Annotated in this window: 57 protein-coding genes and 3 pseudogenes (1 of these 60 cut by a window edge); 30 read left to right on the top strand and 30 right to left on the bottom strand. The window is 71.9% G+C overall.

Going from position 1 to position 54,295, the window contains the following annotated elements; all coding sequences use genetic code 11:
* Positions 1-450, top strand: partial view of a glycoside hydrolase family 75 protein gene (locus ACFY10_RS44110; protein ID WP_390670996.1) — the 3' portion only. It extends 246 nt beyond the left edge of the window; 450 of the gene's 696 nt are visible here — the last part of the coding sequence; its start codon lies off the left edge, out of view; its stop codon occupies positions 448-450.
* Positions 451-463: 13 nt separating this feature from the next.
* Here the strand turns inward: ACFY10_RS44110 and ACFY10_RS44105 are convergent, their stop codons facing one another.
* Complete coding sequence (locus ACFY10_RS44105) at positions 464-1,225, bottom strand: SDR family NAD(P)-dependent oxidoreductase (RefSeq protein WP_390670995.1); 762 nt, start codon at positions 1,223-1,225, stop codon at positions 464-466.
* Between the two features lie 119 nt (positions 1,226-1,344).
* Between ACFY10_RS44105 and ACFY10_RS44100 the strand changes: the two genes are divergently transcribed.
* Entirely contained in the window at positions 1,345-1,983 is a 639-nt protein-coding gene (locus ACFY10_RS44100; RefSeq protein ID WP_390670994.1) for a TetR/AcrR family transcriptional regulator, read from the top strand.
* Between the two features lie 6 nt (positions 1,984-1,989).
* Here the strand turns inward: ACFY10_RS44100 and ACFY10_RS44095 are convergent, their stop codons facing one another.
* From ACFY10_RS44095 to ACFY10_RS44080, 4 genes are all read right to left on the bottom strand, one after another.
* Positions 1,990-2,400, bottom strand: a complete 411-nt coding sequence (locus ACFY10_RS44095) for a PTS-dependent dihydroxyacetone kinase phosphotransferase subunit DhaM (RefSeq protein WP_390670993.1) — start codon at positions 2,398-2,400, stop codon at positions 1,990-1,992.
* On the bottom strand, positions 2,393-2,995 hold the full coding sequence (dhaL, locus tag ACFY10_RS44090) for a dihydroxyacetone kinase subunit DhaL (RefSeq protein ID WP_390670992.1): 603 nt from the start codon (positions 2,993-2,995) through the stop codon (positions 2,393-2,395). The genes ACFY10_RS44095 and dhaL overlap by 8 nt, the downstream gene beginning before the upstream one ends.
* Before the next feature lie 46 nt (positions 2,996-3,041).
* Entirely contained in the window at positions 3,042-4,034 is a 993-nt protein-coding gene (gene dhaK, locus ACFY10_RS44085) for a dihydroxyacetone kinase subunit DhaK (protein ID WP_390670991.1), read from the bottom strand.
* Between the two features lie 468 nt (positions 4,035-4,502).
* Positions 4,503-5,072 carry a hypothetical protein gene (locus ACFY10_RS44080; RefSeq protein WP_390670990.1) on the bottom strand — a complete coding sequence of 190 codons (570 nt, stop codon included), beginning with the start codon at positions 5,070-5,072 and terminating at the stop codon, positions 4,503-4,505.
* Positions 5,073-5,331: 259 nt separating this feature from the next.
* Here ACFY10_RS44080 and ACFY10_RS44075 point away from each other — a divergent pair, with 259 nt between their 5' ends.
* The 3 genes and pseudogenes from ACFY10_RS44075 to ACFY10_RS44065 form a co-directional block, all read left to right on the top strand.
* A complete protein-coding gene (locus ACFY10_RS44075; RefSeq protein WP_390670989.1) occupies positions 5,332-5,613 on the top strand; it encodes a nitroreductase family protein in 282 nt (93 codons plus the stop codon).
* Positions 5,614-5,677: 64 nt separating this feature from the next.
* Positions 5,678-6,592 (top strand): universal stress protein, encoded by a 915-nt coding sequence (locus tag ACFY10_RS44070; protein WP_390670988.1) that lies wholly within the window; start codon positions 5,678-5,680, stop codon positions 6,590-6,592.
* Positions 6,593-6,749: 157 nt separating this feature from the next.
* Positions 6,750-7,730 (top strand): annotated as a pseudogene (locus tag ACFY10_RS44065) (IS110 family transposase); the annotation flags it as partial.
* Between the two features lie 81 nt (positions 7,731-7,811).
* On the opposite strand, the gene ACFY10_RS44060 reads toward ACFY10_RS44065, so the two are convergent.
* The 4 genes from ACFY10_RS44060 to ACFY10_RS44045 all read right to left on the bottom strand — a co-directional run bounded on the left by ACFY10_RS44060 (position 7,812) and on the right by ACFY10_RS44045 (position 10,672).
* Positions 7,812-8,186 (bottom strand): pyridoxamine 5'-phosphate oxidase family protein, encoded by a 375-nt coding sequence (locus tag ACFY10_RS44060; protein WP_390670987.1) that lies wholly within the window; start codon positions 8,184-8,186, stop codon positions 7,812-7,814.
* Positions 8,187-8,317: 131 nt separating this feature from the next.
* The gene (locus ACFY10_RS44055) at positions 8,318-9,019 is read right to left on the bottom strand and encodes a CBS domain-containing protein (RefSeq protein WP_390670986.1); all 702 of its coding nucleotides are present in this window, start codon (positions 9,017-9,019) and stop codon (positions 8,318-8,320) included.
* Positions 9,020-9,032: 13 nt separating this feature from the next.
* On the bottom strand, positions 9,033-10,223 hold the full coding sequence (locus ACFY10_RS44050) for an aminotransferase class V-fold PLP-dependent enzyme (protein ID WP_390670984.1): 1,191 nt from the start codon (positions 10,221-10,223) through the stop codon (positions 9,033-9,035).
* Positions 10,220-10,672 (bottom strand): OsmC family protein, encoded by a 453-nt coding sequence (locus ACFY10_RS44045; protein WP_390670983.1) that lies wholly within the window; start codon positions 10,670-10,672, stop codon positions 10,220-10,222. The genes ACFY10_RS44050 and ACFY10_RS44045 overlap by 4 nt, the downstream gene beginning before the upstream one ends.
* Before the next feature lie 275 nt (positions 10,673-10,947).
* On the opposite strand from ACFY10_RS44045, the gene ACFY10_RS44040 reads away from it, so the two are divergent.
* From ACFY10_RS44040 to ACFY10_RS44030, 3 genes are read left to right on the top strand one after another with little or no spacing between them, the layout of a single operon-like run.
* Complete coding sequence (locus ACFY10_RS44040) at positions 10,948-12,189, top strand: NAD(P)/FAD-dependent oxidoreductase (RefSeq protein ID WP_390670981.1); 1,242 nt, start codon at positions 10,948-10,950, stop codon at positions 12,187-12,189.
* A 34-nt stretch (positions 12,190-12,223) separates the two neighbouring features.
* On the top strand, positions 12,224-12,541 hold the full coding sequence (locus ACFY10_RS44035; RefSeq protein ID WP_390670980.1) for a TusE/DsrC/DsvC family sulfur relay protein: 318 nt from the start codon (positions 12,224-12,226) through the stop codon (positions 12,539-12,541).
* A gap of 14 nt (positions 12,542-12,555) precedes the next feature.
* Positions 12,556-13,029, top strand: coding sequence for a DsrE/DsrF/DrsH-like family protein (locus ACFY10_RS44030; protein WP_390670979.1), 474 nt, complete (start codon positions 12,556-12,558; stop codon positions 13,027-13,029).
* Between the two features lie 368 nt (positions 13,030-13,397).
* Here the strand turns inward: ACFY10_RS44030 and ACFY10_RS44025 are convergent, their stop codons facing one another.
* The gene (locus tag ACFY10_RS44025; RefSeq protein WP_390670978.1) at positions 13,398-13,688 is read right to left on the bottom strand and encodes a hypothetical protein; all 291 of its coding nucleotides are present in this window, start codon (positions 13,686-13,688) and stop codon (positions 13,398-13,400) included.
* Positions 13,689-13,896: 208 nt separating this feature from the next.
* Between ACFY10_RS44025 and ACFY10_RS44020 the strand changes: the two genes are divergently transcribed.
* The 4 genes from ACFY10_RS44020 to ACFY10_RS44005 all read left to right on the top strand — a co-directional run bounded on the left by ACFY10_RS44020 (position 13,897) and on the right by ACFY10_RS44005 (position 16,878).
* The gene (locus ACFY10_RS44020; protein WP_390670977.1) at positions 13,897-14,283 is read left to right on the top strand and encodes a hypothetical protein; all 387 of its coding nucleotides are present in this window, start codon (positions 13,897-13,899) and stop codon (positions 14,281-14,283) included.
* A 235-nt stretch (positions 14,284-14,518) separates the two neighbouring features.
* Entirely contained in the window at positions 14,519-15,046 is a 528-nt protein-coding gene (locus tag ACFY10_RS44015) for a hypothetical protein (RefSeq protein ID WP_390670976.1), read from the top strand.
* Positions 15,047-15,437: 391 nt separating this feature from the next.
* Positions 15,438-16,127, top strand: coding sequence for an NADPH-dependent F420 reductase (locus tag ACFY10_RS44010; protein WP_390670975.1), 690 nt, complete (start codon positions 15,438-15,440; stop codon positions 16,125-16,127).
* Between the two features lie 133 nt (positions 16,128-16,260).
* A complete protein-coding gene (locus ACFY10_RS44005; RefSeq protein ID WP_390670974.1) occupies positions 16,261-16,878 on the top strand; it encodes a TetR/AcrR family transcriptional regulator in 618 nt (205 codons plus the stop codon).
* 573 nt (positions 16,879-17,451) lie between these two features.
* Here the strand turns inward: ACFY10_RS44005 and ACFY10_RS44000 are convergent.
* A pseudogene (locus tag ACFY10_RS44000) lies at positions 17,452-17,672 on the bottom strand (DNA-binding response regulator); the annotation flags it as partial.
* Between the two features lie 621 nt (positions 17,673-18,293).
* Between ACFY10_RS44000 and ACFY10_RS43995 the strand changes: the two are divergent.
* A complete protein-coding gene (locus ACFY10_RS43995; protein ID WP_390670973.1) occupies positions 18,294-19,016 on the top strand; it encodes a CBS domain-containing protein in 723 nt (240 codons plus the stop codon).
* 49 nt (positions 19,017-19,065) lie between these two features.
* On the opposite strand, the gene ACFY10_RS43990 is transcribed toward ACFY10_RS43995, so the two are convergent.
* Genes ACFY10_RS43990 through ACFY10_RS43970 form a run of 5 tightly spaced genes read right to left on the bottom strand, consistent with a single transcriptional unit; the run spans position 19,066 to position 23,367 of the window.
* On the bottom strand, positions 19,066-20,247 hold the full coding sequence (locus tag ACFY10_RS43990; RefSeq protein WP_390670972.1) for a PAS domain S-box protein: 1,182 nt from the start codon (positions 20,245-20,247) through the stop codon (positions 19,066-19,068).
* 37 nt (positions 20,248-20,284) lie between these two features.
* Complete coding sequence (locus ACFY10_RS43985) at positions 20,285-21,316, bottom strand: SpoIIE family protein phosphatase (protein ID WP_390670971.1); 1,032 nt, start codon at positions 21,314-21,316, stop codon at positions 20,285-20,287.
* A 25-nt stretch (positions 21,317-21,341) separates the two neighbouring features.
* A complete protein-coding gene (locus ACFY10_RS43980) occupies positions 21,342-21,770 on the bottom strand; it encodes an ATP-binding protein (protein WP_390670970.1) in 429 nt (142 codons plus the stop codon).
* Complete coding sequence (locus tag ACFY10_RS43975; protein ID WP_390670969.1) at positions 21,767-22,153, bottom strand: STAS domain-containing protein; 387 nt, start codon at positions 22,151-22,153, stop codon at positions 21,767-21,769. The genes ACFY10_RS43980 and ACFY10_RS43975 overlap by 4 nt, the downstream gene beginning before the upstream one ends.
* Positions 22,150-23,367: a PAS domain S-box protein gene (locus ACFY10_RS43970; protein WP_390670968.1), complete on the bottom strand. Its 1,218-nt coding sequence runs from the start codon at positions 23,365-23,367 to the stop codon at positions 22,150-22,152. The genes ACFY10_RS43975 and ACFY10_RS43970 overlap by 4 nt, the downstream gene beginning before the upstream one ends.
* Before the next feature lie 290 nt (positions 23,368-23,657).
* Between ACFY10_RS43970 and ACFY10_RS43965 the strand changes: the two genes are divergently transcribed.
* Complete coding sequence (locus ACFY10_RS43965; RefSeq protein WP_390670967.1) at positions 23,658-23,828, top strand: hypothetical protein; 171 nt, start codon at positions 23,658-23,660, stop codon at positions 23,826-23,828.
* Positions 23,829-24,269: 441 nt separating this feature from the next.
* Here ACFY10_RS43965 and ACFY10_RS43960 read toward each other — a convergent pair whose 3' ends face one another.
* Positions 24,270-25,148, bottom strand: coding sequence for a universal stress protein (locus ACFY10_RS43960; protein ID WP_390670966.1), 879 nt, complete (start codon positions 25,146-25,148; stop codon positions 24,270-24,272).
* Positions 25,149-25,375: 227 nt separating this feature from the next.
* Positions 25,376-25,813: a hypothetical protein gene (locus ACFY10_RS43955; RefSeq protein WP_390671173.1), complete on the bottom strand. Its 438-nt coding sequence runs from the start codon at positions 25,811-25,813 to the stop codon at positions 25,376-25,378.
* 192 nt (positions 25,814-26,005) lie between these two features.
* Here ACFY10_RS43955 and ACFY10_RS43950 point away from each other — a divergent pair, with 192 nt between their 5' ends.
* Both ACFY10_RS43950 and ACFY10_RS43945 read left to right on the top strand, forming a co-directional pair.
* Positions 26,006-26,881 carry a universal stress protein gene (locus tag ACFY10_RS43950; protein ID WP_390670965.1) on the top strand — a complete coding sequence of 292 codons (876 nt, stop codon included), beginning with the start codon at positions 26,006-26,008 and terminating at the stop codon, positions 26,879-26,881.
* Positions 26,882-27,205: 324 nt separating this feature from the next.
* Positions 27,206-28,069: a universal stress protein gene (locus ACFY10_RS43945; RefSeq protein WP_390670964.1), complete on the top strand. Its 864-nt coding sequence runs from the start codon at positions 27,206-27,208 to the stop codon at positions 28,067-28,069.
* 101 nt (positions 28,070-28,170) lie between these two features.
* On the opposite strand, the gene ACFY10_RS43940 is transcribed toward ACFY10_RS43945, so the two are convergent.
* Positions 28,171-29,592, bottom strand: a complete 1,422-nt coding sequence (locus ACFY10_RS43940) for a wax ester/triacylglycerol synthase domain-containing protein (protein WP_390670963.1) — start codon at positions 29,590-29,592, stop codon at positions 28,171-28,173.
* Between the two features lie 710 nt (positions 29,593-30,302).
* Here ACFY10_RS43940 and ACFY10_RS43935 point away from each other — a divergent pair.
* Positions 30,303-30,740, top strand: a pseudogene (locus tag ACFY10_RS43935) (Tn3 family transposase); the annotation flags it as partial.
* A 187-nt stretch (positions 30,741-30,927) separates the two neighbouring features.
* On the opposite strand, the gene ACFY10_RS43930 reads toward ACFY10_RS43935, so the two are convergent.
* Positions 30,928-31,830 (bottom strand): LysR family transcriptional regulator, encoded by a 903-nt coding sequence (locus tag ACFY10_RS43930; protein WP_390670962.1) that lies wholly within the window; start codon positions 31,828-31,830, stop codon positions 30,928-30,930.
* Between the two features lie 167 nt (positions 31,831-31,997).
* Here ACFY10_RS43930 and ACFY10_RS43925 point away from each other — a divergent pair, with 167 nt between their 5' ends.
* Positions 31,998-32,309: an EthD family reductase gene (locus ACFY10_RS43925; RefSeq protein ID WP_390670961.1), complete on the top strand. Its 312-nt coding sequence runs from the start codon at positions 31,998-32,000 to the stop codon at positions 32,307-32,309.
* A gap of 110 nt (positions 32,310-32,419) precedes the next feature.
* Positions 32,420-33,301 (top strand): PhzF family phenazine biosynthesis protein, encoded by an 882-nt coding sequence (locus ACFY10_RS43920; RefSeq protein WP_390670960.1) that lies wholly within the window; start codon positions 32,420-32,422, stop codon positions 33,299-33,301.
* Positions 33,302-33,377: 76 nt separating this feature from the next.
* On the opposite strand, the gene ACFY10_RS43915 is transcribed toward ACFY10_RS43920, so the two are convergent.
* Positions 33,378-33,473 (bottom strand): hypothetical protein, encoded by a 96-nt coding sequence (locus tag ACFY10_RS43915; RefSeq protein ID WP_390671164.1) that lies wholly within the window; start codon positions 33,471-33,473, stop codon positions 33,378-33,380.
* On the opposite strand from ACFY10_RS43915, the gene ACFY10_RS43910 reads away from it, so the two are divergent.
* Positions 33,456-34,034: a recombinase family protein gene (locus ACFY10_RS43910; protein ID WP_390670959.1), complete on the top strand. Its 579-nt coding sequence runs from the start codon at positions 33,456-33,458 to the stop codon at positions 34,032-34,034. The two genes, ACFY10_RS43915 and ACFY10_RS43910, sit on opposite strands and share 18 nt — an antisense overlap.
* A gap of 363 nt (positions 34,035-34,397) precedes the next feature.
* Here the strand turns inward: ACFY10_RS43910 and ACFY10_RS43905 are convergent, their stop codons facing one another.
* Together ACFY10_RS43905 and ACFY10_RS43900 are read right to left on the bottom strand one after the other, a co-directional pair.
* Positions 34,398-35,384: an Acg family FMN-binding oxidoreductase gene (locus ACFY10_RS43905; RefSeq protein WP_390670958.1), complete on the bottom strand. Its 987-nt coding sequence runs from the start codon at positions 35,382-35,384 to the stop codon at positions 34,398-34,400.
* Between the two features lie 47 nt (positions 35,385-35,431).
* Entirely contained in the window at positions 35,432-36,334 is a 903-nt protein-coding gene (locus tag ACFY10_RS43900; RefSeq protein WP_390670957.1) for a universal stress protein, read from the bottom strand.
* A gap of 197 nt (positions 36,335-36,531) precedes the next feature.
* Between ACFY10_RS43900 and ACFY10_RS43895 the strand changes: the two genes are divergently transcribed.
* Positions 36,532-37,368 (top strand): universal stress protein, encoded by an 837-nt coding sequence (locus ACFY10_RS43895; protein WP_390670956.1) that lies wholly within the window; start codon positions 36,532-36,534, stop codon positions 37,366-37,368.
* 49 nt (positions 37,369-37,417) lie between these two features.
* On the opposite strand, the gene ACFY10_RS43890 is transcribed toward ACFY10_RS43895, so the two are convergent.
* The 3 genes from ACFY10_RS43890 to ACFY10_RS43880 are packed head-to-tail and all read right to left on the bottom strand — an operon-like array spanning position 37,418 to position 40,520.
* A complete protein-coding gene (locus ACFY10_RS43890; RefSeq protein ID WP_390670955.1) occupies positions 37,418-39,013 on the bottom strand; it encodes an ABC transporter permease in 1,596 nt (531 codons plus the stop codon).
* Entirely contained in the window at positions 39,010-40,008 is a 999-nt protein-coding gene (locus ACFY10_RS43885; RefSeq protein ID WP_390670954.1) for an ATP-binding cassette domain-containing protein, read from the bottom strand. Before ACFY10_RS43885 ends, ACFY10_RS43890 begins: the two co-directional genes overlap by 4 nt.
* On the bottom strand, positions 40,005-40,520 hold the full coding sequence (locus ACFY10_RS43880; protein WP_390670953.1) for a nitroreductase/quinone reductase family protein: 516 nt from the start codon (positions 40,518-40,520) through the stop codon (positions 40,005-40,007). The genes ACFY10_RS43885 and ACFY10_RS43880 overlap by 4 nt, the downstream gene beginning before the upstream one ends.
* Positions 40,521-41,056: 536 nt before the next feature.
* Here ACFY10_RS43880 and ACFY10_RS43875 point away from each other — a divergent pair.
* The 3 genes from ACFY10_RS43875 to ACFY10_RS43865 are packed head-to-tail and all read left to right on the top strand — an operon-like array spanning position 41,057 to position 45,125.
* Positions 41,057-43,816 (top strand): cation-translocating P-type ATPase, encoded by a 2,760-nt coding sequence (locus ACFY10_RS43875; RefSeq protein WP_390670952.1) that lies wholly within the window; start codon positions 41,057-41,059, stop codon positions 43,814-43,816.
* Entirely contained in the window at positions 43,813-44,472 is a 660-nt protein-coding gene (locus tag ACFY10_RS43870; protein ID WP_390670951.1) for a potassium channel family protein, read from the top strand. Before ACFY10_RS43875 ends, ACFY10_RS43870 begins: the two co-directional genes overlap by 4 nt.
* Entirely contained in the window at positions 44,469-45,125 is a 657-nt protein-coding gene (locus ACFY10_RS43865; protein WP_390670950.1) for a potassium channel family protein, read from the top strand. Before ACFY10_RS43870 ends, ACFY10_RS43865 begins: the two co-directional genes overlap by 4 nt.
* A 92-nt stretch (positions 45,126-45,217) precedes the next feature.
* Here the strand turns inward: ACFY10_RS43865 and ACFY10_RS43860 are convergent, their stop codons facing one another.
* Together ACFY10_RS43860 and ACFY10_RS43855 are read right to left on the bottom strand one after the other, a co-directional pair.
* The gene (locus ACFY10_RS43860; protein ID WP_390670949.1) at positions 45,218-46,114 is read right to left on the bottom strand and encodes a pyridoxamine 5'-phosphate oxidase family protein; all 897 of its coding nucleotides are present in this window, start codon (positions 46,112-46,114) and stop codon (positions 45,218-45,220) included.
* Positions 46,115-46,253: 139 nt separating this feature from the next.
* Complete coding sequence (locus ACFY10_RS43855; RefSeq protein WP_390670948.1) at positions 46,254-46,823, bottom strand: hypothetical protein; 570 nt, start codon at positions 46,821-46,823, stop codon at positions 46,254-46,256.
* Positions 46,824-47,146: 323 nt separating this feature from the next.
* Between ACFY10_RS43855 and ACFY10_RS43850 the strand changes: the two genes are divergently transcribed.
* Positions 47,147-48,148 (top strand): Acg family FMN-binding oxidoreductase, encoded by a 1,002-nt coding sequence (locus ACFY10_RS43850; RefSeq protein WP_390670947.1) that lies wholly within the window; start codon positions 47,147-47,149, stop codon positions 48,146-48,148.
* A gap of 27 nt (positions 48,149-48,175) precedes the next feature.
* On the opposite strand, the gene ACFY10_RS43845 is transcribed toward ACFY10_RS43850, so the two are convergent.
* Complete coding sequence (locus ACFY10_RS43845) at positions 48,176-48,568, bottom strand: STAS domain-containing protein (RefSeq protein WP_390670946.1); 393 nt, start codon at positions 48,566-48,568, stop codon at positions 48,176-48,178.
* A gap of 231 nt (positions 48,569-48,799) precedes the next feature.
* On the opposite strand from ACFY10_RS43845, the gene ACFY10_RS43840 reads away from it, so the two are divergent.
* The 4 genes from ACFY10_RS43840 to ACFY10_RS43825 all read left to right on the top strand — a co-directional run bounded on the left by ACFY10_RS43840 (position 48,800) and on the right by ACFY10_RS43825 (position 51,868).
* Complete coding sequence (locus tag ACFY10_RS43840) at positions 48,800-49,630, top strand: universal stress protein (RefSeq protein ID WP_390670945.1); 831 nt, start codon at positions 48,800-48,802, stop codon at positions 49,628-49,630.
* 153 nt (positions 49,631-49,783) lie between these two features.
* Positions 49,784-50,410, top strand: a complete 627-nt coding sequence (locus tag ACFY10_RS43835; protein WP_390670944.1) for a hypothetical protein — start codon at positions 49,784-49,786, stop codon at positions 50,408-50,410.
* Between the two features lie 226 nt (positions 50,411-50,636).
* Positions 50,637-51,311: a helix-turn-helix domain-containing protein gene (locus ACFY10_RS43830; RefSeq protein ID WP_390670943.1), complete on the top strand. Its 675-nt coding sequence runs from the start codon at positions 50,637-50,639 to the stop codon at positions 51,309-51,311.
* Positions 51,312-51,427: 116 nt separating this feature from the next.
* Positions 51,428-51,868: a pyridoxamine 5'-phosphate oxidase family protein gene (locus ACFY10_RS43825; RefSeq protein WP_390670942.1), complete on the top strand. Its 441-nt coding sequence runs from the start codon at positions 51,428-51,430 to the stop codon at positions 51,866-51,868.
* 356 nt (positions 51,869-52,224) lie between these two features.
* Here the strand turns inward: ACFY10_RS43825 and ACFY10_RS43820 are convergent, their stop codons facing one another.
* Positions 52,225-52,647 carry a pyridoxamine 5'-phosphate oxidase family protein gene (locus tag ACFY10_RS43820; protein ID WP_390670941.1) on the bottom strand — a complete coding sequence of 141 codons (423 nt, stop codon included), beginning with the start codon at positions 52,645-52,647 and terminating at the stop codon, positions 52,225-52,227.
* Between the two features lie 320 nt (positions 52,648-52,967).
* On the opposite strand from ACFY10_RS43820, the gene ACFY10_RS43815 reads away from it, so the two are divergent.
* Positions 52,968-54,128: an MFS transporter gene (locus tag ACFY10_RS43815; protein WP_390670940.1), complete on the top strand. Its 1,161-nt coding sequence runs from the start codon at positions 52,968-52,970 to the stop codon at positions 54,126-54,128.
* The last annotated feature ends 167 nt before the right edge of the window (positions 54,129-54,295 follow it).

Raw genomic sequence — 54,295 nt, 5'->3', positions numbered from 1 at the left:
GCCGACATGGACATCGACTGCGACGGACAGTCCGGCTCGCGCTGCAACCGAAGCACCGATCCGACGTTCTCCGAGGCCACCGCCTACCAGCAGTCCGACGGGCGCTACTTGAGCGCCGAACGCCTCCCGTACATCGTCGTGCCTGCCGCGAGCCGCATCTGGGACCGCCTCGACGACGGCGTCCGCGGCGGATCGGTCGCCGCCGTCGTCTACCGAAACCGTGTCCAGTACGCGGTCGTGGGCGACGTCGGCCCGGACGACATCATCGGCGAGGCTTCCTACGCCACCGCGAAGGGCCTCGGCATCCCCCCGGGCCCGAGCGGCGGCGGCACGCCCTCCGGAGTCACCTACATCGTCTTCAAGTACTCGCAGGTCAAGCCGATCGAGAGCCATGCCGCCGCCGTCGCGGTGGGGAGGCGGCTGGCCAAGCAGTTCGTACGCGGCGGATAGGCGCCCGGGGGCGTCAGACGGCCGCCCACCCGTTGTCGACCGGCAGGATCACGCCGTTGATGTTGCTCGCCGCGTCCGAGGCGAGGAACACGATCGCGGCGGCCTGCTCCTCCGGCTGGGACACGCGTCCCACATTGCCCATGTACGGGCCGAGAGCCGCCGGCCCGTCGGCGCTCTGGTCGATGTCGGGGATCATCCCCGTGGCGGTGCCGCCCGGGGCGATGGCGTTGGCGCGGACGCCCCGGTTGCGGTACATCACCGCGAGGGACCTGGTCAGGCCCACGACTCCGTGCTTCGAGGCCGTGTACGCGGCGCCCGCCGCGCTACCCCGGATACCGGCCTCGGAGGCGGTGTTCACGATCGCGCCCCGGCCCGCCTGAAGCATGTGCGGCAGCACCGCCCGGGTGAGCAGGAAGGGGGCGGTGAGGTTGACCCGTATGACCCGCTCCCACTCGGCGTCGCCCACGTCCGCCAGTGCCGACATGCGGTCCATGATCCCGGCGTTGTTCACCAGGACGTCCACGCCGCCGAAACGCTCCACGGCCGTCCGGGCCACCTGGTCGACGACGGCCTGCTCGCTCAGGTCGCCCACGACGGCGATGGCGGTGCCGCCCGCCTGCTCGATCTCCTTGACGACCTTGCCCGCACCCTCCGCGTTCAGGTCCGCGATCACGACCCGGGCCCCCTTCGCGGCGAAGGCCAGGGCGGCCGCCCGCCCGATGCCCGAGCCCGCTCCGGTGACGATGACACTGCGTCCGTCGAATCCGCCGGCCATGTGGTGCTCCTGTTCCCGTGGGTCTTGGTGGGCACCACCCTACGATTTAATGTCTGCGAGTGACATAAAGTCGTGGGGGAGAATTCCGGAAGAGTGATCACCGGAATCCGGAGGACTGCATGGCCGCCGCCCGCGGACGCACTGGACGACCGCCCCTGACCGACGAGCGCAAGGCCGAGATCCGGTACGAGATCGCCCGGGCCGCGGTGGACCTGTTCGTCACCCAGGGCGTCGCGGCGACCACCGGCGAGCAGATCGGGCAGGCCGTCGGCGTCTCCGCGCGTACCGTGTGGCGCTACTTCCCCAGCAAGGAGGCCTGCGTACGGCCGCTGTTCACGGCCGGCATCGAAATGATCGCCGCCCGGCTGCGGGAATGGACGCCCGGACAGCCCCTCGAGGACATCTTCGCGCCGGAGCTGACCGCGGACCTGGGCGTCGTCGCCGGCCCCGACCGCGCCACCGTCGGTGCGCTGGTACGGCTGACCCGCACCGAGCCGGACCTGCGCGCCGTCTGGCTCCAGACCTACGACGAGGCGGAACCGGCGTTCGCCCGCGCCCTCGCCGAGCGCGCCGGGCTCCCGCCGGACGACCTGCGGCCCACGATCCAGGCGGCGATGTTCAACGCGGCCCTGCGCGCGGCCGTCGAGCACTACGCCTGGCGCACCGCCGGCGCCGAGCCCGACCGCGCGACGGCGGAGGCCGAGCTGACGGCAACCATGCGCTCGGCCCTCACCGTCGCCGCGGAGGGACTCGGATAGCGGGTGTCAGACCTTCCGGTAGGTGTACGCCTCCGCGGCCGCCGCCTCCACCGCTGCCAGGTCGGCGCCCGTCGCCGCCGTCACCACCGCGGCCACCGCCCCCTCCACGAACGGGGCGTCCACCAGCCGTGTGTTGTCGGGGAGTTCGTCGCCCTCGGCCACCAGCGCCTTCACCGTGAGCACGGCACTGCCGAGGTCGGTGAGCACGGCGACCCCGGCACCCCGGTCCACGGAGGCGGCCGCGGCGGCGATCAGCTCCGAGCTCGTGCCGAGCCCGCCGCCCTCGGTGCCGCCCGCCGCGGCGACCGGCACCGACACCCCGCCGCCCGCCAGCCCCTTGGCCAGCTCGGCCACGGACGCGGCCACCTCGGCGCTGTGCGACACCAGCACGATCCCGACCTGCTTCCCGTCACTCACCGTCGGCCTCCGCGAGAGCGGCGACGAGCAGCGCCGACGAGGTGGCGCCGGGATCCTGGTGCCCGATGCTGCGCTCCCCGAGATAGCTGGCCCGGCCCTTGCGGGCCTGCAACGGCGTCGTCGCGAGGGCGCCCTCCTCAGCAGCGGTGCGGGCCGCGGCGAAACCGCCGTCGTCGAGCGCGTCCACGGCCGGCACCAGCGCGTCGATCATGGTCTTGTCGCCCGGCGCGGCGCCGCCGAGCGTCATGACCGCCTCCACCCCGGCCCGCAGCGCCTGGGCGAACTGCGTCTCGCTGACCTCACCGGCGTCCCCGAGCGCCTTGCCCGTACGGCGCAGCAGCGTGCCGTAGAGGGGCCCCGACGCGCCGCCGACGGTCGAGATCAGCTGCCGCCCGGCGAGCGTCAGGACCGCACCGGGCGTGTCCGGCGCCTCCTTCTCCAGCGTCGCGGCCACGGCCCGGAACCCGCGCTGCAGATTGCTGCCGTGGTCGGCGTCCCCGATGGGCGAGTCGAGGGCGGTGAGCCGTTCCGCCTCGCGGTCCACGGACGCGGCGGTCACCGTCATCCAACGGCGGAAGAAGTCGGCGTCGAGCACTGGATCTCCTTGCGTGGTAGGTACGTTGACACCTCGGCGCGCCGGGCTACATGCCCCAGCGCAGCCCCGGCGTCTTCACCGGCGCGTCCCACAGCCGCAGCAGCTCCTCGTCGATCTGGCACAGGGTGACCGAGGCACCCGCCATGTCCAGCGAGGTGACGTAGTTGCCCACCAGCGTCCGGGCCACGGCGACACCACGCTGGGCGAGCACCCGCTGCACCTCGGCGTTGAACCCGTACAGCTCCAGCAGCGGCGTCGCACCCATGCCGTTGACCAGGACGAGCACCGGGTTGCGCGGCGGCAGGTCCTCCAGGATCGCGTTCACCGCGAACTCCGCGATCTCGCCCGACGTCATCATCGCCCGCCGCTCCCGGCCGGGCTCGCCGTGGATGCCGATGCCCAACTCCAGCTCGCCGGGCGGCAGATCGAAGGTGGGGCTGCCCTTGGCCGGCGTGGTGCAGGCGCTCAGCGCGACACCGAAGCTGCGGGAGTTCTCGTTGACCTGCCGGCCGATCGCCTCCACCTGCTCCAGCGGCCGCCCCTCGTCCGCCGCCGCGCCCGCGATCTTCTCCACGAACAGGGTGCCGCCGACGCCGCGCCGCCCGGCCGTGTAGAGGCTGTCGGTGACCGCCACGTCATCGTTGACCAGCACCTTGGCGACCCGGATGCCCTCGTCCTCGGCGAGCTCGGCCGCCATGTCGAAGTTGAGCACGTCGCCGGTGTAGTTCTTCACGATGAACAGCACGCCCGCCCCGCTGTCCACGGCCGCCGCGGCGCGCGCCATCTGATCGGGAACCGGCGAGGTGAACACCTCGCCCGGGCAGGCCGCCGACAGCATGCCGGGACCCACGAATCCGCCGTGCAGCGGCTCGTGCCCCGAGCCGCCCCCGGAGATCAGGGCGACCTTTCCGGCCACCGGGGCGTCCCGCCGCACGATCACCCGGTTGTCCACGTCGACGGTCAGCTCGGGATGGGCGGACGCCATGCCCCGCAGGGCGTCCGCGACCACGCTCTCCGGCACATTGATCAACATCTTCATGGGTTCCTCCTGGTCAGACGCGTGCGGTCCTGATCCCATACCGGGCGCCGGCCGCTCGCCGGCGTCATCGGCAGGTCGTCGGTTGCGCTCGGCGAACAGATCGGCAGCCTCTGTCGGCAGTATCCGTGCTCGGGCGGCGCAGGTCACGTGTCCGGCGGATCCCGGCGTGCTCCGCGGGCGGGCCGCCCGGGCCTGCCGCGAAAATCCCGCCTGCCCGCGACGCCCGGCACGCGCCCCATCCTCGAACCGGCTTCGCACGGCTGGGACGGGGGGACACCTTCGCCGCACCGGGCACAAGCCCAAGAACATCCAGTACGAGGGCTTGCACCCGACACGCCGAGAGCACCCACCGACAGCGACATCAGCCGCTTCCACGGCGGGCGCACGGACCGCCCTACGGGCAGACGACGGGGCCTTCCCGGCAGGCCCTGGGCGCGACGGCCCGTCGGCACCGGCACGGCCCGGTCGTCAGCCGGTCTTGTGCCCCCACCGGGGGCCGACCAGGTCCCACTCCCTGCCCCACTCGTCGATGCGCCGCCGGTCCAGGCACCAGCGTGCGGCGCCTGTGGCCCCGAACGCGATGCCGGTGACGGCGAGTGCCGACGCGGCTCCCAGGAGTCCCGCTTCGCCGGCAGCATCGGTGCGGCTCGGCGGCCGGGTGGTGAGGTTCCCCTGCGTGTCCGTCCAGAGCACCGTCGTGGATCCGGCCCTGAGTCCGCCCTCCACCAGGGTCTTGCCGGTGCGGGCGGATCCGTCCGTTCCGGTCCAGCGGACCTGTGCAAACGCCCGGTAGCTGTTCGCCTCGGAGGGTGGAGTGTCCGTGAGGAGCACGGCCCGTACGGGGGCGCGCTCGGCGCGCTGCTGCGCGAAGACGTCGTCGGCCGCCCGGGCCGTCAGCACACCGGCGAGCGTTCCGCCCACCGCGACCAGCGCCCAGAGGGCCAGCACGAGCCACGCCTCGAGAACGTCGTCGCGCCTGCGCAGCGGGTTGGCCCGCCACCGCCACAGCCACCTCGTCGTTCGCCTGCCGCTCCGCATCGGTGCGCACCTCCTCGTCGTCACTTCGAGCAAGGTGACAGCCGGCGGCGCGCCGGGGCATGGGCCGGACAGGGGGAGTCGTGGGGCCGACCGGGACCAAGTCCGCCACGCGGATGGGCCGTTCAGCCCCGCCCTCGCCACCGTCGTCATCAAGGCCCTGACCGGCCACCTGCCGGGGACCAACGGCCTCTCACCCGGAGGCCGAAGGACATCGGTTCCTGTTCCGAAACCCGTGCGCGAGGAGGGCACCATGCGATCCGTGCCCCTCGACGCCGAGACCCTGGAAGCCTGTGTGGCGGCTGCGGTGGCCGCGCCCTCGTTCTTCAACACGCAGCCCTGGCGCTTCAGACTGGACCCCGACACCGTCACCTACGAGGTGCGCGCGGACCCGGAGAGCAGCTTGCATCATGCCGATCCGGCCGGCCGAGCGCTGCATCTGCCGGTGGGGGGCAGCGCCCCCACGGTGGGAACCGTGCGACCGCCTTCACGGGTGCCAGTCACGCGCGGTGCGGGGGCCGATCGGTCCCCGGCAGGGACATGAGACCTCTGCTGCCTCACCCGCGGCGCCCGGAAACTGGCCTGGCGTCCCCGAAGGAGGTCCGCACATGCCCACCATCACCGTCGGCCTCGACGGCTCACCGCAGAGCGTCGCCGCCGCCGACTGGGCCGCCCGCGAAGCAGAGCAACGCGAGGCAGCCCTGTGTCTGCTGCACGCCTGGGAACAGCCGCCGCACCTCACCGCGCCGCTCGCCGGTGTTCCCGCGCCGGGAGCGATCGACAGGGAGCAGGCATGGGCCCAGACCCTGCTGTACGAGACACAGTCCCGGCTCGCAGACCGCCACCCCGGTCTGCCCATCGGCACCGAGCAGACGGGGGACCAGCCCGCGTCGGCCCTGCTGGCCGCCGCCGACGAGTCCGACCTGCTGGTCCTCGGATCCCGGGGCCTGGGCACGGTCGCCGGGTTCCTGGTCGGCTCCGTCTCCCGCGCCGTCGTGGCCCGGGCCGCGCGGCCCGTCGTTCTCGTCCGGGCCGGCGAGCGGGTCCAGGACGAGCATCTGCCGGACGCCTCGGGCGGCGCATCCACCACCACCCCGTACCGCGATGTGCTGCTGGGGCTGGACCTGGACAACCCCGGCGACGAGGTCATCGGCTTCGCGTTCGACGCCGCCCGGCGCCGCGCAAGCGGGCTGCGGGTGGTCCACGGCTGGAGCCTGCCGGCCTCCTACGGCTACGGCGCCGCCATGGACGTCGGGCTCAATGAGGAACTGGCCGAGCAGGTGCGGCACGCGCTGACCGACGTGCTGCGGCCGTGGCGGGACAAGTTCCCCGGCGTCGACGTGAATGCGCAGGCCGTGATCGGTGGCGCCGGCCGTCATCTCGTGCACGCCTCACACGACGCGGCCCTGGTCGTCGTCGGCCGCAGCGAACGCCACACACCGGTCGGCGGCCACATCGGCCCCGTGGCCCACGCAGTACTGCAGCATGCCGTCGCACCGGTCGCGGTGGTGCCGCACGGCTGATCTCCCGCCGTTCGCCGGAACGCCAATTACCGTCCTCGTAGAGCCCGGTTCGGGCTCGTGGCCTCCGGGGCCGGTATGACTCGTTAGCCCTGTCCTTGATGATCCGGGGAGCGCTGTCGCCGGTCCTGGCGGCGCTGTTCGCCCGCGTAGGCGCAAGGGGAAGGTCCTGGTCGTGGTCGACCAGTCGGCTTCCATCGGCACCCTGGCGGTGACCGTCGCCCGCGCTTGTGGATGCGAAGTCGCCTACCTGCCGGGCCTGTCGATGCGCCGGCCGGCCGATCTGCACCCCGGCACCGGCAAGACCGACACCCGCGACGCCTACGTCATCGCCGATGCCGCCCGCACCATGCCCCACCTGCTGCACTCCATCGACCCCGACGAGAGCGTCCGGGCCCGAACCGACCATGATCCTGGGCCACGACAACGACCTCACCCAGGACGCCACCCGCACCTCCAACCGGCTGCGCGGACTGCTCACTTCCATCCACCCCGCCCTCGAACGCGTCCTCGGGCTCCGCCTGCGGCACCCGGCCGTCCTGACCCTGCTGCAGCCCTACGGCTCCCCGACCCGGCCGGCCCAGGCCGACACCGACCAGATCATCACCGCCCTGCCCGAACAGGCGGTGCAGGTCCCAGGCTCCGGCTCGGCCGGGGAGATCGTCTCCGGCCTGGCCGAGGCCCTCGTGGTCCTCCTCAAGCGCCGGGACATCCTGGAGACCCGCATCGCCGCCCTGCTGGCGGCCCACCCTCTCGCGAAGGTCCTGACCTCCATGCCCGGGGTCGCGGTCAGGACCGGTGCCCGCATCCTGGCCGAGGTCGGCGACGCCAGCGCGTTCCCCACCGCCGCCCACTGGCCTCCTACGCGTGACTGACCCCCACGACACGTCGTTCGGGCACCTCCATCCGGGGCGAAGGACTGCCCCGCGGCGGCGACAAGACGCTCAAACGGGCCCTGTTCCTGGCCTCGTTCGCCTCGCTGAGCAGCCTCGAATCGCGGACCTACTACGACAGGAAACGGGCGGTGAACATGCGCCACAACGCCGCGCTCATCTGCCTCACCCGCCGCCGCATCGACGTCCTGCACGCCATGCTCAAGCACTACACGCTCTACCAACCCGGGCACGAACAAACAGCCTGACGAAGCCCACAGACCTTGACCGAACAGATAGAAGCACCCCCCGAGAACGGGCGGAGGCACCAGCCGGTCCGCAGGACACGGCTACCCGCCGCCTGAGCACGGCCCGCTGCTGCTCGAGGTACGGATGGCGGGTCGAGGTGAGTCCGCGACTGAGCGGACGGGCCGATAGCGGGTCACCAACTCGGCCCGGATCCGGAGCACGTGCTTCATCTCCAGGTTGAACCACGGCGTGAACTCGGCGCGGTAGTGGAGGAGCGCCTGCGGGTCCGTCACGCGGCTCGCGGTGCCGGTGACCATCACGCTCCAGCAAGAGCGCGTGTCCTCGTCGATCCGGTCGGCCTCGTGCACCACCACCTCCGAGGCAGACGCGGTGGCCGGCAAAGCCTGGGTGAAGCCAACAGCCATGGACACACTGGCCAGCAGAGTGTGCGACTCCTCCCGGCCCAGCTCGGCCATACGGGCGCCAGGAGTAGAACGAAGAGAGAGAGGGGGCTGAGCATTCGTCGCCAGGGTGCCCCCCTCGGGTCCTGTGGACGGCCGAAGGGGGAGTTCCTCGGGGCGCTCGGCCCCTCCACGGGGAACCGCGTTCAGGTCGCCAGGTGAGTACGGCGCGATGCGCCGGTCTCGGGTGTTGCGGACGTGTCGTCCACCCGGTGGAGCAGATCAGCGGAGACGTCGACCACCCCGTCCACGCCTCGGCACAGGCGCACGACGACAGGGACGAGGGACTTGCGCTCGACGGTGCCCTTCAAGGAGACCCGGCCGTCCACCACGCGCAATGTGATCGCCTCGGGTACGAGGCCCAGAGTGCGGGTGAGGATCTCCCGGGAGATCTCCTCACGGATGGCCTGGTCCCTGCGCAGGAAGACGCGGAGCAGATCGGCCCGGCTGATCACTCCGACCAGCCTCCCGGCCTCGTCGACGACCGGCAGCCGCTTGACCCCGTGACGCTCCATGACCTGGGCGGCTTCCACCACCGTCCACTGCGGCCTGGCGGTCACGGCCGGGCTGTTCATCAGCCCCTCGGCCGTCGATGCCTCCGCCTTCGCCCGGGCGGTGGGCTTCGGGTGCAGCACCGGCAGCAGGCCGGCCGGGTCCAGCTGCGCCGCCTCCTTGCGCAACAGGTCCGCTTCGGAGACCACGCCCACAGGGCGCTCGTCGTCGTCCACGACCGGTACGGCGGTGATGTCGTACTCGGCAAGGAGTTTGGCGATCTCCTTGAAACCGGTGTCCCGGCGCACCCGTACCACCGATGTCGTCATGAGGTCGCTCACCATCCGGTGCCGCATGGCTCCCGCCTCCTCAAGTCGTGTGCCTTCCTCTCCCTCCACTCTCTGCCGCCGCATAGCGTTCCCGCATGGGCCGGTCGGCCCCGACCGCCTCCCGATCAGCCCGAACGGCTCCGAAGCACTCTTCGTCGACACGATCGAGGTGTCGGGGCTCGGCAACCGGAGCTGTCTGGTGTCCCAGCGTGCCAGTGCCTGTCGCCAGTGGTGCTCCTCGGCGGCCTGGATCGTGTCGGTGCCGACGGCCTGTTTGAGGGCGAAGACCAGCCCGGCGCGGATGGACTCGACCATGGCGGGGGGTGCCGCTTTCCTCGCGGGCGACCGGGTCGTCCAGGTAGCGGTGGCCGAGCGGGTCGACGAAGGTGACGGTTCCGCCGCCGGGCGTGGTGGGCACCTGGTTGCGGACCAGTTCACGGCGTACGACGAGGACCCCCGGAGTCTGTGGACCGCCGCCGAACTTCTGCGGTGACAGGAAGACCGCGTCCTTGTGGTCGCCCGTGCCGGGCTCGCTTTCCGCGACCCGGATCGGGATGTAGGGGGCGGCGGTCGCGTAGTCCCAGAAGGAGAGGGCACCGTGCGCATGCGGCAGTCGCGCGATGCGGTCGGCGTCGGTGAGGATGCCGGTGACGTTGGAGGCGGCGGAGAAGCTCCCGATGCGCAGCGGCCGGTCGGCGTACCGTCGCAGCCCCGCTTCGGGGCGGTCCAGGTCGATGTGGCCGTCGCGGTCCTCGTCGATGACCACTACGTCGGCGATCGACTCACGCCAGGGCAGTTCGTTGGAGTGGTGCTCGTACGGCCCGACGAAGACCACGGGGCGCTCGGCCTCGGGCGGCTTCTCAGGACGGCGCAGTTCCAGAATGGCGAGCAGTTTGTTCACCGCCGAGGTGGCGCCAGAACCACAGAAGATCACCAGGTCGTCCTCGGCGCCTCCCACCGCGTCGCGGATCATCCGGCGGGCGTCCTCGCGCAGCCGGGTCGTCTGCAGACCGGTGCTGGAGCTCTCCGTGTGCGTGTTGCCGTAACGGGGCAGCACCTGCTCGCGGACGAAGTCCTCGATGAAGTCGAGTGAGCGGCCGGAGGCGGTGTAGTCCGCGTAGACGATCCGCTTCGGGCCGTACGGGCCGTCCAGCACCTCGTCGTCTCCGATCAGCCCGCCCCGGATGTGTTCCAGCAGGGCCGACGCGGCCGGTGCCGAGGACGTGCTCATGGTTCCAGCTCGATGTCGATCTCGGGCAGCTGCCGGAGGGTGTTGTGCACCGTGCAGTGCGAGGCCACGGCCAGCAGGGCCGCCCTGCGCTGCACGGGGAGTTCCGGCGGCGGCAGGACCACGACGCGCAGGGAGGCGACGCGGGCGGGGCGGTCGGTGGCCATGGTGAACTCCGTACGGACCCGCAGGCCGGTGCGGGGCAGGTCGTGGCGGTGCAGGTAGCGGCCCGCGTAGAAAGCGATGCAGGTGGCCAGGGAAGCGGCGAACAACTCGGTGGGAGTGGGGGCGGTGTCCGTACCGCCCGCATCGGCGGGCTGGTCGACCTGGAGACGGTGCCCGCGGATGTCCACCGCGTAGGCGTCGTGATCGACGTGGGTGACCTCGAAACTGTGCACGTCCGCGTAGTGCTGCCGGTTCGTGCTCAGGGACTGCGGTGCGCTCCCGCTCATGGCCCGGCCCTTCTCGCTGTGCCGACTCCTGCCACTCTCCAGGGGACCGCGGACGGCGCGGCTGATCGAGAGGCCGACGGGGTGCGGCTGGAGCCGTTCGGCCCTCGTGCGAGGCGCCGCAGCTGTATACCCTGCCGGGTATTTTTCAGGGGCTTGGCAGCGAGCGAGCAGAGTGTGGGTGCTGTGGGGGCGAGGTCGAAACATACCCCGGTGGGTACCGGGGTGGGGACTTGCGGCCCATGCCCCGCCTCCATCACCCGCACAACAGTGGGGACATGGGCAAACACATCGTGATTCTCGGCGGCGGAACAGCCGGCACCATGACGGCCAACCGCCTGCGTCGCACCTATGACGAGAGCGAGTACCGGATCACGGTCGTCGACCAGGACGACGACCATCTCTACCAACCCGGACTGCTGTTCGTCCCCTTCGGGCTGGCCCAGCCCCACCACCTCGTCCGGTCCCGTCCGCGGCAGCTGCACGACGGTATCGACTACAAGCAGACACGGATCGAGCGGGTCGACCTGGACGCACGCACGGCCCACCTCGCCGACGGCGTCCGGCTGACATACGACGTCCTCGTCGTCGCCACCGGAGCCGCGTTGCTGCCGGAGGAGACCCAAGGGCTGACCGGTCCCGGCTGGGGCGAGAACGTCTTCACCTTCTACGACCTGCCCGGCGCCGTGAGCCTGCACGACGCCCTGGAGCACTTCGAGGGCGGACGGATCGTGGTGGATGTGGCCGACCTGCCGGTCAAGTGCCCCGTCGCGCCGCTGGAGTTCGCCTTCCTCGCCGACTGGTACTTCCAGCGACGCGGCATCCGCGACAAGGTCCAACTGACCTACCTCACCCCGCTGGACGGCGCTTTCACCAAGCCGGTCGCGGCGAAGGCGCTCGGCGGCCTGCTGGCGGACAAGGGCATCAAACTGGTCACCGAATTCACGCTCGGCGAGGTCGACGGCAAGGGCGGCAGGCTCGTGTCGTACGACGAACTCCAGGTGCCGTTCGACTTGGCGGTCGTCGTGCCGCTGCACGGTGGAGCGGAGTACGTCGGCCGCTCTCCGGGCCTGGGCGACGAGCTCGGCTTCGTGCCCGTCGACCCGCACAGCCTCCAACACCCCGACCACCCCGAGGTGTTCGCGATCGGCGACGCGGCGGGCCTGCCGGCCTCCAAGGCCGGCTCCGTGGCCCACTTCGAGGGCGAGGTGCTGGTGCACAACATCACCCGGTTCCTCGCCGGCCGGCCACTGGACGCCTCCTACGACGGGCATGCCAACTGCTTCGTGGAGACCGGCTTCCACAAGGCGCTGCTCATCGACTTCAACTACGAGACCGAGCCGCTGCCCGGTCACTTCCCGGGCTCCGTCGGCCTGCCGCTGCTGAAGGAGTCGCACGCGGGCCACCTCGGGAAGCTCGCCTTCGAGTGGCTGTACTGGCACAGCCTGCTGCCCGGCCGGGAGCTGCCCGGTATCGGCTCGGCGATGCCCGAGCACGGCAAGAGGCACGCCCACGCCTGAGGACCTGAGGACCTGAAGAGAGGAGAACACCGTCATGCCCACTGCCACCTACGACGAGACGGCCGTCCCGGTCGACGACGAGGGTTTCTTCACCGACCCAGCCCGGTGGACCGAGCCCATGGCCGAACAGATCGCCCGCGAGACCGGCATCGAGGCGCTGACCGACCGGCACTGGACGGTCATCCGCTTCATGCGCGAGCAGTACGCCGCCAAGGGCACCGGCCCCACGGTCCGTGTCCTCGGCAAGACCTCCGGCGTCACCGTCAAGGAGCTCTACCAGCTCTTCCCCAAGGGCCCGGCGAAGACCGCCGCGAAGATCGCCGGGATCCCCAAACCACGCGGCTGCATCTGAGGAGCGTGCCGGTCATGGCTGACACCGCCACCATCGAGAAGGTCTCGATCATCGTCTCCAAGGGATCCCTGGAAGGGGTCTACCCGGCCCTCATCATGGCCAACGGCGCCCGCGCCGAGGGTATCGAGGCCGACCTGTTCTTCACCTTCTTCGGCCTCGACGCGATCACGAAGAAGCACTGGGAGCACATCAAGCTGGCCACCGTCGGCAACCCCGGTCTGCACCTGCCGACCCTGCTGGGCGGGATGCCCGGCGTACCGGACCTGATCACGCGGTACATGGAACGCAAGATGGACAAGCTCGACATCCCGCCGATCCCCGAGTTCATCGAGATGATCTCCGACACCGGCGCCGGGATCTACGCCTGCAAGGCGTCCGTCGACCTCTTCGAACTCGACAAGGACGACCTGGTCGACCAGGTCCAGGGCATCATCACGGTCGGCGAGTTCTACGAGCACGCGGCCGGCGGCCAGATCATCTACACCTGAGATGCCGGCGCCGTACCCGGTCTGCCGGACAGGGCGCGGCGTGTGCCGACCGTGGCCGCCCGTCCCGACGAGGAGTCGTTCGGGCTGGGCGGCCTTCTGGCCCTGCTGTCCGGCGCCGGCGAGTTCGTCCACCGGGCAGGGCAGGCCCGGCGAGTCACCTGATCGTGTTCGACGGAGAGCGTCACCGGACACCGCGACCATCAACGGGCCGCCGCCATGCTCGCCGCTCGCCCGTCCGGTGTCGCCGTCCTGGGCTGGACCGCTGCCGGTCAGTCGTCCGACAAGCCGGTGCTCCGGCTTTGTCGTTTGGAACTCTCGGGCGACAGGGAGTAGTGCGGATCCCGGAGTGACCCGGATCAACGCCGACGTCAGGAGGAAGGGGCGCCCTTCCGTGACGGTTCGACGGGTTCGGTGGCGCGCTCGGCCAGGCCGGCGTGCAGGAGGAGCAGGCGGGCCAGGTCACGCGCCTCGTCGGCGGTGAGCGCCGCCCACACTCCCGGCTCGCCCCCCTGGTCCCGGCCCACGTTCAGGGTGACCCGGCTGATGGGCCGGTCCGCAGGGGCGAGCCGCAGGCGCCGCACGGCGATCCTGCGCCCGCAGCTGGTCACGAGAGAGGTGTCATCGGTCGTAGGTGGCCGCTCACGTCCTGCCGTCGCCATCACTCTCACTCTCCTCCGCCGGGTCGGTGACGGTCCCGCCGGGCGCCCTCTTGCTCGAATACTCTGCGGGGTATAAGAAACAGCACCGCGTGGGGCTGGATTGTTCCCCACTCGCCTGCACTTGGCCGGTCTTGGGCGAGCCTGGGCGGGGTGAGGCCATGCTGGGACACGGCGGTGGGTGGACGGCTGACTCCTCACCTGTCCGCCGGTGACGCGGGCCGTGGGGCACGTACGGCGCGCCGCCCTCGCGCGCGCCGCCGCAGGAGCCGACCTCGTCATCGGCCGCTCCGCACACCTCTTCCGCGGCGTCACCCGCCAAGTCCTCTTCGGCCTCGGCGATTACGCCGACCATCCGGCCCTGCGCAACGACCTGGGCCTGCTCTGGCCTGCCACCTACGACGCGCACGCTGTGCAGCGGACCGAGGTGGTCCCGACCGCCCTGGACCACTGTCGCACGCGCCTCGCCGACCGGGCCGAGTGCGATTGGGCCGCCGACCGACTCACCCGTGCTTGCGCCGAACTGGGCACCTGCGTCACCAAGCAGCACGGACGTCTGACCGTCGCATGGCCCCGCGCGGCGGCGCGGACGAGCTGATCTCCGGGCCGATGGGACCTCCCGGAGGGCCGACCGGCCCTCGCGCAGGCCGCCCCATGCCCGATATACCGATACGAAACGACACGCTCCACGCCGGGGCCCGTCGTCCGAAGTGCCGATCGCCGGTACGGAGACGCCCCCGGTCAAGCGGAGCCGAGGACCGCCCCGCCGAGGAGTCCGGCGCCCTCCGTACGGCCATCGGTGCGCGGCTCGTCCATCCCCGCGTACCGGTCTCGTGCCCGACGCCGACGGCACCTCGACCATGGCCACCACCCTGCCGGCGCCACCCGAGAAGGTCTGGGCCTGGCTGGTGCAGATGGGCGGCGACCGCGGAGGCTGGTACAGCTGGGACTGGCTGGACCACTACGGAGAACCCAGTGCGGACCGCATCGCGCCCGAGTGGCAGCACCTGGATGAGGGACAACGCCTGAACGCGGCACGGGATGGCCAGTCCTGGTTCACCGTGGCCCGCGTGGAGCCGAACCGGACCCTGGTCCTGCGCTCGGACCTGAGCCTGCCCTCCGGTCACTCCTTCGATCCGCAGTGGGATGTTCTCCCGACGGCGCGCATGGACGGGATCTGGGGCTTCCACCTGCGGCCGGCCGCCGACGGCGGCACCCGCCTGGTGGTCCGCACCCGCGGCCAGAGCCGCCCCCGACCGCTGACCCGGCCACTGGACGTGCTGCTGTGGGAGCCCGCGCACTTCCTCATGCAGACCCGCCAGTTCCACAACCTGCGCACCCGGGTTGGTGCGGCAGCCTGACCCGGCATGGAGCCTGCCCGTGGCAGTCGATCACCACTGTCTGCCCGGCGGCCACGGCCGCGGCGTGCAGCAGCAGTCGGTAAGCGTAAGATCCCGGCCCGCCGCCCAGGCCTGAGCGGGCGGGCGGTGAGAGCCGGAGTTCTCGATGCAGCAGTTCCGGCGCCTGCTCCTGCCCCCTGCCCGTCCTGGCCCCGTACACCGCAGCGCCGGTCGGTCTGCCGGCGGCCACTGGCCGTGACCTCCGCGCCACGCGACGAAAAGCGACGGAAACGACACCGGCTCAGCACACGCGTTTCGGGTGCGTCCCATTGGAATACCGAACGACTCGGTTTAGTTTTGTCTAAGGTCGGGTGCACTCCCGTGCTCGGCCCACCAGAAAGGACTCACCCGCATGCGTTACGCAGTTCTCGGCACCGGCATCGTCGGTCGGACCATCGCCGCCAAGCTCGCCTCCCTCGGTCACGAGGTCGTCATCGGCACCCGTGACCCCGATGCCACTCTCGCCCGCAGCGCGCCGGACGCCATGGGCAACCCGCCGTTCTCCACCTGGCACGCGGATCACTCCGCTGTGCAGCTGCGGACCTTCGCCGAGGCCGCCGCCTTTGGCGAGACGGTCGTCAACACCACCGCAGGCGCCGCCGCGCTCGACGCCCTGAATGCCGCGGGCAGCGCGAACTTGGCGGGCAAGGTGCTCATCGACATCGCCAACCCGCTCGACTTCTCGCAGGGCATGCCGCCCTCGCTGAACCCGGTCAACAACGACAGCCTCGGTGAGCAGATCCAGCGCGCCTTCCCGGACGCCCACGTCGTGAAGACCCTGAACACCATGAGCTGCTTCGTCATGGTCGATCCCGGCCGTGTCGCGGGGCCGCACAACGTCTTCGTGTCCGGCGAGGACGTCGGCGCCAAGAAGCAGGTCACCGAGCTGCTGGTCTCCTTCGGCTGGCCCGAGAGCGGCGTAGTCGACCTCGGCGGCATCGAGACCGCCCGTGGCACGGAAATGCTGCTGCCGGTGTGGCTGCGCCTGATGGGCGCTCTGGGCCACACCGACTTCAACTTCCACATCCAGGGCGCCCGCTAGGTGCGGTGGGCAGCCTGAAGTCGTCGCGGCCCATCTGGCAGAGTCGACCACCGGGTGCTTGGCGCCGCAGGCTGCGTCGCGCCCTCTGGATGGCAAACCGAACGGTGCGGTTCGCTTCACCTACTCTTCGACCATGCGCATGACGAAGACCAGCAAGACGGCCGGAAGGCCGCGCTCGGCCGAGAAGGACGAGGCCATCCTGAGGGCCGCGCTGGAACTGCTCGCCACCCAGGGATACGTCCGGATGACGCTGGACCAGGTGGCGGCCGCGGCCGACGTCAGCAAGTCCACCATCCACCTGCGCTGGAAGACCAAGGCGGACCTCCTCACCGCGGCTCTCGCCGCAGTGCGCATGGCGGACGCTCCGCCGCCCTCCGGCGATGTGCGCACCGACCTCGTTGCCATCCTGGAGGACTTCGCCGCCACCGTCGAACGCGTCAACGGCATGGCTCTGATCGGTACTTGCCTGGCCGAGGAGGCCCACACCCCCGGCCTCCTCGCCCTGCTGCGCGAACGTACCGTCCTGCCCCGCCGCGCCCTGCTGCGCGATGCGCTCGAACGAGCCCGGGAAGCTGGGCAGGTGGATGCCGACGCCGACCTGGAGGCGGCGGTCTCGGCCCTGCTCGGGCCGTTCTACGCCGACTACATGGCCGGTCGCACCGGACGGCTCAACTGGGCGGAACAGGCAGTGGACCTGGTCTTGACCGCTCTCCGGCCGCGCGACAAGGGGGACTTGCCCCCAGCCGGTTGATCAATCGGGTCGGCGGCTTCGCAGCCCGCCGCGCAGCACGCCGCCGGGGTCGGTCAAGCTTCGGAGCTGGAATCCAGCCGCGGACCGGGGTTGGTGGTGAGCAAGGTGGACGACGGTCTCGCGGACAGGCCGTCATCGGTGCGCGGAAGACGATGCACGGGACCGGACTCCCGCGAACCCGGGCCGTTTCCCGACCTCGGTTCGGGCCGGTCGGCTCATGTGCGGCGGTCTACGAGGGAGTTGGCTGGGCGTGAGCACAGCGACGCTGATCCGGAAGGCAGTAGCGGTGAGTATGAGTCTGACATTGGAGTTCTGGGAGCGGTGCGCCGTTTTGCTGGTTGCAGCGATCGGGGTGACGTTCGTCCTCACCGCTGCGTGCGACACGCTTGCCGTCCGGCTCCTGAGCCGTCGCTTGCCTTCACCAACCCTGGGCGCCGGCGGGTACGGCCCCTGCAACTGCGGGAGTGCCCATGGATGCGCAGCTCCGGCGAACGCCCGGCCTCGGTGACGGGAGGTCTGACGTTCACCGGTCGACGTCCCCGCCGCATCCGACGTAGGTGATGACGCCGAGGACATCAGCAGCGCCTTGGGCTTCTCCTCCGTCTGCTGGTCGCCGGTGGCCACGGTCCGTACGGCCGATCAACGAGGTCGGAGCCCTGGATCCGGGTGAGCGCACAGCCGGAGGCGCCCGCCGTGATCGCATCGAGCAGGGCCTCCTCGTCGTCGAAGGAGGTGAGCATCGGGCAGGCCAGTTCGGGCATCCGAGAACGCGGTTCACGGCACACGTCGGTGCCGGGTCGGGGCCGTTCGGCCCTGTCGGCCCGGTGGCTTCGGTGATGTACTGCAGGTGAAGCCAGGGACTGGCACAAAGAGACGCGGAGGAGCGGCCTGCGCCGCGCACCGCGCAATCGAGGTCCGCGAGAAGCGGGCGCCAGTCCTTGGCCTCAATGACGGATCCGCCACCCCCGGCTCGGGCGACGGACCGCAGGCCGGCCCGTGCGGATGCCGGGTCCTCCCGGCATGGCGTGCTCGAAGCCGCCCATGCTCCGGCTGCCGGTCTTGATCCGCGCCAGGTGGGCGCGACCCCAGCGCGGCGTCGGCCCGAGGCGGGCGGTCCACGCCTGCGGTTCGCATCCCGCGCCTCGTCACGACCGTCCGAACGGGCCCATCGGACCGGGGGCGGATCGGCCCCCGCTTCAGGACGCTGGGCCCCTGCCCCGGCGCAGGACATCGCGGGAGGCTGAAGGGGCATCGGGAGACCGGCTCCCCGGGACGGTCCGAAGGGACGGAAACGGCCGCTCGGCCGATCGAGCCCGGGTGGCCCGGCCTCTCGACGCAGTCGCAGACCGACGTGCCCCACAGGATTGCGCACGTGGGCGGGTCGGCGCAGCAGTGACGAGGAAGGGGGTGGCGTGATGAGCCGCAGCGTCGGTGAGGTGATGACCCGTGAGGTTGTCGAAGCGCACCGGGACACCTCGTTCAAGGACGTGGCACGGCTGCTGGATCGGCACCGGATCAGCGGGCTGCCCGTGGTGGACAACGACGACAAGGTCGTGGGAGTGATCTCCGAGACCGATCTGATCCGATGCCAGGCGGCCAGGCCCGCCGACAGCCGGACCCGCACCTTCCGGAAGCCTGTGCTGCGCCGTTCCGGCCGTCGTGCGGCTGCCGTCGCCCGCGCCACGACGGCGGCGGAGCTGATGTCGACACCCGCGGTCACCGTGCATCCGGAACAGCCCGTCGCGGACGCCGCGCGCGTCATGGAACGTCACCACGTCGACCGCCTTCCCGTGGTGGACGAGGAGGACCGGCTGATCGGCATCGCCACTCGGCGTGATCTGCTGCGCGTCTTCCTGCGCACCGATGAGGAGATCCGCCAGGACGTGATCGACAACGTCCTGACCCGCGCCATGTGCCTGCCACCCCACTCCGTGATCGTCTCGGTCCGCGACGGCATGGCCACAATGGAAGGGCAGTTGGAGCACCGCAGCGACATCCCGCTCGTGGTCCAGCTGACGTGGCGCATCGACGGAGTGGTCGGCGTGGTGAACAGCCTGACCTTCCGGATCGACGACACGCATCCGCCCGAGCAGCATGCTGCGGACGTGATCGCCCGCCCCTGGATGCTGCAGCACTGACCTGGAGGCGCGTGACAACTTCCGTATGGATACCGGAAGTTCGGAGAGTTCAGGAGCTGTGGGGAGAGCTCTTGGCAGTGAGGGGGATGCGCCAGCGCAGGCGGGTGCCGCCCTCGGGACGGCCGGCCACCTCGAACATGCCGCCGAGTTTCTCCGCACGGCGCCGCAGGTTGGTCAGGCCGCTGCTGCGGGTGACGGCCGGGTCGATGCCCAGGCCGTTGTCGGTGACCTCCAGGAGCAGTTCGTCTCCGGCATGGACGGTGACCCAGGCGGCGGAGGCGCGGGCGTGGCGGGCGATGTTGGACAGGGCCTCGCGCAGTGCGGCGAGCAGATGGGCGGCGGTCTCGTCGGGCAGAGCGGCGTCGACGGGGCCGGCGAACTCGACCGCGGGGGCGAAGCCGAGACGGTCCTGTGCGGTGGCGGTCTCGTCGAGGACCTGGGCGCGGAGGCTGGCGGCCTTCTGGGTGGGCTGGTTGAGATTGAAGATGGTGCCGCGCAACTCCCGGATGGTGGCGTCGAGTTCGTCGATCACCTTGTGGATGCGGGAGGAGGCGTCAGGCCGGCCGGCGCGGGCGGTGATGCTCTGCAGTGCGAGACCGGCGCCGAAGACCCGTTGGATGACCATGTCGTGCAGGTCCCGGGCGATACGGTCGCGCTCGGCCATCACTTCGCGATCGGCGCGCGCGGCGGCCAACTCGGCCTGGGCGGCGAGCTGGTGGGTGATGTCCCGGGCCACGGTGGAGAAGCCGATCAGGGCTCCGTCCGCGTCACGCATAGGTGAGACCGTGACGGCGACGTCGACGTTCGTGCCGTCGGCGCGGTGCCAGTGGCTCTGGTAGGAGTCGGCGTGTCCCTGGGACCGGATCTGCTCCACCACCGACCGGAAGTTGTCGAAGGCCGCCTCGGGCATGAGGGTGCCGATCGTCCGGTCGAGTATCTGCTGCTCGGCGTGGCCGAACAGCCGCTGGGCGCCCGGGTTCCAGGTCTGGACGAGCAGGGACGGGCCGACCGAGATCATGGCGTCGTCGGAGGCGGCCACGATGGCCGCGAGCCGGGCCTCGGCGGCCCGGGCGGCCTCCAACTCGGTGTGCAGGGCTATCAGGCCCCGGTTGGTGTCGTCCAGCTCCTGACGCAGCTCGTCCACCAGCTGTGCGTGGCGCGCCAGTTCAGCCTGCTGCACGAGGTTGTCGTCCGCATCCTCGGCGGTCAGGGGACTGCGCAGGTCTCCCATGCCGACCCCCCTTCGCCCGGTGACGGGAACCGGTTCATCATGCCATGTGGGCGACCTGGCGGACCACGAGCACTGTGGCGTCGTCGGTGGGCCGTCCGTACTCGCGGTGGAGCACGGCGGCGATCACCGCCGGATGGTGGTCCAGCAGGCGCGGGTGGTCGTCCACGGTCCAGCCTGAGCGGATCCCGTCGGAGACGAGGATGAGGCTCGACCCTGGCTCGAACGGGCAGCGCTGCAGACGGACGGTGGGGAAGGGGAGATGGGTGCCCAGGGTGCCGGGGCGGTCCAGCAGATGGACCGACCGGGCGCCGGTGATGACCCGTCCGGTGATGTTGCCGACAGCCGCGTACGTGAGCTCGCCGCGCCCGGGGTCGATCAGGCACGCACCGAGGACTCCGCCACGGGTGCCGCGCATCGCCTCGTGGGTGAGACGGACGAACCGGTCCAGGTCGGTGACGGGGGCCTGCTCGAACGTGGTGATCGCGGCGCGGGCCGCTGCGGCGGCGCCCGGGCCGTGACCGAGGCCGTCGACGACCAGGGCGGCCGTCGGGCGGCCTGGCGCGACGGCCCAGGCGTCCCCGGACTCGCCGTCGCCGCCGAGGGGGACGTTGACCCCGCCGTAGCGCCACCCCGCGTCACCGGCCGGAGCGTGGGCGCCGAGCCGGGCGTAGACGACTGTTCCGCGGCGAGTGGCGTACCAGTCGAACTCGGCGGCGTTGCGCCTGACCACGTTCAGCCCCGCCTTGAGCCCGCTCCCGCCGGGTCGGGGCGGGGCGACGGGAGGGGCCGTCCCGGCCGGCGGGGCGAGCGTGCCGGTGGTGATGCCCGGGCCGTGGTCGACGGAGATCAGCTCGATCCCGTCCCCGGCCTTGCGCGCCAGCACGTATCCGCCCGGGTGGGCGTGGCGAAGCAGATTGGTGCCCATTTCGGTGGCGACCAGTTCGGCCACCCCTTCGCGCAGTGCATTCTGTCCGGCGGACATTCTGGCCACGGCCCGGCGCAGGGCGCCGACGTCCTCCTCGGCACCGATCGCATGGCGGCGGTGTGCGTGCTCGTTCAGCGTCGCCACCTCCTCGTCACCGGAGCCCGCATCCTCACCGCTGCCATTTCACGATCACCACGGTCGTGCCCGACCCGGCGGCGGAGGTGAGGGTCATGTCGTCCACCAGCCGACGCGCGCCCGGCAGGCCCAGCCCGAGGCTGCCCCGGGTGCTGAAGCCGTCGGTCAGGGCCGCATCGATGTCGTCGATGCCCGGGCCGTCGTCTGCGAACGTGGCCCGCACGCCCCGCCGGCCCTGCCGGTAGACCTGTTCGATGCTGATGCGGCCCCGGCGGCCCGTGGCGTAGTTGAGGATGTTGCGGGCCAGCTCACTGCCGGCCGTGATCAGTTTCGTCGCGTCCACCAGATTGAGCCCCATCGCCTCCGCCTCGGTGCGCAGTACCTTCCGCACGCGGATCAGGTCGGCCTCGTCGGCGATGGTGAAAACGTCCGACTCCGTGCCCGTCACGGCATCAGCGGTCACAGACGGCCCCCACCGGCATCGGCCCGCCGAAGCCGCTCCAGCAGAGCCAGGCCCTGCTCGGCATTGAGCGCGGTGTCCAGATGCCCCATCGGCACACCGAGCTCCACCAGCGTGATGGCCACCGCGGGCTGGATCCCCACGATCGCCGCCTGCGCTCCCAGCAGCCGGACCATGGCCACGATCCGAGCCAGTACCCGGGCGATGAAGGAGTCGACGACGCTCAGCCGGCTGACGTCGATGAGCATGCCGGAAGCCGAGGTGCGGGCGATCTCCCGGGTGAGCTGTTCCTCGATCTGTATCACCGTGGTGTCGTCGAGGTCGCCCTGCAGCGCCACGAGCAGCGTGTCGCCGATCTTCATGACCGGAACGACGTCCCCGGTCATCGCGACTCCCCGAACGACAGGGCCCGGGCGGCCGTCGCCGCGGTCCCGGCCCGCTCGGCGAGCACCGCCAGGGCCAGCTGCAACGCGTCCTGCAGCGTGTTGCGGGAGCGCAGATGACCCATGTCGATGCCCAGGTGCACCATGGACTGAGCGGTCTCCGGCCGCACCCCGCTCATGATGCTCACCGTCCCCATCAGGGCCGCCGCCTGCACCGTCTTCAACAGATGCTGGGCGACCTGGGTGTCGATGGTGGGCACCCCGCTGATGTCCAGGATGGCCACTTCCGCCTGGCTCTGCGCGATCTTCTCCAGCAGCCCCTCGGTCAGCCGGGTGGCCCGCAGCGTGTCCAGCGTGCCGATGATCGGCAGCGCCAGCACCTTGTCCCACACCTGGATCACCGGCGTGGACAGCTCCAGGATCTCGTCGCGCTGCCGCTGGAGGCGCTGTTCGGTCTCCCGGCGCTCGGTGACATCCCGGATCGCCGCGGCCACGAGCGTCCCCTCGGCCGTCTCCAGGGGACTCAGGCTGATCTCGACGGGGAAGTCGGTGCCGTTGCGGCGCATCCCGGACAACTCCAGCCCCGCCCCCATCGGCCGCAGCTGCGGGTTGGCGAGGAAGCCGGAGCGATGGCCGACATGCCGGTCCCGGAACCTCGGCGGCACCAGGACCTCGATCTCCCGGCCGACCAACTCGGCACGCTCGAAGCCGAACAGCGTCTCCGTCTGCCGGTTGACCAGCACGATCCGCGCGTCCTGCCCCAGGATCACCATGGCGTCCGGAGCCGACTCCAGCAGACCGTGGAACAACGACTCGGCCCGCGCGCTCTCCGTGGCGTCCCGGAAAACCTTGACGAACCCGGTCACCGCCCCGTCCTGGCCGCGCACCGGCGTCAGCGCGACCTGGGCCAGGAACCGTTCACCGCCTTTGCGGATCCGCCAGCCCTGGAACTCCCGCCGCCCGTCCCGGGCGGACTCCAACTCCCGCTCCATCAGCCCGGCGCCGCGGTCCTCTTCGAGGTGCAGCACCGACACCGACCGGCCGACGACCTCGCTCTCCGTATAACCGGTCAATGCCTCGGCGGCGCGGCTCCAGAGGACCACCTCGCCGCCCGGCCCGAGCTTGACGATCGCCTGGTCGGTGACCGCGTCCAGCATTGCCTCGAGATCCTGCAGGCTCACCTGCGGATCCTGGCCGCCTCCTGGTGGCGTCGTCATGCCCGGCCCCGCCCTTCGCATCGTCCATCCCCAAGCCGGGCCCCCGCCCGGTGGCGCCCCCTGATCCCGGCGCGGCTGATGCTATCGCCCCTCAAGGCAGCTGATCGGGGCCCCTGTGCACCGCGACCGATTACAGCGGGACACGCCGACGGGGGACCGGCCTGTCACCGTCCGGCATGTTTGCCGATCTCGGCCGAGTGGTCGTCGCGGCCACCCGAACACCCCGCGAATAACCGGGCTGTTCGGACTCGATACAGCTCCGCACGATGCCGGAACGGGAGCCGGATGCCTTGTCGCCCGCGAACACCGCGCTGGTCCACGCCGAGGCCACCTGTGCCGACGCCGTGCGGGCCCCAGCCGAGCACGCCGTCGCCCGCGCAGCGCCGCGGCGCGCGGTCGGGGCCGAGGTGATCAGCATCCAGCAGCGCGTGCGCGCCTTGCGGCGCCACCGGATTCCGTAACTGGAGGCCGCATGGTGCTTCTCCCTTTCGGAGTGACAGCCGCGAGGGGGTGCGACTCAAGCGTGGCAGGAGCCGGTCGCCCACAGGTGAGCCGTTACGGACCCGACGCGCATGTCCGCCACGTCGAGCACGGTCCCGGGACCCATCGCGCTGTCCCGGTCCGAGCGCGGAGGGGCAGGCAGGTGAGGGACCCCGGCGACAGCGGCTGACGCACGACCACCGGACGTGGGAGAGGCGACAGAGACCGAAGTGCGCTGAGATCAGTGAAGTCCTGTGTGGGACGCATGAGTCGATACCCGCCCGCGCATGACGTCCGACCGGTGCGGCGTGCCGAGGGGTGCCCGATGCCGAAGAGCACCGACAACGTCAGGCACGGACAGGTCTGCTCGGTAGGAGGTCGGCGCTGTGTACGCGCCTCGCATCGGCCGTGCGGAAGGACGACTACTCGCTTGCCCGGGGAATGGCGATGACCGGGCATTCGGCATGGTGGAGCACGCCGTGGACCACCGAGCCGAGGAGCATGCCGGTGAAGCCTCCGTGACCGCGGGTGCCCACGACGAGGCCGAGCGCGTGTGCGGACTCCTGGGCCAGGACCTGCACCGGGTGGCCGCGGGCCACCTCGTGGTGGAGTTCCACGTCCGGGTGAGCGGCTTCGCGGCCGGCCACCGTCTCCGACAGGAGTCTGCGGCACTCCTGGAGGGCCGCCTGCTCGTCCAGGACGCCGAGGAGCGGCGGATGCCACACGTACAGCGCCCGCAGCACCGCGCCACGCAGGGCGGCCGCCTCGAAGGCGTAGTCGACGGCGGCCGCGGAGTGGGGGCTGCCGTCCACACCGACGACGAAGTACGGCGGCTGCTGGGTGACGTGCTCGGGATCGCGCACGACCACCACGGGGCAGGGTGCGTGCGCGATGACCGGCAGCGCGATGGAGGCCGAGGTGAACAGCTCCTCTCGCGTGCCCAGGCGGCGCGAGCCGACCACTACGGCGGCGGCGCTGCGTGCCTGCGCTCGCAGGACCCGCATGGGCTCGCCCGCAGCGAGGACCGCCGAGACCTCCAGGTGCGGGTAGCGGTCTTCAACGAACGTAACCGCCTCGTGGAGCGTGCGTTCTGCGGCACTGGGCAGCTCGTGGCCCCGTTCGTCCCCGGGGAGGTCCGGGGGTCTTGGCCGGTACGGGTCGACCGGCTGTCCCAGGGCGTGGACCAGGCGGAGAGGGAGGCGGCGTCTGTCGGCCTCGTCGGCGCCCCAGGCCAGGGCCATGCGGTGGGACGGATCGGGATCGACGCCGACCACGATCGGTGTGCGTGTTGGTGTTGTCATCGTGTCCTCCGTGCTGTCTCGACGCCGGTCCTCCGCCGGACCGAGATTCGGTTCGCGCTTGCGTCCGCCCGCCATCGCCGAGCCCCTGCCGCGTCCGCGGAGACCGCCGTATCACCTCGGGTCATGACTCATGCGCTCATCCCTGGGCACTCAAATCGCGGTCCCTCTCTGATCGAGTCTGCTCCCGCACCCGTGTCGCGGAAGGGCCGTTCGGGTCCCTTCGGGAGTTAAGACGCCGCCATCCCTGCCGGCTGCTGCGCGCCGCTGGCACCTGGGGTCTCACCGGGCCGACTTCGGCGCTTGTCCAGGCGGGAGCAGGCATCGCCGGTCGGGCGCCGGGGGACGAGGTCACCAACGTCTCGGGACACACGTACGCGGGCTTCGTGCCCTGTCACCAGCAGACCGGCGACCTCACGACGGTGTTCCCGTCTGGTGGCGTGACCATCCGTACGCAACCGGTTGCAGGACTGCGTGCCCGGAGACCGGGGCGGGATTCCCCTCGCCTTCGGGCCGTGGACCAGGGGCACGGGGCAGGCCAGGCGCCCGCGCTCGGGCGGCGGGTCGCGGACGAACTGGCTGAACGTCGCCGGCCGGGTCATCCCCTCACGCAGATACGGCATCGCCATCGTGACCTCGTAGAGATCGGTGGTCGTCGCGTCGGACATCGGCCTCACCTCTTCGACCCCGGTGCGGCGCCCGGCCGGTCGCCTGCGCGCGAACACATGCGCCGCAGGGGGATGTGGAGTCATCCTCGTATGAGAGGCGCCGTACCCGGCACGTCGGCGCGGACGCTCGCTCGTCGACCACCGCTCATGCTCACCGTCCTCCCAGCTTCTTACGAGACGGAGGAAGTCGCCATGGAGCCAGTTGTCACCGTGGGCCTCGACGGCTCACCCGAAAGTCTTGCAGCCGCCCGTTGGGCCGCCGACGAGGCGGAGCGGCGCAAGCTCCCCCTGCGCCTGTTGCATGCGTGGCCGCTGCTGGTGCCGGAACCGACCCAGGTCCCCGCGGAGGTGGATCAGAACTACTGGGCGAGACGGATCGTGCACAACACGCAGGCGGAGCTCCAGACGCGCCACCCGGGCCTTGTCGTCGTCGGCAGCCTGGTCGCCAACGACGCTCAGGACGCACTGCTGCACGCGGCGTCGGAGTCGGAGATGCTCGTGCTCGGCTCGCGGGGGCTGGAACCCGTCGAGAGCTATTTCCTGGGCGACATCAGCATGGCCGTCGTGGCGCGGGCCGAGCGGCCGGTGGTCCTGGTGCGCGCCGAGACGCGCCAGGAAGGGCTGCCGCCCACCGGGGGTACGGCAGCGGGTGTAGTGGTGGCGCTGAAACTGCATGGTCCCTGCGACGATCTGCTCGCATTCGCCTTCGGTACCGCCGTGGCGCGGGACGTGCCCCTGCGAGCCGTCCACGGCCGGAGCGTGCCGGTCCATGCGCACGTTCCCTGGGGCGTGGACCACGACATCACCGAGGAGATCACGCGGGACGCACAGCAGCGCCTGAGCCAGGTTCTCCGTCCCTGGCACGAGAAGTTCCCGGGCGTGGTGGTGGATGACAGCGTCGGTCTCGAGAGTCCCGCCAGGGCCGTCGTACGAGCCGCCGATGGTGCCGGGCTGCTGGTCGTCGGCCGACGCAAGCGCCGTCCCGTCCTGGCACCACGCCTGGGCTCCGTGGCCCATGCCGCCATCCACCACGCGCGATGCCCCGTCGCCGTCGTCTCCCATGACTGAGACGAGCGACCACCGGGAGCCGATGACGCCCGTGCTCCGGCCCTGCACCGACGCGCCAGGACGGCTCGCCGACAGTGGGCAGGGGGCCTGCGGGACCTCGTGAGTTTCTCTGCCCACGCCGATTCCGCAGGCGCCTGGGCACCACGCGGTCCGGCTCGCTTCTCACCGGCCACCCCCTCCTACGACGAGGGAAGGGCCGTTCGGCCCCACATCTGAACCGAGAAGCCCTCGCGCCCCCGCCCCTGCCCGCGCCAGGGTGAGGACGTCCATCCCCGTCCCTGGCTCCCGGACTGCTACCCCCTGCCCGATCAGAGGTGTGTGTCCATGCCCCGCCCCGTCACCGTCGGGATCGACGGCAGCGCCGCCAGCCTCGCGGCCGCTGCCTGGGCCGCCCGCGAGGCCGAACTGCGCGACATCGCACTCCACCTGGTCGCTGCCTGGCACACCCCAGACGGCGCTTCGCCCGACACACCGGAGGCGGACGCGAGCCGGCACTGGGCCGTCCGCTCACTCGACCTTGCCCTGGACCGACTTCGCAACCGCCACCACTCGTTGGCCATCCATGCCCACGTGCTGAACACCCCACCGCGTGAAGCCCTGTTGACCGCCGGAGGAGACGCGGAACTCCTGGTCCTCGGCTCCCGTGGGCTGGGCGGCATGTCCGCGCTCCTGCTTGGTTCCACCGGCGCGGAGACCGCTGCGCGGGCCGACTTCCCGGTCACTCTCGTCCGCCCGGCGCCCCATCCCGGCGACCTGCCCGCTGGACCGGTCCTGCTCGCCCTCGACGTCGCGCACCACTCTCAGGACGCCGTTATCGCCTTCGCGTTCGAGGCGGCGGCGATGCGCGAGGTCCCGCTGCGTGCGCTGTACGCCTGGCTGCCGTCCGGCCCGGCCCGCACCTATCCGGTCACGCCCTGGCAGCACAGCCGCTCGCGCCGCGCCCGGCACACCGACATGCGGCTGACCGAAGCCCTGATGCCCTGGCGGCACAAGTTCCCCGATGTACGGGTGGAGGAGATCTGTCTGGAAGACGTCCCCGCCGGCGCCGTGACCGCCGCCACCCGCCACGCGGGTCTCGCCGTGCTCGGCCACTGCGTACAGCCCGCCGCCGGGCCCCGACTCGGCGCGGTGGCCCACGCCGCCGTACGCCACGCTGCCTGCCCCGTGACGCTGATCCCACACCCCTGACACCACCGGGGCCCGAGGGCGACCGGGGACGAGGAGCTGTGCCGATCGCGTTCGACGACGGACTCGGCGACTCTGCACGCCTCGGGTCCGAGGGCCGACGCTCAGTCGGCGGCCGGAGGGAGTTTGTGCGGGCCCGTGTCGCCGCCGGGCGGTGCCTCACCGCCGGCCCGTGGATGCCGGATGATCAGATCGAGTTCGGTGCGCAGTGCGTCGGCCGGCTCGTCGGGGTCGGGGAAGTGGGCGGGGTCGACGGTCGTCGTCACGGTGAGTGTGCCGGCGTAGGACAGCACTTCGAAGTAGACGGGGATGTTTCCGCCCGGGCCGACGCCGACCGGGACGGCGGAGGTGACCGGAGCCCCGCCGAACGTGACCTGTTCGGCGGGACCGCGCACGTGGGTGATCAGGGTGTGGAACCGGTGCTGGTGGTTGAGGTACCAGCGGTAGCCGCCGAGCGCCGCCAGAGGGCGGAACAGCCCGCCCAGCACGGCGATCGGGGGCGGCCCGGTGGCGGCCTCCCGGTGCGTGCGGACCTGGGTGGCGACCTGCCGCAGACGGTCGGGCACGGCGCCGGTGGCCGGCACGGACACGAGCATCGGGCTGACCATGTTGCCCAGGGCGGGCCCGTTGTCCGGGCGGCGGCCGGACACTGGCACACAGACCACGAGTGTGCCGAGAGACTCCCTCCTGCCCGCCAGCACGCGGTGCAGCGCGCCCGCCACCGCGACCAGGACCGCGTCGTTGGCCGTCGCATCGTGCCGGTGCGCGGCCGTCCGCACGGCCGCGAGGTCGGCGTGGACCACGCTCAGCCGCCGACTCGGCCCGGTCCGCCGGTTCAGCGAGCAGGGCGTGACCGGTGGCGGCCGAAGACCTCCCCCGGCGTGCAAGGACATGCGCAGCAGGTGCCACGACTGCGCGACACGGCCCACTGCGGCCAGCCGATTCGTCAGCGCGTCGCGGGCGAGGGCGGCGGAGGTGGGTGGGGGCCGAGGGAAGCGCCCCTGGGCTGTGTCGGCGGGGGCGTCGACGAGGTTGGCCAGTACCGCGAGCCCGCCGACTCCGTCGGCGAGCGCATGGTGCAGGACGAGCACCAGAGCACGTGTGCTCTCGCCGAGACCGGTGATCAGCGTGGCCGACCACAGGGGTTGCGTGCGCGGCAGCGGGCTGGCGACCACTGAAAGGGCGGTGTCCAGCAGCGCCCTGTCGTCGCCCGGCCGAGGGCAGCTCAGCGCGCGGACGTGGTTGCGGGCATCGAACCCAGGGTCGTCGACCCAGACCGGGCCGCCACAGCCGATGGGTACCCGGACCAGCCGCTGGCGCAGCCGCGGCACGGCCGGGACGCGCTCGGCAATCAGCCGACGGACACGCTCCAGGTCCAGCCCGCCGGCCCCATCGAGCGTCAGGACGACCCCGAACTGCTCGGGCACCTCCCCGCTGTCCATCGCCAGGAACGCCCGGTCCGACGGGCTCGCGCGCTCGATTTCCGGGTGCCCCGGTCGCGAGGACTGGCCGGTCGTCGCTGCCATGCTCCCAGCCAACCAGCTGCGAACCCCCTCTGCCCAGAGCCGAAGGTCCCCGGCATCGGCCGTCCCGGCCCGCACGGTCCACCCGGACGCCCCGCTGACTCCTGTACCCCGGGACGATCTTTGAACGCCCTGCTCCTGGCCCGGAGCCACCGCTCCCGCTGCGGCTACGAGCTTCTGTCCGGGCCGGTCTGGTGACCTGCCGGGCCGGGTCCTGCGCTGCTGATCTCTCTGGGCCGAAACGGGCTGGGCGTTGCGGCGTGGGATCGTGCGGTGAGGCTTCCATGTCCGGCCCCCAGCTGGTTGCCCGAAGCGTGCGGGCGCCGGGCCCGCGGGCCGTACAGAGATCCCCTGCGACGACGGCGCGTCGCCCGTCGGCCTGACGCGGGCCCGGCACAGGGGGCGGGGTGACCAGCCCGCCCACCTTCCCGAGGAGCCGCCGTGGCGGCAGACGCCGGTCCCCAAACCGGCGTCGCCCGCGAGTCGAACACCCTCCCCCTCGTCCCGCGGGCTCGCTTCCCACGTTCAGGCCGCGGGCGGCGCCGCAGCAGGGGCCGAACGACTCGCTCACGGGGCCGACCGACCCAACACCGCTGCGACCAAAGGTGTTGACGGACCATGGGAAGCCCAGCCGACACCTGGCGGACACTTCCGCCACCTTCCGCGGACACCGGCGCAACCGCTTCGCATGACCGCTGAAGACCCGGTCTTCGCTGGGGCAGGTGTTCGCCGAGTACGGGCGCATGGCCAAGACCCTGCACCTGCTGCAGGTCGTCGACCCGGTCGATGACACCTACCGGCGGCAGATGGGCAAGCAGCTCAGCGTCCAGGAGTCCCGCCACACCCTCGCCCGGGACATCTGCCACGGCAAGCGCGGCACCATCCACCAGGCATACCGGGACGGAATGGAAGATCAACCAGGGTCACTGGGACTGGTGTTGAACGCCGTCGTGCTCTGGACGACGAAGTACATCGACGCCGCGGTCGCCCAGCTGCGCGCCGAGAGCCACGAGATCAGCGATGAGGATGTCGCCCGCCTGTCCCCGCTGAAGTTCAAGAACCTCAACGTCCTGGGCCGCTACAGCTTCACCCCCTCCACCCCGCGCCAGGGCCTGCGCCCGCTGCGTGACCCGGACGCCCCCGAGCTGGACGAGGACGACGACGCCCTGGACCGACTGCGCCTTCCGGTGCGCTCGCGTGTGTCACCACGCCGCAGTCACGCCCAGGGGGTGAAGCCGGGAAGGTGATGACGACCTGCGGAGAGTGCGGGGCGTGGGAGTGCCGCAAGGTCTTCGGCCTCGCCACCGCGGAAGTTCGCCCGGCATGACCTGCTGTCCGTCAGTCCGACAGCCAGTGCAGCTCGTGCGCCAGGGTTTTGGCGACGGCACGGATGCGGCGGTGCAGCGGCGACTGCTCGCGCGGAAGGACCAGGTGGATCGTCAGGCTGGGTGCGCCGTGCAGCGGTCGCCAGGTGATGCCGGGCGGTGATGCCGTGACGGCGGCCTCGCCGGCCGGGGCGAGGGTGAGCCCGTCGCGCAGGTCGCGCTGTGACATGTCGAAAGAGACTGTGGGCGTGTGGAATCGGGGGTGTGGTCGGGTATCGCGGAACAGTGCGGCGAGCTGGTCGTGGATCACGGGGTTGGCCGCTCGGTCGGGGAGTCGCAGCGGATACGCGGCCGCGGCGGCGATCTCGATCTCCGGGTGTTCGGCCAGCGGATGGTGCTGCGCCAGCTGGACGCCGATCCGCTGACGCCGCAGCAGGTACCGGCGCACGCCACGGCCCGGTTGTTCACCGCGGGTGATCCCGGCATCGATGCGGCCGTCGGAGACCGCGGGGGAGATCTCCGGTGTCGCCATCGGGACCGCGCCGACCTCGAGTCCGGGACTGCTGCGAATCAGCCTGTCCACCAGGGCCGGTGCCGTCTCGGCCCCGGCGCTGAGGCTGTATCCGATGCGCAGCGTGCCCAGTTCACCGGCCACCGCGCTCCGGGCGGTGTCCCATGCCCGGTCCAACGCCGCCAGCGCGGGCGGCGCGGACTCCGCCAAAGCCGCACCGGCCGTGGTCAATACGACGCTGCGCGTGTTGCGGACCAGCAGGGCCGTACCGAGTTCCGCCTCCAATCGGCGCATCCGGGCGCTGAGTGCGGGCTGTGCGATACCGATCCGTGCGGCCGCGCGGGTGAAGTTCAACTCCTGCGCCAGCACCAGGAAGTACCGCAGGCTCACCGTATCCGGCGCCACGTACCCTCCCTGCCGATTGATAACGATCCGTTCTGAGTCTATCCCGTATTGATCTTTCCCTCGACCCCACATCAAGCCCTAACCTGCGCATATGACGATTCAACTGACGGCGGTCCTGGACATCGCACTCACGCAGCCCGCCGACCCTGATCTGGACGGAGGTCGTCATGCATAAGTTGGTGGTCCTGTATTCCAAGCCCGCCGACCCTGACCACTTCCGCGACTACTACGTGACCAACCACCTTCCGCTGGTCATGAATTGGCCCGGCCCGCTTGCGTGGCGCTACAGCTTCGACGTGGCGGCGACCGAGGGAGAAGCGCCGTATTTCGCGGTCTTCGAAGCCGACTTCGCTGACGCCGCCGCCATGGACGCGGCGCGGGCGTCGCCGCACGGCCGGCGGCTGGCCGCCGATGTCGCCAACTACGCCACCGGCGGTGCGGTCATCATCCACTATCCGGTGCAGGACGGCATCGGCTGAGGCAGGACGGTACGCTCCGGGACGCGTTCGGTCGGCCGTTGCGGCCAGGTCCGGCTATCGGCGGAACGCCGTTCGCGGTTGCCGGTTCGTTGAGCGTCAAAGGTGGGCCGATGTCCTGGCCGGATGTCACGGTGGTTGATGCGTGCGTGCGGCGCGACGGCCGGGGCGGCAGCCCCACGGCCGTCACCGACGACGACCCGGCGGCGACGGACGCGGACCGGCGTGCGGTCGCTGCTGCGGCCGGCACCTCGCACGCGGCGTTCCTCGGCCCGGGGCGGACGCCGGACGGTGGCTGGCCGGTCCGGTTCTTCACCGCCACCGCCGAACTGTCCGGCTGCGGCCACGGCACCGTTGCCGCGCAGGCCGTCCGGTTGACCCGCACCGCGCTGGGCGAGCTGAACGACCGCCAACACACCGGCGGGCGCACGTTCGACACCGTCGCGATCCGCCGCCCCGCCGGCATCGAGGTGTGGTTCGACCAGGGCCTCGTCGCGCTGCGTCACCCGGCACCGGACGAGCGCGCCGCGATCGTCGCCGCGCTCGGGCTCACCGCGGACGACCCGCATCCGACCGACGCGCCACGGATCGCCGCGCCCGGCGCACCACGCATGCTGGTACCGGTCCACGACCGGTCGGCGCTGCTCCGAGTCCACCCACACCTCGGCAGGCTGACAGCGGCGTGCCGGCGGTACGGGCTCCTCGGCTGTTTCGTGTACGCACCGCCGGTGGGCGACCGACCGGGTGCGGCGCGGATGTTCGCGCCGGCGATCGGTGTCGACGAGGACGTCGCCAACGCCAACAGCACCGGCTGCCTGGCCGCCCACCTGCTCGACACGACAGGGGCACAGACGGTCGCGATCGAGGTGGAGCAGGGTGACAGCCTCGGTCGACCGGCCAGCGTGCTCGCTTCGGCCCGACGCGGGCCGGCGGGCATCACAACCCGGGTCGGCGGGTTGGCAGTGGTCCGCGACGGACACCGAGGCGACAACTAGACCGTCCTCTTCTGCGATCCGCGCATGGGGCTGGGGCTGTCCGCTGCGGTCAAGCGTTGGCACCCGGTGGCGGCCGTCAGCGGGACGCGGTGTCGAGGGCGCGGCTGAGTGTCCATCGGGAGACGCGCAGCTTGGCGGCGACGGCGGTTCGGGTTTGTCCGGCGCCGAGCAGGATGCGGGCGTCGGCGATCTGTTCGGAGGTCAGGGCGCGAGGACGGCCGCCGACGCGGCCTCGGGCGACCCGAGCGGGCCCGGCCGTCTGCTCTTCGCGTTCTTCGCCGCGATGGCGGAGACCGAGCGGGAGAACATCCGGGAGTCGACCCTCGAAGGGCTCGACGCCGCGGCCCGCAAGGGCAAGCACGGCGGCCGCCCGGCCGTCATCACCGAGGACATGCTGCACACCGTGCTCCGCCGCCGGGCGAACGGCGAGTCGGTCGAGCAGATCCAACCCGACCTGATCATCCCCACCGGCAAGCGCAAAGGTCAGGCCCCCAGCGTCGCGAGCATCTACCGCGCACTCGCCGAGAACGAGAAGCAGGAGGCGTACCCCGAGGCCGTCGCCCAGGCGCACGCCGACTTCGCCGACCTCCAGGACGTCGACGACATCCCTCGCCCCCGCCGGGTCCGTATCCGACGCCCTGGCGACCCGCTCGCAGCCGACGAAGCCGACCTCCGCCAGCGACTCCAGACCCAGCCTCACCCGAACTCGGAGACCGCCACCCAGGAACCATGATCGTTCTCAGCGCCAACCGCTGTACCGATCTTCCCCAAGCCCGTCGCCAGCGCAACACCTACCTGCCGTCGCAGAGAGCGTCGGGCCACCGCTCGCGGGACTACGCCCCATCGGCAACCGTGATCGCCCGTGATCGGATCGTTGGTGGGCCCGGCCTCCACAGTGGGACGAGTCCGGACTCAACGAGTTGTCGCCCGCCGGGCTGAAGGAGCTGTGTCGAGACCTCTTCAGCCAGTTCATCGGCCTCTTCATTGCCGTGCTGTTCGTACAGCGAGAACTCCGCGCCGTACGACTTCACACTCGACGGGGACGCCTGCGCGAGGTCCTGACACGGGCGTGTCGACGGCGGCGAGGCGGTCGTCGTCACTCCGCCGCGAGGACCGCGTCGGCCGGTCGCCGTGGGGTCGGACGGCCGCGGGTGGCGTGGCCGAGACGCAGGATCATCTGGGGGAACTCTCCGCGGGCGATCGTCGAGCGCAACTGGGCGCGCAGCCGGGGGATTTCGAGAGGCTGTGTGTGGAAGGCGGCCGCGGTCCAGCGGACGGTGGCATGCAACAGCACGCGCTGCAGGGCCTGTCCGGCGCACAGCCGGTCCTGAGGGGTGTCGCTCCGGGTGGTGAGGAGGACGACGAGCCCCGTCCCGGCCGGCCAGACCTCGGATGCGGCGGGCGGAATGCGGGTGGCGCGCAGGTGGAAGTCGCGCCCGGCCAGGCCGGTGCCGTCCGGGTCGTACGCGCAGCTATTGAAGGGGAGGCCGTCCTTACGCCCGTCGCGGGTGGCGCGGGTCCAGTGGAGCAGTTCGGCGACGTGCCCGGGGTCGTAGCGGTGGATGGCTTCGGCGGTGCGGACCAGCTCCGCGAGGTGACGCCTGGCGTGGCGTGATTCCACCGTGTACAGCTCGGCGCCCTCCGCCCGGGCATGCGCGCGCAGTTCCCCGACCAGTGGCCGCGGGAGCGGCGACCACTGGAACGGGCCGCGGTGCGTGTGCCGTTGCAGCAGGGCGCGGTACATCAGGTTCTCGCCGGTGCTCGGCCTGGCGTACGCTCCCCAGCCGACGCGGGCGACGTGGGCCGGGTTCCACAGGTCGGGGAACGGCTGCACGACGGGTTGGAAGCCCAGGTGCCGCATGGCGAGGCGGACGTTGAACAGGGCCGCACCACAGCTGATGACCTGCTCCCGTCCGTCCGGGTCGGTGAGCAGGAGCCGGCGCGTGGGGTCCGCGTACAGGTCGAGTTCCCCCTCCCGGCGGGTGAACAGCCAGGGCTGGGTGTTGTGGACCGAGGGCGCGGCGACGGCCGCGCGGACCAGGTGGTTGGCCGCGTGGTCGACCGGGGTGTGCGTTGCGTCCATGGGCGGCACCGCCGTTCGTCGCTGCTGGTGTCCTCGTGCCGGGTGGCTCAGTCGTGCGCCACGACGGCGACGGGGCAGCGCGCGTGATGGATCACGGTGTGGGTGACCGGGCCGGTGTGCCGGCCGAGGTGGGTCTCGCGCACGCGGCGGCCGACGACGAGCAGTCCGGCGCCCGAGGCGGCGCGAACCAGGTGGGTTGCGGCCCTGCCCTTGACGACCGTCTCGGTGACCTCGACTCCGGGGTACTTGTCGCGCCAGTTCTGCAGCACCGCGGTGAGGAAGGTGCGCCACTCCTCCTCGCGCCGCGGCCCTTCGCCGATGCCGGGCGCGCCGGAGCCGAGGGCGACGGCCGATGCGTTGTCCCAGGCCTGGACCGCGTGCAGCGTCGCACCGCGCAGCCGGGCCGACTCGAAGGCGAACTCGATCACCTCGTCGCACGGGTCGCTCACGTCGATGCCGAGAACGACATCACGGTACGGAGTGAGGAGCGACGTATTGCCGTCCTCGTCCGGCAGATGCTCGTCCTCGGACCGCTCCCCGGCCTCGACCAGGACGACCGGCCGGGTCGCCCGGGCCACGACGGCCTGGGCCACCGACCCGACCAGGAACCCGGTGAAGCCGCTCAGACCGCGCGAGCCGAGCACCAGCAGCTCGGCCTGCTGCGCAGCGTGCGACAGGGCCTCGGCCGCCGGGCCGTCGACCTGCTCGTCGGTGAGCCGCGCCTCGGGGCAGGTCCGCGCGATGCGGTCCTCGGCCTTGCGCAGGACGCCTCGTCCCACGTGGCGCCGGACCATGCTCGCTGCGGCGGAGGGCGCCTGAGTCGGGCTCCAGTCGGAGGCGTGCACCAGGTGCAGGGGCACATCGCGGCGCACCGCCTCCCGGGCGGCCCACTCTGCGGCGGCCAGGCTTTCCGGGGATCCGTCGACTCCTGCGACGACCGGTCGTGACATGGCGGGGCACCTCCGTGGTTCTCGCATGGTGGGTCTGTCTCGCTCCTGTTCCCATCGTCGTGGCAGGCGGCCGTGCTGCGGAGGGGCCACCGGTCCCGCTCGTTGGCCCTTACGGCCCCTGCGCGGAGGGCCACGCTGCGGATGACCGTGGGGCACGGAGGTACCGGGTGCCGTGTCCACGCAGGAGGCGAACCGGCATGGGACGGACGATCGTTGTCGGAGCCGACGGCTCCGCGCGGAGCAGGGCGGCGGCGGACTGGGCGGCCCGGGAGGCTCTGCGGCGCGGGCTGCTGTTGCAGGTGGTGCATGTGTCGGAGCCGTCAGGGACGGACCTGTCCGAGCCGTGGCACTGCCTCCCGAAGATCCCTCCCGGCCGGACGGTCGCCGAACTGACCTCCTGCCCCGCGGAGTTGACGGTGGAGGAGGTCCGCATCGACGGTGAGCCGGCGCCGGAGCTGCTCGCCCTGGGCACCTCGGCCGAACTGCTCGTGCTCGGGTTGCGCGGCGCCGGAGGGTTCGCGGGGCTGACGGTCGGGTCGGTGGCCCGCGCGGTGACCGAGTGCTCCGTCAGGCCCGTGGTGCTGGTGCCGGGTGGGCCCGCCTGCACGGGCACCGGATGGCGTACGGACAAGGTCGCGCTCGGCATCGACGCACGGCATCCGGACGACACGGCCGTCGACTTCGCCTTCGACAGGGCGAGTCGTCCGAACGCCCGTCTGCGCGCGGTGCACGCATGGAGGATGCCGGAGCCCGACGGCTCCCTGTCCTCATTCGCGGCACCGGACAGGGACCGGGCTGCCCGTGAGGACGACGAGGTGCAACTCCTGTCCGACGCCCTGTGCCCGTGGCGGGAGAAGTACCCGCAGGTGCGGGTACTGGAGGACGTCGTGCTCTTCGACGCAGGCGAGGCCCTGGTACGGGCATCGGGCCGGGCCGAACTGCTGGTGGCCGGGCGGCGTGGGAGTAGGCTCGGCACAGCCGTCAACCGGCTTGTCGAGCAGGCCGGTTGCCCGGTGGCCGTGGTGCCGGCGTGACGAAAGCCGGCTGCCCAGTCCGTACGTTCCGCTCCGCCGCGATGGTCGACTAGCCGATGTCCCGTCGCCGGAAGGCGGTCAGGCCGACCGCCGTCAGGGCGGCTGCGATCCCGGTCAGGACCGTCGGGGCGATGGCGGTGGGGTGGTGGGCCGGGAGTTGGGGGAGGTGCTGGAACGGCGACAGATCGAGCAGCCGGTTCGGCAGGTTGAGGATGTCGCCGAGGATGCCGGCAACCAGGCACAGGCCGAGGACGGCCCAGGCTGCGGTCACGGCGCGCGGCGCGAGTCCGAACAGGGCGGTGGCGAAGCCGACGAGTACCCAGAGAGCCGGGGTGTACAGGAGCGCGGCACCGAGCAGGCGGAGGATCTGGCCGACGTCGTGGCTGACCAGGGCATAGGTGAGGCCGGTGCCCAGCCCCGCGGCAGCGAGCACCACGACGCTGCCGAGGAGGGCGACGGTCAGGTGACTTGCCGTCCAGCGCAGGCGGGAGACGGGGGTGGCCAGGATCGGCTCGGCGTGCAGGGCGGTCTCCTCGCCGCGCGGACGCAGGGCGGACTGGACGGCGTAACCGGCGCCGACGAGGGCGACGGTGAGCAGGGAACGGGTGAGGTAGGCGTCGGTGATGTCGGCCCCGCCGAAGCTGGCGATCACCTTGCGCATGGTGTCGTTGTCGCCGATGAAATCCTTGACGTCGTCGGCGACCCAGCCGTAGGCGACCCCGGAGAGGAAGACGGCGCAGCTCCAGCCGATGAGGCTGCCGCGCTGCAGGCGCAGGGCGAGCCCGAGCGGCCGGCCGAGGCCCGGTGCCGCCCGTGACGGGCCCGGGCGGGGCGGCACGAGACCTGCGCCGAGGTCGCGCCGGGCCGCCAGTGCTGACGCCAGGGCGAGCGAGGCGGCCGTACACACGACCGCGACGAGCAGGGGCCACCAGCGTTCGCCGGCATAGGGCCGCGTCTTCTGGACCCAGCCGATGGGTGAGAACCAGGATGCGGTGCCGTCGCCGATGTCCCCGACGGCGCGCACCACGAAGGCGGCGCCGAGGGCGGCGCCGGTGCTGCCGTGCACCACCCGGGTGTTCTCGCTGATCTGGGCCGCCACGGTGGTGAAGGTGGCGAAGACCAGGCCGAGAGTGAAGAAGGAGACACCGAAGACGACCGAGCCTGCCGCCGGCAGACCCAGGGCGAGCAGGCCCAGGGTCACCACGGCGGCGACGGCCGCGTTCATGCCGGTCACCACGAGCAGCGCGGCGGCGGCTGTCGCGTGCCGGCCGGTCGGCAGGGCGCGGACCAGTTCGGTGCGGCCGGCCTCCTCCTCGCCGCGGGTCTGCCGTCCGATCATGAAGATGCTCATCAGGGCGACCACGACCAGCCCGATCGTGCCTGTCTGGAAGGCCACTTCCCCGCCCATCGTGTCGAGCGCGAGGGCAGGTCCGTTGAAGGCGATGGCTGCGGCGTTGCCCTGGCTGCCCCGGGCCGCCACGTCGAGGTCGTGCTGGGTGGGGTAGAGGCCTTTGACGCTGGCCGCGGTCAGCAGCACCAGCAGCGGGATCGCAGCGACCCAGATGGCAATGCGGACGCGCTCGCGGCGCAGCACGAGCCGGGTCAGCGTGCCGGTTCCCGTCAGCTCGACCGCCGCGGCGTTCATGACCGCCCGCCGCGCTGCCCGGCCCCGTTGAGGTGGCCTTCCGACAACTTCCGCTCCTCGGCCAGCTCGTCGCCGTAGTGGCGCAGGAACAGTTCCTCCAGTGTGGGCGGCTGGCTGGTGAGGGTGCGGATGCCGAAGCCGGTGAGGTGGCGCACGGCCTCGTCGAGGTGGTCGGTGTCGACGTCGAAGCGGGCCCGGTCGCCGTCGGCGCGCAGGTCGTGCACGCCGGGCAGCGCGTCGAGGCCGGTCACCGGGCGGCCGGTGTGGACGTCGATGGACGTACGGGTCAGATGCCGCAGCTCGGCCAGGGTGCCGCTCTCCACCGTCTGCCCGGACCGGATGATGTTCACCCGGTCGCAGAGGGCCTCCACCTCGGCCAGGATGTGGCTGGACAGCAGCACGGTGCGGCCCTCGGCCTTCGCCTCGCGGATACAGTCCTGGAAGACCGTCTCCATCAGCGGGTCGAGCCCCGAGGTCGGCTCGTCGAGCATCAGCAGCTCGGCGCGGGACGCCAGCGCGGCGACCAGGCCGACCTTCTGCCGGTTGCCCTTGGAGTAGGTGCGGGCCTTCTTCGTCGGGTCCAGCTCGAACCGCTCAAGGAGCTCGTCCCGCCGTGCCCGGTCGAGGTCACCGCGCAGCCGCCCGAAGACGTCGATGATCTCGCCTCCGCTCAGCTTCGGCCACAGGCTGACGTCCCCCGGCACATACGCCAGCCGCCGGTGCAGGGCGACCGCGTCGCGCCACGGATCGCCGCCCAGCAGCCGGACCTCGCCCGCGTCGGGCCGCAGCAGGCCCAGCAGGACCCGGATCGTCGTGGTCTTGCCCGCCCCGTTGGGACCGAGGAAGCCGTGCACCTCTCCGGTGGCCACGGTCAGGTCGAGCCCGTCCAGGGCACGGGTCGGCCCGAACGTCTTCACCAGCCCCGAGACGGAGATCGCGACGGCATGCCCGCGAGCGCCGGCGGGGGTTCCCGTCGCGGCGGACGTGGCGGTCATGACCCGCTCCCGTCGCTCGGCTCCGGCCGGTCGGGCCGGATACGGAAGACGGGAACCTGGTCGGCGATCCGCGCGAACTCCTCCAGCGGGGCCCGGCGGTCCACCGGCAGATGCGGCCGGGCTCCCGGTGCCAGGGCGAGATAGCGGCGCAGGACGGGCGCGCGGGCGCCGACCTCGACCTCTTCGAGACGTACGGCCTCGCGGTGGCCGTGCCGCAGCACCACCCGCCCGTCGGCCGCACGGACGTTGCGCACCCAGTTCACGTCCTTGCCGAGCATCGCCACCAGATAGCGGTCGCCCTCATGGTCCGCGACCACCAGAGGCAGCGAGATACGGCGGCCCGAACGGCGCCCGCGCACCTCCATCGCGACCAGGCGCCGCGGCGCCAGCCCCGCCGAGGCGGCGAGCACCGACTGCCGGTTCATCACGCGTGCCAGGAAGCCCGGGCGGCCACCGCGGTACATCCAGCGGTCGAGCCGGTGCAATCGGCGCGCAGAATCGTTGCTCGCCATGTCTCACACCCGCCTCGGAACGGCACCGCACTCTCGCGTGGCTTCGCGCCTTCGGGCGCTGGACTGCGCTGCGGCTTGCCTGGTCGTGAGCACGGTTGTCCCCTTCTCTGCGCCGAGCGGGGGGCAAGACGGTCACCCCTCCTCGTTCGCCAAACTCCGCCCGTTCCCGGCCCGTCGGCTAGGGCCGGTCGGTCCTCGGACTGCGGCATCCGGCCCGGCGTCCGCCGGCCCGTGTGCGGCTGCGCGCCGGACCCGCCGCCCGGGCGGGAACCGCCGCCTCCCGCAGGGGCCGAACGGCTCTGCGTCGGGGCCGTACGGCCCGCGCCCGTGAGGCCCGGAGCCACGGATTCTTGGGGGATGAACGCCGCGTATGCGCCGCAGCGGGCACCGTACGTGATCCCGGGTGCCGGGATTGCGGCCCGGAATGACGGACTCCACGATGAGGACATGGCCGCCCGCCACGCCGACCGCTTCGAGGTCCTTCGGGCCCGCCCGGCCGCGACGTCCGAGCCCACGGTCGTACGCGTGGTCACGCCGTGACGACGAGCGGCCCCGCGGTGCCGACCCTGGCCCCCCGGGACGTCTTCGCCGCCCTGGACACCTCGTCGCGCGGTCTGGCGCCCGCGGAGGCGACCGTACGGCGGGAGCGGTACGGCCCCAACGAACTGCCGCGGGCCCGGCGCAGGAGCTGGTGGTGGGATCTCGCCGGCCAGTTCACCGACCTGTTCGCGGTGGTGCTGCTCATCGCGTCCGCGATCACCTTCCTGGCGTACGGGCTCCAGGAGCCCCGGGACACGGGCACCCTGCAGCTGGCCGTGGCGATTCTCTGCGTGGTGCTGCTCAACGCGGGCATCGGCTTCGTCCAGGAGTACTCCGCCGAGCGGACCGCCGAGTCGCTGCAGGCGATGGTGCCCCACACCTGCCGGGTGCTGCGCGGCGGGGAGCGGCAGGAGCTGCCCGCGCGCGACCTGGTCCCGGGAGACGTGGTGGTCCTGGAGGCCGGGGACGCGGTGTCGGCGGACTGCCGTCTCGTGGAGGCGCACGAGGTCTCGGTGAACAACGCGGCGCTGACGGGGGAGAGCGACGCCGTCGGGCGCACCCGCCAGCCGGTGGCGGCCGGGCCGGTGCTGGAAGCCCGCAACTGCGTGTTCATGGGCACCGACGTCGTGGCGGGCACCGCGAAGGCCGTGGTGTTCGCGACGGGCGCGGCGACCGAGTTCGGACGCATCTTCCGGCTCGCGTCTGCGGCGCCGCGCCAGAAGACCCCGCTGCAGCGCCAGGTCGCCTCGATGGCCCGTCGGGTGGCGGGCGCGGCGCTGGCGATCGGGGCGCTCCTGTTCGCCGTGCGGCTGCCCGCCGGTGAGCCCCTCGTCGAGACATTCGTCTTCGCGCTCGGCGTGATGGTCGCCCTGGTGCCCGAGGGCCTGCCCGCGACGCTGTCGGTGTCGCTGGCGATCGGCGTGCGGCGCATGGCCCGCCGGCACGCGCTGGTCAAGAAGCTGCTGGCGGTGGAGGCACTGGGCTCCACCACCGTCGTGTGCACGGACAAGACCGGCACCCTCACCCAGGCCGAGATGACCGTCGTACAGGTGTGGGCGGGAGGCGTCCGGCACCCCGTCTCCGGAGTGGGATACGCGCCGGTCGGCGCGGTCACCGACCCAGAGGCGGTGCGCGAACTGCTCCGGACGGCGGCGCTGTGCTGCGACGCCCGGATGGTCCCGCCGTCGGACCACGACGGCTGGCGTGTCCTCGGCGACACCACCGAGGGCGCCATACTCGTCGCCGCCGCCAAGGCCGGTCTCGACCCGGCAGCCGAAGAGGCATCCACGCCACGCGTGACGGAGTTCCCCTTCGACTCGACGCGCAAGCTGATGAGCACCGTGCACGGCGACCCGCACGGCGGCCACCAGGCGTACGTCAAGGGCGCACCGCAGGAGCTGCTCGCCCGCTGCACCGCCGTCGTCTGGAAGGGCGAGCGGCAGCCGCTGACCGAGGAACTGCGCGCGGCCGTGATCGGCGCCAACGACGAACTGGCCGCCCAGGGACTGCGAGTGCTCGCGGCGGCCTCGCGAACCCTGCTCGACGGCCGTCCCACCCAGGACGAGGCCGAATCGGACCTCACCCTCCTGGGCCTGGTCGGCATGCTCGACCCGCCCCGACCGGAGGTCAGCGACGCCGTCGACGCCTGCCGGCACGCCGGCATCCGCATCGTCATGGTCACCGGCGACCACCCGCTGACCGCGGAAGCCGTCGCCCGCCGGGTGGGCATCGTCCGGCAGCCCGATCCCACCGTCGTCACGGGCACCCGGCTGGACACGCTCGACGACGACGCCCTGGACACCCTGCTCGCCGCCTCGGGCGAGCTGCTGCTGTGCCGGGTCAGCCCCGAACACAAGATGCGGGTGGTCACCGCCCTGCAGCGGCGCGGCGAGGTCGTCGCCGTCACCGGCGACGGCGCCAACGACGCGCCCGCCCTCAAACACGCGGACATCGGCGTCGCCATGGGCGCCTCCGGCACCGACGTCGCCCGGGAGGCCGCCGTCATGGTGCTGCTGGACGACTCCTTCGCCTCCATCACCACCGCGGTGCGCCTGGGCCGCTCGGTCTACCAGAACATCCGCAAGTTCCTGATCTACCTCTTCAGCCACAACATCGCCGAGCTCATGCCGATCCTCGCCGCCACCTTCGCGGGCTTCCCGCTGGTTCCGATCACCGCCGTACAGATCCTCGCGATCGACCTCGGCTCCGACGTCCTGCCCGCCCTGGCGCTGGGCGCCGAGCCACCCGAACCCGACGTCATGGACCGCCCGCCGCGCTCGAAGCGCGAACGGCTCTTCTCCACCGCCGTGATGGGCCGGATCCTGTTCCTCGGCGGCATCCAGTCCCTCGGCGTGTGCGCCGTGTTCTTCTGGCACATCCACGCCTCCGGCATCCCGTACGCCGACTTCACCAAGGACGACACGGTCTACCGGGAGGCGATCACCATGGTCCAGGCCGGGATCGTGGTCAGCCAGTTCTTCAACGCGCTCGCCGTGCGCACCGACCGGCAGAGCGTGTTCCGGATCGGTCTGCTGTCCAACCCCTGGCTGCTGGCGGCCGGCTGCTTCGGCATCGCAATGATGGCGGCCATCAGCTACGCGCCGCCCCTGCAGGCCGTCTTCAACACCGCCCCGCTCGCCGCCGCCGACTGGGCAGTCCTCGCCGGATTCGGCGCACTGCTGCTGGCCGCCGAGGAAACCCGCAAGTGGTGGCTGCGTCACCAGCGGCCCGCAGACCGGAGGGAAGGAGCGCAATGAGAGTGATCATCGCGGGCTGCGGGCGGGTGGGATCCGCACTCGCCGTCCAGCTCGTCGCCGAAGGCCACGACGTACAGCTCATCGACCGCCGGCCCAGGACCCGCAGACTGCTCCCGGCCGGCTTCCCCGGCGGCTTCCACGAGGGCAACGCCTACAGCCGTACGGTGCTCGAAGCCGCCGGGATCGAGCACGCCGACGCGTTCGTGGCCGCCACCTCGGGCGACAACAGCAACATCGTCAGCGCACGCACGGCCAAGGAGACCTACCGCGTCCCCATCGTCCTCGCCCGCATCTACGACCCGCGCCGCGCCGACATCTACCGGGAGCTGGGCATCCCCACCATCGCCAGCGTCCGCTGGACCGTCCACCAGATCCACCAGATGCTCCTGCACCGCCACCTCACCCCGGAACTCACCTTCGGTAACGGCGAGACCCTGCTGGTCCGCTCCGAACTGCCGTCCTACGTCAGCGGGCGGCGGCTGGCCGAGTTCGACGTGGACGGCGAGATCCGCGTCGTCGAGGTCACCCGCGCGGGCCGTTCGCTCGTGCCCGCCCACAGCACCCGCGCCGAGCCCGGGGACCTGGTCACCTTCGCCGTCGCGGCCACCGCGCTCGGCCGCCTGCGCGGCTTTCTGGACAAGGAACTGGGGTCATGAAAGCTCTCATCGCCGGTGCGGGCCGCCTGGGCACCCAGATCGCCCAGGTCCTCGCCGCGGCCCGCAACGACGTCACCCTCGTCGACATCGACGACGACCGCGTCGCCGAGCTCGAAGGCCGCCTTCCCGTACGTCTCCTGGCCGGGGACGCCTGCGAACCCGGCGTCCTGGAGGACGCGGGTGTGCTCACCGCCGATCTCGTCATCGCGGCCACCGGCGACGACGAGGACAACCTCGTCATCAGCCTGCTCGCCAAGCGGCAGTTCGAGGTGCCCCGGGTCGCGGCGCGCGTCAACGACGCGGAGAACACCTGGCTGTTCGACCGGAACTGGGGGGTCGACACCGCGGTCCCCGCGGCCACCCCGCTGATCTCCCTCATCGAGGAGGCCACCGGCGCCACGGACACCGTCGCTCTGCTGCGCCTGAGCAAGGCCGGCGTCGACGTCATCGAAACGGCCATCACACCGCAGTCCCGCGCCGCAGGACGCACCCTCGCCGAGGTCACCCTGCCCGCGGGCACCGTCATCGCCACCGTCATCCGCGACGGCCAACCCACCGTCCCCACCCCCGAGATGCGCCTCCAGCCCGGCGACGAACTCCTCGTCGTCTCGCACGCCGCCACCGAACAGCAGATCCACGCCGCCTTCCAGTGACGGCCCCGGCTCCCGTGCTGTGGCCGCGAGGAGGGCCGGGTCGGCGGGATCGGGCAGCAGCCGGGCGGCCGCGTGCGAAAGTCCGCAGCGGCTCACTGATCGGCCGGACTGATGCGGCGCCCGGTCAGACGCCTGGGCCGGATCGACACCCACATCTCGCGCACGCCCCCCGCCCATGGCTCGGTGTGCGCCCGACCGGCCAGCCTTCGCACCTCGTCGGGGTCCGTGACAACCCGCGCGGGGCCGACGGCGAGCACACTCCAGCCCCGGCTCATGGCCTCGTCCACGTGGTCGACCTCGAAGGCGACATCCGCCCCCACGGCCGCCGCCGGGGCCGAGCCCGGCGCGGTCCGGAAGACGATGGTGTCGTCGACGACCTCGTAGTTCACCGGCATCACGGCCGGGCCGTCGGGTGTGGACACCGCGACGCGTCCCACACCGTGGGTGGAAAGCCGGGCACGGCATTCGTCGGGCCCGAGATCCTCAAGCTGCGGGTGGAGGAGCGCATGGCCCTGGCCCGGGGGCATGTCGGTGCCGCTCCCGCGCAGGGCCGCGACGCTGGTGCCGAGTGCGTCGGCCAGCCTGATGAGAGTCGCCAGGCTCGGTTCGGCCGGCCGTTCTTCCAAGTACGCCAGGTACTCCGGCGCCATCCTGGCGCGGCGGGCGGCTTCTGCCCGGTCCAGTCCCTGCCGCTTGCGCTCCGCGGCAATGCGTCGGCCGACGTCACCGGGGTCGGGCGCTCGGCCCGGCGCCGTCCTGCCGGACGCGGCATCCGCCTGCTCACCGGTTCTCCCGGTCCGGGGCTCGATGTGACGGACGTGCGCGTCGGGTCCGGGGAACACGAGCGTCACCTCGTCCGTGTCCGACCAGCGCACGTCGTACGGAGGGGTGCCGTCCTCGTGGTGCAGTCCCACGATCTCGCCGTCGCGCCGGGTTGCGCCGGTGGCAGGGCTTTCGACAACGAGTTGATCGCCGAGTTGAGCTCGCATGATCGCCACCGCTTCCTCGGAATGGGTGCTGTACCCAACGTGCCACGCGCGGCGTGTCGGCGCATGGGATGGGAAACACTCGTCGCGGGGAGCAGGACCGGCCGGTCATGGTCCGAGAGGCCTCGGCGGGGGTGCGCGGTCAGCCCGTCTTGTGCCCCCACCGCGGACCGACCAGATCCCACTCCGTGCCCCACTGGTCGATGCGCCGCCGGTCGAGCCACCAGCGCGCGGCGCCGCCGGCGCCGAACGCCATGCCGGTCACGGCGAGGGCTGACCCGGCCCCCAGGAATCCCGCTTCGACCGCCGCATCGGTGCGGCTCGGCGGCTGGGTGGTGAGGTTCCCCTGCGGGTCCGTCCACAGCGCGAGCGTGGATCCGGCCTTTCGTCCGCCGTCCACCAGGGTCTTGCCGGTGCGGGTGGAGCCGTCCGCGACGGTCCAGCGGACCTTCACCAGGGCCCGGTAGCCCTTCGTCACCGCCCGTGGTGCGTCCGTGAGGAGCACCGCCCGTACGGGGGTGTGCTCGGCGCGCTGCTGGGCGAAGACGTCGTCGGCGGCCCGGGCGGTGAGCACACCGGCGAGCGTGCCGCCCACCGCGATGAGCGCCCAGACGGCCAGCACGAGACACGCCTCGAGAACGTCGTCCCGGCGGCGCAGCGGGTTGGCCCGCCACCGCCACAGCCACTTCTTGCCTCGCCTGCCTGCGCGCATCGGTACGCACCTCCTCGTCGTCGCTCTCCGGACGGTGGCAGCCGGGAGCTCTCGGCGGCATGGGCCGGTCAGGGGGAGTGGTGGGGCCGACCGGGGCCAAGTCCCGGACGCCGGCAGGCCGTTCAGCCCTGTGGCCGCAGGCAGCCGCGGACGCCCCCTGTGTCCGACCGGACGGCCCTTTGCTCCGTCCCTGCCTCGCCGGTCGACGGTGGCCTGACCGGCCGGCGATGAGGGACCATCGGCCCCTCACCCGAACGCCGCCGGGCTCCCACCCTCGAAGGACAACCGCATCTGTTCAGCAATCCGTGCGGGAGGAGGACACCATGCGATCCACGCCTCTCGACGCCGAGATCCTGGAAGCCTGCATCGCTGCGGCCGTGGCCGCACCCTCGTTCTTCAACACCCAGCCGTGGCGCTTCAGGCTGGACCCCGACACCGTCGCCTTCGAGGTGCGCGCGGCTCCGGAGCGAAGCCTGCGCCACGCCGACCCCGCCGGCCGCGCCCTCCACCTCTCGGTGGGCGCCTCCGTCTTCAACCTCCGCGTGGCGGTGTCCCACTTCGGCTGGGCACCCGTCGTGCGCCTGCTGCCGCGCCCCGAAGATCCCGGACTGCTCGCCATCGTCCGTCCGACGGGATCCGTGCGCGGGCACACCACGGAACACCGCGCCGACCTCTACCCCGCGATCTGGCGCAGGCACAGCAGTCGCTTCCCGTTCACCGGCAAGCCGCTGCCGCCGCAGGCACGCGCCGAACTCGCCGAGGCAGCTCACGCGGAAGGTGCCTCACTCGCCTTCCCCGAGGCCGCCGAGACGGCACGTCTGCTCCGCGTGACCGCGGAGGCCGAGCACCGCAACCGCCTCGACGCCGACCGAGGCACGGAGAGCCGCCGCTGGGTGCACAGGGACCCGGACGACCCGGCCGACGCCGGGCTGCCACGGACGGCGCTCGGCCCACAGGACGCGCGCGAACGCGTCCCCATGCGGGACTTCACCGCTGAGCGGCACCCCGATCGACTGCCGGCCCAGGACTTCGAGACCGCCCCGGTCGTCGCCCTGCTGAGGACCGTGCACGACCGCCGCACCGACTGGCTGCGCGCCGGAGAGGCGCTCGAACACGTCCTGCTGGTCGCCACGGCCCTCGGACTGCGGGCGTCCCTGCTGCACCAGCCGTTGGAATGGAGCGACCTGCGGCGCACTCTCAGCCCGGATCCCGATCTCACCGGGCACGCGCAGATGCTGATCCGCCTGGGCTACGGCCCGGAGGGCGCCGCCACTCCGCGGCGCGCCCCGCACACGGTGTTCGACACGGGCGTGCCGAACCGGTGACCCGCGCCCCTCGGCCGGCGGCTCCGGTCAGCCCGCCGTGGCGGAGGCGACGCACTCGCGGGGAACCGCGGCGAGCGCGGCCGACAGGTCGGGGTGGATCTCGAAGACGCCGGCCAGCTGGACACAGCGCAGGATGCGCAGGAACAGGCTGCTGTCGGTGACCAGCCGTAGCCGGCCGTGCCGGGCCAGCGTCCGGTTCCTCGCCCGGCACAGCAGGCGAAGGCCGCTGCAGTCGATGAACGACATGGGGCGCAGGTCCAGCACCAGGTCGGGGCACGGATCGGCGGACAGGGCGTCCAGGCGCGCCGAAAGGGGCAGCGCCGTGAGGATGTCGATCTCGCCGCGCACTTCGACCACGGTCGTGCCGCCGACGACTCGTTCCGTGTGGCAAGGCGCGGGCCTGGTGTGGGTCTTGGCCATGCACAGAGAAAAGCGGCATGTCAGAGCCGACGGTAGGGCCGGTCGGCCCCGGAGGACCGGAGATGGGGACCAGGGCCGTTCTCCGGCCGGGACGGGACCGATGACCCCACTCCGTGGCCGCCCGCCCGCCGGACGATGGGATCCATACCTCGTACGGGGGTGCAGGACGGGCGCCCGTGGGCCGCTTCGTCCGTACATGTCAGGCATGGAAGCACCGAAGGGAACGGGCACATGACTTCCCAGCACGTGGTCGCCGGATGGGACGGCTCGCTGATCGCCGTACGTGCGCTGGACTGGGCGGCCGAAGAAGCGGTACGCCGCGGTGTCGCCCTGCGCATCGTCTACGCCGCCCCCGAACAGGACGAGGCCGGGCCGATCCTCATTTCGGCCGCCTCACGGATACGCGCGCACCACCACGACCTGCCGGTCGAGACCGTGTCGGCCGAGGGCGGCGCCGTGGCGGCGCTGGTGCGTGAGAGCGACGGAGCGGCCGTCACGGTCGTGGGCAGCCGTGGCCTGGGTGGGGTCACCGGAGTGCTGTTCGGCTCGGTGAGTCTGCGCCTGGCCGCGCACATCCGCAGTCCGCTGCTGGTCGTACGCGGCGATCATCGGTGCGACGAGGACCGGGAGGTGGTGCTGGGGCTGGGGAGCGACGCCGACGCGGACGCGGCGGCCTATGCCTTCCAGGAAGCGGAACGGCGCAGTGCCCGGCTGCGCGTCGTGCACTCCTGGTCCCACCGGCAGGTCGCGCCCGAGTTGCCGTCGCTGGTGCCCGCAACGAGCCCCGGACAGCGGGAACTTGCCCTGCGTGACGCCGGCGAGGCGGCAGTACCCCGCTTCACCATGGCCGACTTGCGGGAGAAACACTCCGAAGTCGGCGTCGAGACGAGCACAGTTCGTACGCGGCCGGCGCATGCGCTGCTGGAGGCCACCCGCGAGGCCGGCGTCGTGATCATCGGCGCCCACCGCCGCCCCGGTCGGCTCGGCCGGCACCTGGGCCCGGTCGCCCACACCTTGCTGCACCGTTCCCACTGCCCCGTGGTCGTCGTGCCGACCCGATGACCCGAAGGAGCTGAACAGGCCTGCACGGGAGGGACGTTCGGCCCTGCTGTGCAGGCCTCGCAGCCCCTGCGAGGCCGGTTGAGGAAGCGGGACATTAAAAGCGCAACGAGCCGTCAATAGCTCACGAGTCACCCCTTGAAAGGGATGAACATCATGGCAGTTCACGATCAGCCCCACCGGCACGTGCGGTTCCACATGCCGTCCGTGCGCAAGGCAGGGGCGGCCCGGCGGCCCGCCGACGAGACCACCACTGTCGTCATGACGGCGACCAGTGCACATGTCCTCGCCGGGCTCCGCGTCCTGACCGGGTTCGTCTTCCTGTGGGCCTTCCTCGACAAGACCTTCGGCTTCGGCTACGCCACCGCGTCCGGCAAGGGCTGGATCGACGGCGGTTCGCCGACCAAGGGCTTCCTCAGCTCGGTCGCTGCCGGGCCCATGGAGTCCACCTTCCACGACTGGGCCGGGGCCGGCTGGGCGGACTGGCTGTTCATGCTCGGCCTCCTCGGTATCGGTGTCGCCCTGATCGCCGGCATCGGTCTGCGGCTCGCGGCCGCGGCCGGAACCGCGATGATGGCGCTGATGTGGCTGGCCGAGTGGCCGCCCGCCAAGCACCTGTCCGACGGGTCGCTGAGCATGTCGACCAACCCGTTCGCCGACTACCACCTCATCTACGCCGTCGTCCTCATCGCCCTCGCGGCCGCGAGCGCCGGCGCCACCTGGGGACTGGGCAGGATCTGGGCACGTCTGCCCTTCGTCAGCCGCAACCGCTGGCTGCTCTGACGTACCTGACCGTCCCGGACCGGGGCACCGCCGCAGCGCTGCGGCGGTGCCCCGGCTTTCGTCCCGTGCCCGAGCACGGCGGAGTTCCGGACCCCCTGGTCCCGTCCGGCCGTGCTCCGGGGGCCGACCGGCCCAAGCGCACCCGGTCGAAGCCGGACAAGCTGGATCTGAGGTGCAATCCGGGCGCCGCACCGGCGGCCGGCCCGACGAGAGGAAGTGACGGGCCATGAGGGAACAGGCACCGTCCCAGGCAGTGGAGGGACCTCCGCTCGGCGATCTCGGGCGCCGTCTCGCCGCCCGACGCACGGAACTCGGCCTGAGCCGGAGGGAGACGGCCACCCGGGCCGGCATGGCGCCGGGCTACCTCCAGTACCTCGAGGAGCGCCCCGGTGCCGCACCCGGCGGAGGCGTCCTCCTCAGGCTGGCCGAAGTCCTGGGGACCACCGTGCGGGACCTCACCGGCGGCAATGCCGATCTGCCGCACGGCTTGGGGGAGCCCGCCCGCAGCCCCGGCTTCGGAGAGCTGAGCGTCCCGGAGTGCCGGGCCCTGCTCTCGACGCACGGCGTGGGGCGGATCGCCGTGCCCACTGCCTCCGGGCCCGTCGTCGTGCCCGTCAACTACAGCGTCGTCGACGGCGCGATCGTCTTCCGAACCGAGCCCGGCTCCACCCCCGCGCAGGCGTCCGGCTGCCAGGTCGCCTTCGAGGTCGACCGCATCGACGACGCGTTCAGCCGGGGCTGGAGCGTGCTGGTGCGGGGCCACGCCCGGACCGTGACGGACCTCGACGAGATACGCCGGCTCGCCGATCAGGCCCGCGGCGCACCCTGGGCCGGCGGACGCCGTGACCAGTGGGTGCACATCGATCCCCTCGTCATCACCGGACGCCGCATCACGGTGTGACCCGGGACGTTCTCCGGCGCGGCCGGGACCGATGGCCCCTCATCGCCGGCCCCCGCCCGGCGGAGGATGGAGACAACGCTCAAGAGCTGTACCCAGGTGAGAGACGGGGCTGGCCCATGTACCCGAACGACGGTTTCCGTGAACTCGAACGGCAGGAGTGCCTGCGTCTGCTGGCGAAGGTGCCCGTCGGCCGCATCGTGCACACTCGTCACGCGCTGCCCGCGGTGCTGCCCGTCAACTTCTGTGTGGACGCCGACGGTGCCGTGGTGCTGCGCACCTCGGCGGCCTCGGAACTGGTCCGTGCGGTCGACGGCGTGGTGGTCGCCTTCGAGGTCGACGAGGTCGACGCGGTCGCCCACTCCGGCTGGAGCGTCGTCGTCACCGGCTCGGCGACGGTGGTGACCGACCCGGACGAGCACCAGCGCCTGATCCGGACCGGACCGCGCTCCTGGGCGCCCTCGCCCGAGGAGGTCTTCGTCCGCATCGAGCCCGAACTGGTCACCGGCCGCGATCTCGCGGGCGGACGCAGTCTGTACGGGGTGGATCTGTCGTCCTGACACCGTCACCGGCCAGTGTCCAGCGGCATCATCCATTCCTCGAACGCGCCGATGGGCTGACGGGGTGTCAGACGTCGCCCTCCGCGGCTGTGGCGTGGGCATGCGGAGCGACGTTGGACAAGGACTCGCGCAGCACCGCGGGGCCTGGGCACGCCGACGTTCCGAGCGCCGCCTCAAGGCCGACTGTCAAGAAGGGTGAGCCGCTCTGCCTGATCGGCGACTCCAGCACCGGACACGGCGTACGCCGCGGTGCATCTGGGTCCAGCCGTTCCGGCCGGACAGCCGTCCGGCCCACTTCACGGTGTTGCCAAAGGGCCGGATGGTCCCTGCGCCCGGCGAGGGTGCGGCGCGTCCGCTCAGGCCGCGCCGCGTTCGTCTCCGATCTCGCGCCCGGTGACCATCTCCGACTCGATCCGCACGAAGACGGCGTCCCGAAGGGGCATCCAGGACCGCAGGCCGGTCCGTGACAGCCGTTCCTGCTCGGCGGGGTCGGTCACCACGCCGGCTCGGCCGGTGACGACGACACTCCAGCCGGACCGGTTCTCGGCGTCGAACTCGTCCGCCTCGAAGGCGACCACGACTCCATTGATGGCGCGGACCAGATCCGAGCTCGCCGAGGTGCGCAGCAGCACCGAGCCGTCCGTGTCCAGGGAAAAGTTGACCGGGAGGACGGCGGGCAGCGCGTGCCGGGTGTACACGATGCGGCCGACCGGCACCTTGGCCATCAGATACAGGCACTCCCGCCGGTCGAGTGCCCGAAAGCCGTCGCTGTGGAACATCAGCCCATGCTCCCCCTGGGGGCGCGCCGTGGTTAGGGCCGGTCGGCCCTCTTATCAGTGCTTGCGCCCGGGGCAGCAACTCGGGACAGCCGGCCCGGTGGCCAGGACTGTCGGCCCACCGCGGCGAGGACGTGCGCCTCGGACAGTGACTGCGGACGACCGGTGCGCAGTCCGCGCCAGGAGCCTGTGGCCCCGAGCGCTGATGGGGCCGCACCACCGCGAGCAGAAGGGAAGACGGCATGTTCCAGCCGTCGAAGAGGACAAGAGGCGCGCCGGCCGCCGAGGCCTCCGTACCCGGCCGGGCGTAGCTGATGCTCGCCGTGGCCACCGTCGGATTCGCAGTGAACTTCTGGGCGTGGGCGCTGCTCAGCCCGCTCGGCCCGCGCTTCAAGGACACCCTGGAGCTGACCTCCTTTCAGCAGTCGCTGCTGGTGGCCGTACCGGTCGTGGTCGGCTCGTTGGGGCGCATCCCGGTCGGCACGCTGACCGACCGGTTCGGCGGCCGGGTGATGTTCCCGATCGTCTCGGCGGCCACCATCGTGCCGGTGCTCCACCTGGGCCTGGCCGGGCACTCCTCGCTCGGCGCGCTGCTGGCCGGCGGGTTCTTCCTCGGTATCGGCGGCACCGCGTTCGCCGTGGGAGTGCCCTTCTGGGCGCCTGGTTCCCGCCCGAGCGGCGCGGTCTGGCCATCGGCGTCTTCGGCATGGGCATGGGCGGCGCTCAGCGTCCTGACCACGGTGAAGCTGGTCGACGCGAACAGCATGTCGACACCCTTCCTGATCACGGCGGCAGTTCTCGCGGCCTATGCGCTGGTGGCCGCACTGGTGCTGCGCGATGCCCCCGGGCGCACAGTGCCCGACGAGCCGCTGTCCCGCCGTCTGGCGGACACCCTGCGCCTGGGCGTCACCTGGCAGGCCTCCGCACTGTACGCGGTGGCCTTCGGCGGTTACGTGGCCTTCTCCGTCTACCTGCCGACGTGTCTGAAGACCGGATACGGCCTGACCCAGGCGGACGCGGCGAACCGGATGGCCGGCTTCGTGCTGATCGCGGTGGCGATGCGCCCGGTGGGCGGCTGGCTGTCCGACCGGATCGGCCCCGTGCGGATCCTGGGCGGGGCGCTGGTGGCCGTGGTCGGCGGTGCGGTGCTGCAGTCCTTCACCCCGGCGCTCGCACCTCTGGGTACGCTCGCCTGCCTGGTCATGGCCGGCGCGCTGGGCGCGGGCAGCGGCGCGGTGTTCGCGCTGGTGGCCCTGCTGGCCCCGGCCGGCAAGGTCGGCTCCGTCACCGGCATCGTCGGTGCCGCGGGCGGCCTGGACGGGTTCGTACCGCCGCTGGTGATGGGCTCGCTGTACGGCGCCCTCGGCTCGTACGCGCTGGGACTGGTCCTGCTGGCCGTGGTCGCGTGCGCGGCCCTCGCCTTCACCGGCACCGGCGTGCGCCGAGCCGTCACCCGCCGGGTCCCGGCCACGCAGGCGAGCTGAGCAGGACGACCAGGCCGGCCGTTTCGGCCGACGAACCGCGGCGGGGGGGGCCGGGGGGGGGGGGGCCCCCCCCCGGGGGGGGGGCCGGGGGGCCGGGGGGGGGGGGGGGTGGGCCCCCCCCCGCCCCGCCCGCGGGGGGGGGGTGGGGCCCTGATATACCCCCGGGG

This window comes from Streptomyces sp. NPDC001401, from assembly GCF_042895385.1.
Taxonomy (GTDB): domain Bacteria; phylum Actinomycetota; class Actinomycetes; order Streptomycetales; family Streptomycetaceae; genus Streptomyces.
The sequence above is the reverse complement of the archived record's forward strand: the minus strand, read 5'-3'. Positions and strand labels throughout refer to the sequence as shown.

Coding starts and splice junctions, on each gene's coding strand:
- ACFY10_RS44080 (WP_390670990.1), bottom strand. CDS start 5,072: ATGCGGAGCGGCAGGCGAACGACGAGGTGGCTGTGGCGGTGGCGGGCC.
- ACFY10_RS44105 (WP_390670995.1), bottom strand. CDS start 1,225: ATGGCCGGCGGATTCGACGGACGCAGTGTCATCGTCACCGGAGCGGGC.
- ACFY10_RS44025 (WP_390670978.1), bottom strand. CDS start 13,688: ATGGCGACGGCAGGACGTGAGCGGCCACCTACGACCGATGACACCTCT.
- ACFY10_RS43950 (WP_390670965.1), top strand. CDS start 26,006: ATGGAGCCAGTTGTCACCGTGGGCCTCGACGGCTCACCCGAAAGTCTT.
- ACFY10_RS44030 (WP_390670979.1), top strand. CDS start 12,556: ATGGCTGACACCGCCACCATCGAGAAGGTCTCGATCATCGTCTCCAAG.
- ACFY10_RS43885 (WP_390670954.1), bottom strand. CDS start 40,008: ATGACCGCCACGTCCGCCGCGACGGGAACCCCCGCCGGCGCTCGCGGG.
- ACFY10_RS43845 (WP_390670946.1), bottom strand. CDS start 48,568: ATGGCCAAGACCCACACCAGGCCCGCGCCTTGCCACACGGAACGAGTC.
- ACFY10_RS43960 (WP_390670966.1), bottom strand. CDS start 25,148: ATGACAACACCAACACGCACACCGATCGTGGTCGGCGTCGATCCCGAT.
- ACFY10_RS44045 (WP_390670983.1), bottom strand. CDS start 10,672: ATGAGCGGGAGCGCACCGCAGTCCCTGAGCACGAACCGGCAGCACTAC.
- ACFY10_RS43855 (WP_390670948.1), bottom strand. CDS start 46,823: ATGCGCGCAGGCAGGCGAGGCAAGAAGTGGCTGTGGCGGTGGCGGGCC.
- ACFY10_RS44005 (WP_390670974.1), top strand. CDS start 16,261: ATGCGCATGACGAAGACCAGCAAGACGGCCGGAAGGCCGCGCTCGGCC.
- ACFY10_RS43905 (WP_390670958.1), bottom strand. CDS start 35,384: ATGGACGCAACGCACACCCCGGTCGACCACGCGGCCAACCACCTGGTC.
- ACFY10_RS44050 (WP_390670984.1), bottom strand. CDS start 10,223: ATGAGCACGTCCTCGGCACCGGCCGCGTCGGCCCTGCTGGAACACATC.
- dhaK (WP_390670991.1), bottom strand. CDS start 4,034: ATGAAGATGTTGATCAATGTGCCGGAGAGCGTGGTCGCGGACGCCCTG.
- ACFY10_RS43920 (WP_390670960.1), top strand. CDS start 32,420: ATGTCCTGGCCGGATGTCACGGTGGTTGATGCGTGCGTGCGGCGCGAC.
- ACFY10_RS43825 (WP_390670942.1), top strand. CDS start 51,428: ATGTACCCGAACGACGGTTTCCGTGAACTCGAACGGCAGGAGTGCCTG.
- ACFY10_RS43870 (WP_390670951.1), top strand. CDS start 43,813: ATGAGAGTGATCATCGCGGGCTGCGGGCGGGTGGGATCCGCACTCGCC.
- ACFY10_RS44055 (WP_390670986.1), bottom strand. CDS start 9,019: ATGCGGCACCGGATGGTGAGCGACCTCATGACGACATCGGTGGTACGG.
- ACFY10_RS43900 (WP_390670957.1), bottom strand. CDS start 36,334: ATGTCACGACCGGTCGTCGCAGGAGTCGACGGATCCCCGGAAAGCCTG.
- ACFY10_RS43975 (WP_390670969.1), bottom strand. CDS start 22,153: ATGACCGGGGACGTCGTTCCGGTCATGAAGATCGGCGACACGCTGCTC.
- ACFY10_RS43840 (WP_390670945.1), top strand. CDS start 48,800: ATGACTTCCCAGCACGTGGTCGCCGGATGGGACGGCTCGCTGATCGCC.
- ACFY10_RS44010 (WP_390670975.1), top strand. CDS start 15,438: ATGCGTTACGCAGTTCTCGGCACCGGCATCGTCGGTCGGACCATCGCC.
- ACFY10_RS44035 (WP_390670980.1), top strand. CDS start 12,224: ATGCCCACTGCCACCTACGACGAGACGGCCGTCCCGGTCGACGACGAG.
- ACFY10_RS43970 (WP_390670968.1), bottom strand. CDS start 23,367: ATGACGACGCCACCAGGAGGCGGCCAGGATCCGCAGGTGAGCCTGCAG.
- ACFY10_RS43835 (WP_390670944.1), top strand. CDS start 49,784: ATGGCAGTTCACGATCAGCCCCACCGGCACGTGCGGTTCCACATGCCG.
- ACFY10_RS43860 (WP_390670949.1), bottom strand. CDS start 46,114: ATGCGAGCTCAACTCGGCGATCAACTCGTTGTCGAAAGCCCTGCCACC.
- ACFY10_RS43865 (WP_390670950.1), top strand. CDS start 44,469: ATGAAAGCTCTCATCGCCGGTGCGGGCCGCCTGGGCACCCAGATCGCC.
- ACFY10_RS43830 (WP_390670943.1), top strand. CDS start 50,637: ATGAGGGAACAGGCACCGTCCCAGGCAGTGGAGGGACCTCCGCTCGGC.
- ACFY10_RS44060 (WP_390670987.1), bottom strand. CDS start 8,186: ATGGCCGAGCTGGGCCGGGAGGAGTCGCACACTCTGCTGGCCAGTGTG.
- ACFY10_RS43880 (WP_390670953.1), bottom strand. CDS start 40,520: ATGGCGAGCAACGATTCTGCGCGCCGATTGCACCGGCTCGACCGCTGG.
- ACFY10_RS43895 (WP_390670956.1), top strand. CDS start 36,532: ATGGGACGGACGATCGTTGTCGGAGCCGACGGCTCCGCGCGGAGCAGG.
- ACFY10_RS43995 (WP_390670973.1), top strand. CDS start 18,294: ATGAGCCGCAGCGTCGGTGAGGTGATGACCCGTGAGGTTGTCGAAGCG.
- ACFY10_RS43940 (WP_390670963.1), bottom strand. CDS start 29,592: ATGGCAGCGACGACCGGCCAGTCCTCGCGACCGGGGCACCCGGAAATC.
- ACFY10_RS43955 (WP_390671173.1), bottom strand. CDS start 25,813: ATGTCCGACGCGACGACCACCGATCTCTACGAGGTCACGATGGCGATG.
- ACFY10_RS43925 (WP_390670961.1), top strand. CDS start 31,998: ATGCATAAGTTGGTGGTCCTGTATTCCAAGCCCGCCGACCCTGACCAC.
- ACFY10_RS44040 (WP_390670981.1), top strand. CDS start 10,948: ATGGGCAAACACATCGTGATTCTCGGCGGCGGAACAGCCGGCACCATG.
- ACFY10_RS43890 (WP_390670955.1), bottom strand. CDS start 39,013: ATGAACGCCGCGGCGGTCGAGCTGACGGGAACCGGCACGCTGACCCGG.
- ACFY10_RS43990 (WP_390670972.1), bottom strand. CDS start 20,247: ATGGGAGACCTGCGCAGTCCCCTGACCGCCGAGGATGCGGACGACAAC.
- ACFY10_RS44070 (WP_390670988.1), top strand. CDS start 5,678: ATGCCCACCATCACCGTCGGCCTCGACGGCTCACCGCAGAGCGTCGCC.
- ACFY10_RS43850 (WP_390670947.1), top strand. CDS start 47,147: ATGCGATCCACGCCTCTCGACGCCGAGATCCTGGAAGCCTGCATCGCT.
- ACFY10_RS44100 (WP_390670994.1), top strand. CDS start 1,345: ATGGCCGCCGCCCGCGGACGCACTGGACGACCGCCCCTGACCGACGAG.
- ACFY10_RS43945 (WP_390670964.1), top strand. CDS start 27,206: ATGCCCCGCCCCGTCACCGTCGGGATCGACGGCAGCGCCGCCAGCCTC.
- ACFY10_RS43820 (WP_390670941.1), bottom strand. CDS start 52,647: ATGTTCCACAGCGACGGCTTTCGGGCACTCGACCGGCGGGAGTGCCTG.